This is a genomic window from Streptomyces sp. NPDC038707 (assembly GCF_040636485.1).
Classification (GTDB): Bacteria; Actinomycetota; Actinomycetes; order Streptomycetales; family Streptomycetaceae; genus Streptomyces.
Genome location: NZ_JBEZUP010000016.1, coordinates 1 through 57,671, shown reverse-complemented (window position 1 = coordinate 57,671; position 57,671 = coordinate 1). Strand labels below are relative to the sequence as shown.

Here is a 57,671-nt window from a genome sequence, read left to right as displayed (position 1 = left end):
GTCAGCCACACCGACGAGCAGGCCGCCGACACCACGTCCCCGACGCCGTACGCCACCACCTCCACCGAGTCCGTAAAGCTCGACCGGATCTCGTCCGTCGTGGTCAGCCGGGTGGTCGCCAACCCCGAGCAGTACACGCCGGGCACGCTGCCCCGCGAGGTCGTGCTGACCATCGGCTGGGGCGCGGTCAACCGCATCGACCTGGAGCCCGCCGCCTGCGGCGACCCCAACTGCGACGCCGACCACGGCTACACGGGCAGCTCCACGGCGGACGACCTCAGCCTGCGCGTCAGCGAGGCCGGGGACGGCCCGGAGACGGTGCGCCAGGCGCTCGCCTTCGCGCAGGCCATCTCGGAGGCGACCGCGGACCTCACCCGCTGATGTCCCAGCTCTCCGCCTGGGACCACCCGGAACCCCTCGCCCTGGACACCGCGCCGCTGCCCGAGTACGGCAGCGGCTCCCTGGCCGACCTGCTGCCCACCCTGGCCGCCGGCCTCGGCGTCCCCGGTCTGACCCCCACCATCGGCGAGCTGACCCCCGCCGACCGGGTCTGTGTCTTCCTGGTCGACGGCCTCGGCTGGGAACAGCTGCGGGCCCACCCGGACGAGGCTCCCTTCCTGACCTCCCTGCTCGGCAGCTCGCGCGGCGGCACCGGCCGTCCGCTCACCGCCGGCTACCCGGCGACCACCGCGACCTCCCTCGCCTCCGTCGGCACCGGCCTGCCGCCCGGCGCCCACGGCCTGCCCGGGTACGCCGTGCGCAATCCGGCCACCGGCGAGCTGATGAACCAGCTCCGCTGGCAGCCGTACACCGACCCGGGCGCCTGGCAGCCGTACCCCACCGTCTTCCAGCTGGCCCACCGGGCCGGGGTGCACACCGCCCAGGTGACCTCCCCCGCCTTCGAGCACACCCCGCTCACCAAGGTCGCGCTCAGCGGCGGCACCTTCCACGGACGGCTCACCGGCGAGGAGCGCATGGACCTCGCGGCCGAGCAGCTGGCCGCCGGCGACCGCTCGCTGGTGTACACGTACTACTCCGAACTGGACGGCTCCGGGCACCGCTACGGCATCGCCTCCGACACCTGGCGCGGCCAGCTGATGTACGTCGACCGGCTCGTCCAGCGGCTGGCCGAGCAGCTGCCCCCGCGCAGCGCCCTGTACGTCACCGCCGACCACGGCATGGTCGACGTGCCGTTCGACGAGCGGCACCGCATCGACTTCGACGAGGACTGGGAGCTGCGGGCCGGCGTCGCGCTGCTGGGCGGCGAGGGCCGGGCCCGGCACGTGTACGCGGTGCCGGGCGCCCAGAACGACGTGCTGGCCGTGTGGCGCGAGGTGCTCGGGGAGCAGTTCTGGGTGGCCTCGCGGGACGAGGCGATCGCGGCCGGCTGGTTCGGGCGGCCCGGCGACTGTGACGAGCGCGTGTACCCCCGGATCGGGGACGTGATCGCCGCCGCGCACGACGACGTGCTGATCACCGCCTCCGAGCGGGAGCCCAAGGAGTCCGCGCTGGTCGGCAACCACGGCTCGATGACCCCGGCGGAGCAGCTGGTCCCGCTGCTCGAAGTACGTTCCTGATCCTCCCCTGCTCCCCTTCCCGCCCTCCCTTTGCCGAAAGGTGCTCAACTCCTCATGCCCGAGCTGGTGTTCTTCTCCGGAACGATGGACTGCGGGAAGTCGACGCTGGCTCTGCAGATCGAGCACAACCGTTCCGCGCGCGGCCTGGCGGGCATGATCTTCACCCGGAACGACCGCGCGGGCGAGGGCAAGCTGTCCTCCCGGCTGGGCCTGGTCACCGACGCGGTGGAGGTCGAGGACGGCCAGGACCTGTACGCCTACCTCGTGGACCACCTCTCCCAGGGCGGCCGGGCCGACTATGTGATCGCGGACGAGGCGCAGTTCCTCGCGCCCGAGCAGATCGACCAGCTCGCGCGCGTGGTGGACGATCTCGGCCTGGACGTCTTCGCCTTCGGCATCACCACGGACTTCCGCTCCAAGCTGTTCCCCGGCTCGCAGCGGCTGGTGGAGCTGGCCGACCGGATCGAGGTGCTCCAGGTGGAGGCGCTGTGCTGGTGCGGCGCCCGGGCCACCCACAACGCCCGCACGATCGACGGCGAGATGGTGGTCGAGGGGGCCCAGGTGGTCGTCGGCGACGTCAACCAGTCCGCGGGCGAGGTCGGCTACGAGGTGCTGTGCCGCCGTCACCACCAGCGCCGGATGACCGCGGCGACGGCCCGCGCGGCGGCCCTGTCCCCGGACGTGCTGCCCGTCTCGCCCTCCTGAGCGCTCAGCGCGGCTCCCGGACCACCGGCAGCCGCGGATCCTGGACCACCGAGAACTCGGCGCCCTCCGGGTCCGCCACCGTAGCCACCCGCCCCTGCGGGCCGTCGTGGGCCGGTCGCAGGATCCGGCCGCCCAGGCCGGTGACCCGCCGCAGCGTCGCCTCGAGGTCGGCGACCTCGAAGTACGTCCGCCAGTGCGGTCCCCGGTCCGGGGGCAGGTCCTGGCCCACACCGTGCAGTCCGGCCACCGGACGGCCCTCCAGGAGCAGGGCGATGCGGTCGGCACCGGCGGAGACCACCGGCTCCTCCTCGTAGGGGAAGACGCTCCGGTAGAACTTCGCGACGCCTTCCGTCCCGAAGGTGAGCAGTTCGTTCCACACGGGGGTGCCGGGCACACCGGTGAGTGCCGTGCCGGTGTGCCCGGCACCCTGCCAGATCCCGAACACCGCCCCGGAGGGATCGGCGGCGATCGCCATCCGCCCGGCCTCGGCGGCGTCCAGCGGGCCGACGGCCACCGTGCCGCCGCACAGCCGCACCATGTCGGCGGTCCGGTCCACGTCGTCGGAGGCGAGGTACGGCGTCCAGGCGACCGGCAGCCGGCGGTCCGTCGGCAGCCGGCCCACGCCCGCCACCTCCCGCCCGTCCAGCAGCGCCCGCACATACGGCCCGAGCTGCTGCGGACCGGGCCGGAACTCCCAGCCGAACAGCCCGCCGTAGAACTCCTCGGTGGCATCCAGCCCGTGCACCATCAGGCTCACCCAGCAGGGTGTGCCGGGCACCCGCCGCGCGTGCGGACCGGCCGGTTCCCGTGCCTCGGTCATCGATCACTCTCTCCCCGGCCCCTCGCGGTGGCCGTGTCGCTTCCGCTCCCCGGAAGGGGTGTCCACGCCGCCGGCGCGTACGCCCCGTGCCGGTCCCCGCATCCTCCGGGTGCCGCGGGGCCGTACCGCGCCGCTCGCCGCCCCTACGAGAGGATGCCCGATCCGCCGCCTTTCGCCGCTTCTTGACGATGGCCGACGGGTGTCCGTCAGTGGTACACCATGTGCCCGATCCCGTACGCACCGTGATCGGGGCTGTCCGGCCGAGCAGAGTAGCCGGACCTGGACGCCGCGGCCACCCCTGGCGTAAGGATGGACCCCATGACAGCCATCATCACCGCATCCGAACTCGCGTCCGCGCTGACCGGCGACCACCCGCCCGTCCTGCTGGACGTGCGCTGGCAGCTGAGCCTGGCCAGGGCGGCCGGCGCGCCGGCCTTCGACGGCCGGGCCGAGTACGCCGCCGGGCACCTGCCCGGCGCGGTCTTCGTCGACCTGGACCGGGAGCTGGCCGGCGCGCCGGGTCCGGGGGGCCGGCATCCGCTGCCCGACCTCGGCGAGTTCGGTGCCGCGATGCGCCGCGCGGGCGTGTCGGCCGGCCGGCCGGTCGTCGTCTACGACGGCGGGCAGGGCTGGGCGGCGGCCCGCGCGTGGTGGCTGCTGCGCTGGACGGGTCACCCGGACGTGCGGGTCCTCGACGGCGGGTTGCCGTCCTGGCGGGGCGAGCTGTCCACCGAGGTGCCGCCCCCGGCCGAGGGCGACTTCACGCCGGCGCCGGCGGCCGGCGGGCTGCTGGACGCGGACGGGGCCGCCGCGCTGGCCGGCACGGGGGTGCTGCTGGACGCCCGCGCAGGGGAGCGGTACCGCGGCGAGGTGGAGCCGGTCGACCGGGTCGGCGGGCACATCCCGGGCGCGGTGTCGGCACCGACGACGGAGAACGTGGGCCCCGACGGCCGCTTCCTGCCCGCCGCGGAGCTGAAGGACCGCTTCAAGGCCCTCGGGGTGTCCGAGGACACCGAGGTGGGCGTGTACTGCGGCTCGGGCGTCTCCGGCGCCCACGAGGTGCTCGCCCTGGCGGTGGCGGGCATCCCGGCGGCCCTGTACGTCGGCTCCTGGTCGGAGTGGTCCTCGGATCCGTCGCGTCCGGTGGCGGTCGGCGCGGACCCGCGGTAGCGCCACGGAAGGCCGGGAAGAACACGGCAGGCCGAGAAAAAGCCGAGAAAAAGAGGGGGCACGCGCGCGTGCCCCCTTCTGACCGCTCCGCCCCGCCTACTCCTGCTTCTTGCGGCGGGTGCCGAACACGATCTCGTCCCAGCTGGGGACGGCGGCGCGGCGGCCGGGCCGGACGCCGTCGGCCTCGGCCTGGCGGTCGGTCGCGCCGATGAGCCGGTCACGGTGGCTGCCGACGGAACGCGGCATGAGGACGTCCGCGTAGGCGGAGCCGGCCGAGGCGGCGGGCGCCGGCGGCTCCTCGGCGGCGGGCTCGTCGCCGGGCTCCTCCTCGGACTCCGACGAGCGCTCCGGGACGACGAGGTCGCCCCGGAAGCTCGGCACGGCCTCCAGGAGGCTGGTCAGCGAGTCGCGCTCACCCGCTTCCTCCTCGGCCGGCTCCGACGGCTGCGCGGACAGCCCGGGCCGGTCCCGGTCCAGCCGTTCGAGCGCGCGGTCCATCGAACGCTCACGGGGCAGCCGGGCGATCCGCGGGACGAACGGGAAGCTGGGCTCGGGCGCGGCGAGGTCGTCGGACTCGCCGATCAGCGACCGCGCCTCGTCGTCGACGGCCTGGACGAGCCGCCGGGGCGGGTCGTACGTCCAGCTCGCCGAGTGCGGTTCGCCCGCCACCCGGTAGACGAGGAGCACCTCCCAGGTGCCGTCGTCGCGGCGCCAGGAGTCCCACTGCACGGTGTCCTTCTCGGCGCCGCGCAGCAGCAGCCGTTCCTGCACGGCCTCGCCGAGCAGCGGGCCGGAGTTCTCGCCGGGGCGGCGGACCGGGGTCTTGCGGGCGCGTTCGGCCATGAAGGCGCGCTCGGCGAGCACGGGCCCCTCGAAGCGCCGCACCCGGTCGACGGGGATGCCGGCGAGCTGGGCGACCTCTTCCGCGGTGGCACCGGCTCGTATCCGGGCCTGGATGTCCCGCGGGCGCAGATGGCTCTCGACCTCGATCTCGATCTGGCCGAGGCGTGGCCGGTCGCCGCGCACGGCGGCGCGCAGCCGTTCGTCGATCGGAAGTGTGTACTCCGTGGAGTCGGCAGCCTTCAGCACCAGCCGTGTGCCGTCATTCGAGACGGCCACGACACGCAGTTCGGGCATGGGGACCTCCCGGGTGGTGCCTGCCGACGTCACGTGCGTCGCTGCTTCCGCTAGTCGAGTGTGGCCTGCCCGGGTGCAGCCTGCCACAACCTTGCCGAGTTGCCCGGCGTGTCGGGCGCGGGCCCGGGACCGCCGTTATGGCACGGTTACCTGTTCGCCACGCTAAGTGACCAACTCCGTCACCCTGTGCAACTAATCCCCTCCCGGTGATCCTGCGAGGTCGCGGACGCCCTGGTGGGGGACCGGACCCAGGGTTCGCAACAGTACTCCATTCGGGCCACGTGCGTGGATTGGCGCGCTGGCCAACTTCTGGCAAGGGGCGCGACTTGGCCGTTCGCAACCGGTTTTGTCGATCATGACGTGGTGAAGTTCACGGAATCGCCAGAAACGGAACTAATGGTTTCGTCCGTACGTCCCCTTCTCGTGCAGTCGGTCGGTCAATGTCGATCAAGTACGGGAAAGGCAGGCAAGGTCCGGGTATGCGTGAGACACCCGATACGGGGCGGAAGCGGATCGATCTGAACGTCGCCCAGGTCGCGGGCAGCGCCCTGGCGGCGGTGGTGGCGGCCAAACTGGCTTCGTACTTCGGGGTGTACGGCACGATCCTCGGCGCCGGCGTGGTCAGCGTCCTCGCCACCTGCGGCGGTTCGGTCTTCCAGCACTTCTTCAAGCGGACCGGGGAGCAGCTGAGGGAGAAGACGGTGGTGGCCGCCCGGCCGCGGGAGCGAGCGGTGCCGGCACCGGGCGAGTTCACCGAGGGCACCGTCTACCGCGCACGGGTGAAGAGCTGGCGCCGCCCGCTGGTCGCCGCCGCCCTGGTCTTCGGAGTGACGATGGCCGGTATCACCGCGTACGAGCTGGTCTCCGGCAACAGCTTCAGCGGCGGCCGGGGCACGACCGTGAGCGACGCCGTCACCGGCCGGCACACGTCCGGCACCCGGTCCGACGACACCCCGGCCCCGTCGGACACCCCGTCCCCTTCCCGCTCACCGGCCGGCGGCGACACGACCCCCAGCACCTCCCCGGCGCCCGGCGGCTCCGCGAGCGGCACGCCGGACACCGGCCCGGGCGGGACCCCGAGCGGCACCCCGGCCACCCCGTCCGCCCCCGCCACCCCGAGCCCCACGCCCAGCGCGCCCGGCGCGTCCACCACTCCTACGCCCCCAGGACCCTCCGCAGATAGTCGTTCCGGAACAGCCGGTCCGGGTCCAGACGGTCCCGCAACGCCGTGAACTCGCCGAAGCGCGGATACACCCGCGAGAAGTACTCGGCGTCCCGCGTGTGCACCTTGCCCCAGTGCGGGCGCCCCTCGTGCGCGGTGAAGATGCGCTCGGCGGCGGTGAAGTACGCCTGGTACGGCGTGCCCCGGAACATGTGCACGGCGATGTAGGCGCTGTCCCGGCCGGAGGCGGTGGACAGGGTGATGTCGTCGGCCGGGGCGGTGCGCACCTCGACCGGGAAGCTGATCCGCAGCCCCGAGCGGTCGACCATGCCGCGCAGCTCGCGCAGGGTCTCCACCAGGGCCGCGCGCGGCACGGCGTACTCCATCTCCACGAACCGCACCCGGCGCGGCGAGGTGAACACCTTGTACGGGATGTCGGTGTACGTCCGCGCGGACAGCGCCCTGCTGGAGATCCGGGCGATGGCCGGGACGGTGGCCGGCGCGGCCCGGCCGGCCCACTGGGCCACCTGGAACACGCCGTTGGACAGGAACTCGTCCTCGAACCAGGCGGCCGCCCGCCCCACCGGCCGCTCGGGACCGGCGCTGCGGTTGTTGCGCTTGGTGGTGGTGTTCCCGGTGTGCGGGAACCAGTAGAACTCGAAGTGCTCGTTCTCCGCCCACAGCTGGTCGAACTCCGCCAGGACCCGTTCCAGGGGCATCGGCTCCTCGCGCGCGGTGAGCAGGAAGAGCGGCTCCACGGCGAAGGTGATCGCGGTGACGACGCCCAGGGCACCGAGACCGATGCGGGCGGCGGCGAAGACCTCCGGGTTCTCCCGCTCGGAGCAGGTGAGCACCGTGCCGTCGGCCGTGACGAGCTCCAGCCCCTTGATCTGGGCGGCGATGGAGCCGGACGCGCGGCCCGTGCCGTGGGTGCCGGTGCTGGTGGCCCCGGAGACGGTCTGCTCCATGATGTCGCCCATGTTGGTGAGCGACAGACCCTCGCGCGCGAGGGCGGCGTTGAGCCTCTTGAGCGGGGTGCCCGCCTCCACCGTGACCGTCATGGACCGCCGGTCGACGGCGCGGATGCCCGTCAGCAGATGAGGGCGTATCAGGACACCGTCGGTGGCGGCGATCGAGGTGAAGGAGTGGCCGGTGCCGACCGCCTTCACCGTCAGCCCGTCCTCCCGGGCCCGGCGCACCGCCGCCGCCAGCTCCTCCACCGAGGCCGGCGCGACCTGCCGGGCGGGCCGCGCGGAGACGTTCCCGCCCCAGTTACGCCAGGTTCCGTACGTCCCGCTCGCTGTGCTGCTCAACGGTGCCTCCCCGCCCCGAGGCCGGCCTGCGCAGCCGGCGGTACCCGAGGAAACCGACCACGACCGCGACGGCCCCGGACACCGCCGGGACCCCGTACCCGGCCCGCGCCCCGGCCGCGTCGATCACCCAGCCGGCCGCGGAGGAGCCGAGCGCGACACCGACCGCCAGGCCGGTGCTCACCCAGGTCATGCCCTCAGTGAGCCGCGCACGAGGTACGTGCTCTTCTATGAGGGACATCGTCGTGATCATCGTCGGCGCGATGGACAGCCCCGCAACGAACAGCGCCACGGCCAGAAGCGGCAGGTTTCCGACCAGTAGGAGGGGGATCATACTCACGGCCATCGCCGCCACGCCCAGCAGCCAGCGGCGTTCCGGTGCCCCGCCGAAGCGCATCAGCCCGAAGACCGCGGCGGCCACACAGGAGCCGGCCGCGTACAGGGCGAGGACCACGCTCGCGGCGCCCTTGTGGCCGCGTTCGTCGGCGAAGGCGACGGTGACCACGTCCACGGCTCCGAAGATCGACCCGGTCGCCACGAAGGTGGCCACCAGCACCCGCAGCCCCGCCGAGCGCAGGGCGCTGCCGCCGTCGTGCCGCTCGCGCGGGTGCGGCGCCGGTTCGGTGGCCTGCTGGGCGGTCAGCCAGAAGACGCCGGCCGCGAGGAAACAGGCCGCCAGCAGCGGCCCCGCCTCCGGGAACCAGGCCGTGGACAGGCCGATGGACAGGATCGGCCCGAAGATGAAGCAGACCTCGTCGACCACCGACTCGAACGAGTAGGCGGTGTGCAGCTGGGGCGTGCCCCGGTACAGCGCCGCCCAGCGGGCCCGGATCATGGCGCCCAGGCTCGGCACCGAGCCGGTTCCGGCGGCGCAGACGAAGAGCACCCAGTCCGGCCACCGGAAGCGGACCGCGCACAGCAGCACGGCCGCCGCCGTCAGGGCCACCAGGGTCGCCGGGCGCAGCACCCGGCGCTGTCCGTGCCGGTCCACCAGGCGGGAGACGCGCGGCCCGATGGCGGCGGCGGACAGCGCGAGGGTGGCCGACAGGGCGCCCGCGAGGCCGTACCGCCCGGTGACCTGGGAGACCATCGTGACCACGCCGATGCCCATCATCGACAGCGGCATCCGGCCGAGGAATCCGGCGGCGGAGAAGGCCTTGGTGCCGGGCGCGGCGAACAAGGCTCTGTAGGGGCTGGGCACGGGGTCTCCGAAGCGGTTCCGTAAGGCGCGAATGGGGTCGATACAGCTTACAAATAAGGCGACCCTGACTGAACCCGTGGCGACCGCCCGGAAAGCGCCAATATGAGCTGTAGGGACAAGGCACACGAAACCGTCCGAACTCGACTCGGCGCCCCGCTGTTTCCCCGCTGTCGGTGCCGGGTGGCAGGATCGACCCCATGCCAGACGCGCTCGATGCCACCCCGTACGACGCCCTGCTCCTGCTCTCCTTCGGCGGCCCCGAAGGCCCGGACGACGTGGTCCCGTTCCTGGAGAACGTCACGCGCGGGCGCGGCATCCCCAGGGAACGCCTCAAGGAAGTGGGGCAGCACTACTTCCTCTTCGGCGGGGTCAGCCCCATCAACGACCAGAACCGCGCCCTGCTCGAGGCCCTGCGCGAGGACTTCGCCGGCCACGGCCTGGACCTGCCCGTCTACTGGGGCAACCGCAACTGGGCGCCGTATCTGACCGACACCCTGCGGGAGATGGTCGCCGACGGCCACCGCCGCATCCTGGTCCTGGCCACCAGCGCCTACGCCTCCTACTCGGGCTGCCGCCAGTACCGGGAGAACCTCGCCGACGCGCTGGCCGCCCTCCGGGCCGAGGGCCTCGAACTGCCCGTGATCGACAAGCTGCGGCACTACTTCAACCACCCGGGCTTCGTCGAGCCCATGACCGACGGCGTGCTGCGCGCCCTGGCCGACCTGCCCGAGGACGTCCGCGCGGGGGCCCACATCGCCTTCACCACCCACTCCATCCCGACCTCCGCCGCCGACACCTCCGGCCCCGTCGAGTCCCACGGCGACGGCGGCGCCTACGTGGCCCAGCACCTGGACGTGGCCCGGCTGATCGCCGACGCCGTCCGCGAGCGCACCGGTGTCGACCACCCCTGGCAGCTCGTCTACCAGTCCCGCTCCGGCGCCCCGCACATCCCGTGGCTGGAGCCCGACATCTGCGACCACCTCGAGGAGCGGCACGCGGCCGGCGTCCCCGCCGTGGTCATGGCCCCCATCGGCTTCGTCTCCGACCACATGGAGGTCCTGTACGACCTCGACACCGAGGCCAAGGCCAAGGCCGAGGAGCTGGGCCTGCCGGTACGCCGCTCGGCGACCGTCGGCGCCGACCCGCGGTTCGCCGCCGCCGTCCGGGAGCTGGTCCTGGAGCGGGCCGCCGTGGAACGCGGCCGGGAGGTCGCCCCCTGCGCCCTCGGCGCCCTCGGCCCGAGCCACGACGTCTGCCCGGTCGGCTGCTGCCCGGCCCGGACCCCGCACCCCGCCGCCGCGGGCGCCGACAGCCCCTACGCGTGAGGAGAGCCGTGACCGACCCCCTGCACCGGGACCTGCTCGCCCTCGCCCGCGAGGCCGCCCACCGGGCCGGCGAATTGCTGCGCGACGGCCGCCCCAGCGACCTGGCGGTGGCCAGGACGAAGTCCAGCCCCGTCGACGTCGTCACCGAGATGGACATCGCGGCCGAGAAGGTGATCACCGACCTGATCTCCGGCCGCCGCCCCGACGACGGCTTCCTCGGCGAGGAGGGTGCCTCGGCCGAGGGCACGAGCGGCGTCCGCTGGGTCATCGACCCGCTGGACGGCACCGTCAACTACCTGTACGGGCTGCCGACCTGGGCGGTCTCCATCGCCGCCGAGCACAACGGCGAGACCGTCGTCGGGGTCGTCGCGGCGCCGATGCGCGGCGAGACGTACCACGCGGTCCGGGGCGGCGGCGCGTGGGCCACCGGCGCGTGGGAGGGCGAGCGGGCGCTCGCCTGCCGGCCCGCGCCCCCGCTGGACCAGGCGCTGGTCTCCACCGGCTTCAACTACGTCGCCGAGGTGCGCGCCCACCAGGCGGAGCTGGCCGCCCGGCTGATCCCGCTGGTGCGGGACATCCGGCGCGGCGGCTCGGCGGCGATCGACCTGTGCGACGTGGCCTGCGGCCGGCTCGACGGGTACTACGAACGGGGTCTGCACCCGTGGGACTTCGCGGCCGGGGACCTCATCGCCCGTGAGGCCGGCGCGCTGACCGGCGGACGGCCGGGAGAGCGGCCCTCGCGGGAGCTGACGGTCGCGGGCACACCGGGGGTCTTCGAGCCCCTCCAGCGGCTGCTGGAGGACTTCGGGGCGTGGCACGACTGACCGGACCGGGTCCGGGGCCGGCCCGTCCGGCGCCCGCACGCGAAGGGACCCCGGCGCTGGATTCGCCGGGGTCCCTTCGCGTGCTCTCGGGGCGGTCAGACGTGTGACGCGCCGACCTCCACACCGTGTTCGGCGGCGAGGCGTCGCAGGTCGTCGAGTTCGGCCTGCTCCACTTCGGCAAGGAAGTCGTCGCCCTCGTCACGGGCCCGCGAAAGGTCGGACTCGGTCGCCCTTATGCGCTGCAGAAGTCCTGAGGTGAAAGCGTCCATGCTGCGCCCCCTCGTCCTGGGTCGTGGGTCGGTGGCACGGGGGTGTGCCGTATGGAAGGGGCGATCACGTCTCTCGCGGGTGCCCAGCGCTGCCCGGCCGGGCGGCGACGGTGCCGGACACCCACGCCCGCTCTGCGAAGCGGAAGGCGGAGTGCCGCATGGTGCTGCGGCACATGCAGAGCGTGATCGCGGGGTGTAAACCCGTCCTCCCCCCGCTCCCCTCCGGGGAAACCTAACCGGCGGAGAAATTCTTGTATTCCCGCCCCGCATCCCCTGTCCCTGCGGTCCCGGAGGCCGCCTTACAGCCGACTTATGGCCGAAAAGGGCAGGATGGGGGCCACACCCCAACGCAGGCCCCTGCCCGCACGCGCCCGCGGCGCGCTACGCGGGTGGACACAGGAAGGACAAGCGACGTGCGCGTACTCGTCGTCGAGGACGAGCAACTGCTCGCCGATGCGGTGGCCACCGGACTGCGCCGGGAGGCCATGGCCGTCGACGTCGTGTACGACGGTGCGGCCGCCCTGGAGCGCATCGGCGTCAACGACTACGACGTGGTCGTCCTCGACCGCGACCTCCCGCTCGTGCACGGCGACGACGTCTGCCGCAGGATCGTGGAGCTGGGCATGCCCACGCGGGTGCTGATGCTCACCGCCTCCGGCGACGTCAGCGACCGGGTCGAGGGGCTGGAGATCGGCGCCGACGACTATCTGCCCAAGCCGTTCGCGTTCAGTGAGCTGATCGCGCGCGTGCGGGCCCTCGGCCGCCGCACCAGCGTGCCCCTGCCGCCGGTCCTGGAGCGCGCCGGCATCAAGCTCGACCCGAACCGCCGCGAGGTCTTCCGCGACGGCAAGGAGGTCCAGCTCGCGCCCAAGGAGTTCGCGGTGCTGGAGGTGCTGATGCGCAGCGAGGGCGCCGTCGTCTCGGCGGAGCAGCTGCTGGAGAAGGCCTGGGACGAGAACACCGACCCGTTCACCAACGTGGTGCGGGTGACGGTGATGACCCTGCGCCGCAAGCTGGGCGAGCCGCCGGTCATCGTCACCGTGCCCGGCTCCGGCTACCGGATCTGATCGCCCGTGGCCGCGACACCCGCGCCGCCCCAGGCGCCGCCGAAGCCCACCTGGGACCCCAGGAGGCCGCAGCCCCCCTTCCCGTGGCTGCGTCCGACCATCCGCATACGGCTGACGCTGCTGTACGGCGGCATGTTCCTGATCGCCGGCATCCTGCTGCTGTCGATCATCTACCTGCTGGCCGCGCAGGCGATCAGCACCGGCAACCAGCCGCTGTTCAAGATCGTCAGCGGTTCGGCGATCAAGGTGACCAGCGACAACTGCCCCGCGGTCACCGCGATCAACTCCGGCCCGGTGCCGCTGTCGGACTTCAACGAGGCCATCGCCCACTGCGTGGACCAGCAGCGCCAGGCGGCCCTGGACAACCTGCTCAGCCGCTCCCTGCTGGCGCTGCTGGGCCTGGCCGTGATCGCCTTCGCATTCGGGTACGCGATGGCCGGCCGGGTGCTGTCCCCGCTCGGCCGGATCACCCGCACCGCCCGCCAGGTGGCCGGCTCGGACCTGTCCCGCCGGATCGAGCTGGACGGGCCGGACGACGAGCTGAAGGAGCTGGCGGACACCTTCGACGACATGCTGGAGCGGCTCCAGCGGGCCTTCACCGCCCAGCAGCGCTTCGTCGGCAACGCCTCGCACGAACTGCGCACCCCGCTCGCGATCAACCGCACGCTCCTCGAGGTGCACCTGTCGGACCCGAACGCGCCGGTGGAGCTCCAGCAGCTCGGCAAGACGCTGCTGGCCACCAACGAGCGCAGCGAACAGCTGGTCGAGGGCCTGCTGCTGCTGGCCCGCAGCGACAACCAGATCGTCGAGCGCAAACCGGTCGACCTGGCCGAGGTCGCCACGCAGGCCATCGACCAGGTGCACGCGGAGGCGGAGGGCAAGGGCGTGACCGTCCGGGGCGAGCGCAAACCGGCCGTGGTCCAGGGCAACGGCGTACTGCTGGAGCGGATCGCGCTGAACCTGGTGCAGAACGCGGTGCGCTACAACGTGGCCGAGCAGGGCTGGGTCGAGGTGAGGACCGAGGCCGAGCACGGGCAGGCGGTGCTGACGGTCACCAACACCGGGCCGGTGGTGCCGGCGTACGAGATCGACAACCTCTTCGAGCCCTTCCGACGGCTGCGCACCGAGCGCACGGGCAGCGACAAGGGCGTGGGCCTCGGCCTGTCCATCGTCCGGTCCGTGGCCCGGGCCCACGGCGGCCACATCCACGCCCGTCCCCGGGAGGGCGGTGGCCTGGAGATGCGTGTCACTCTGCCCATGTGAGAAGGGCGGACACACGCGGGCCGTGTTCGCTCTACGCGGAATTTTCCGGCCGCCGAACAGACGTCTTTTTGTGTGATCAGTCACATGGACGGATTTCCGGCCATGTACCCAGAGTGATCATGAGGATGAGGGGAAAGCCGGGAATGTCCTGGTTTTCAAGGGCTTTGATCACGGGAAGTACACGGAGGGGCGCCTTTGAGGTGCGACATCTGGACCGTGTACGGTCCTCACCGCCATCCAAGCCGATCACTCCTGAGGGGTCGGATTGGGTGTCGATTGAGTAACAGACCTTGATGTGAGGCAAAATCTCCGCTTCAGGTCGGGCACAAGTCCGGCCTCTCACGCGTTACGTGCGCTGGAGACACCGCAGACACCCAGAGGGGGAGAGCGACTATGGCAACCGATTACGACACTCCACGCAAGACCGACGACGACGTCGACTCGGACAGCCTTGAAGAGCTGAAGGCCCGGAGGAACGACAAGTCCACCTCCGCGGTGGACGTCGACGAGTTCGAGGCCGCAGAGGGCCTGGAACTGCCCGGTGCGGACCTCTCGAACGAGGAACTGGCCGTCCGGGTCCTGCCCAAGCAGCAGGACGAGTTCACCTGCATGAGCTGCTTCCTGGTGCACCACCGCAGCCAGCTGGCCCGGGAGAAGAACGGTCAGCCGATCTGCCGCGACTGCGACTGAGGACGGGTCGGCCATGTCTGGCTCGACCCCTCCCCGGAAGCGCCGCTTCCCCCTGGGGAAAGCGGACCAAGGGCCGCTCGGCGGCCCGCACGGCGCGCGTGACGACGAGCGGGGCTCGCCCGGAACGGGAGCCTCGCTCGGACCGGCGGCGGACCGGGACGGCCTCCCGTCGCCCCAGCACCCCGCACCCCTCGCCCGGCGCCGGGCGATGGTGATCCGCGAGAAGGCCCGGGACCTGGCCCGGGAAGGCGTCCACAAGGGCGGCAGCCGGGCCCGGGCGGGCCTCGCGTACCTCGCGGACCGCATCATCGACATCGCCCCGCGTATCCCCGTACGCGACCTCGAGACCCTGCGCCGCCAGTTCCCCGGCCTGGGACCCGAGGAACTGGCCGACAAGCTGGTGGCGGGCGCGGCGGCCGGCACCTCGACGGTCGGCGCCGGAGTCGGGGCGGCGGCGATGCTGCCGGTACCCCCGGCCATGCCGACCGAACTGGCCGCGGAGGTCACCGGGGTCGCCGCCATCGAACTGAAACTGATCGCCGAACTGCACGAGGTCTACGGCACCCGCCCGCCCGGCGGCCTCAAGGCCCGTACCGCCGCGTATCTGTCCTCCTGGTCGGGGGAGCGCGGGATCGACGTGACGCAGCCGTCGTCGTACGACACGGCCCTCGGCGGCCGGATGAAGCGCCAACTGCGCCAGCGGATCATGAAACGGATGGTCCGTAACCTGCCCAACCTGATGCCGTTCCTGGTCGGGGCCGCGGTCGGGGCGGTCGTGAACCGCAGGGAGACCAGAAAGCTCGCCGCCCGCATCCGGGCCGACCTGCGCAAGACCCAGGTGCCCTGGGACGAACTGCCGGAGCTGCCCCCGCTGGAGAAGCCGGCCGAGCCGCTGGAGTTGCCCGAGGCGCCCGACGAGCCCTGACCCGGGCATCGGGCGTGAACCCCCGGCCCGGGGGCCAGGCTGGGCCTTGCGGATCTAGGCGTGGGCCTTGCGCGCCGCGTCGATCGCCGCGGCCAGCTTCTCCGGCTCACGCGTCGACAGGTACAGGTACGGCGTCGGGTCCTCGGGGTCCGTGACCTCCACGCGCAGCGCCGTCGGGATGTAGGCGCGCAGCAGCAGGAAGGCGCGGGTGTCCGCCTTGTACGTCCGCCAGGCACGGGCCTCCTCGGCGTCCAGGATCTCCGCCGCGCCCAGCGCCGACACCGGGAGCTTCGCCTCGCCCGCGATCAGCGAGTCCCCCACGACCCGGATGCGCGGGGAGCCGTAGGCGCTCGCCACCACGGCCGCCGCGGCCGTGCCGCCGACCAGGCCGCCGAGCAGCGGCAGGGTGCCGAACGGCAGCAGGATCAGGGCGAACGAGACGCCCACCAGGAGGCTGATCACCCACCACGAGCGGGGAGCCGTGAGACGTTCTTCGTAGGGGGTGGCGGAGAGCTGCATGAAACCAAGCTTGGCATGGGATCCGCAGCCGGCCGGTGTCGGGGGAGCCGGCGCGAGGCGCCGTCGATCAGGGCGGTGGCGGGTGACGGGAGGGCGGGTAAGGTCTGCGGCTGTGAGTGGTAGTTCCGCAGCCCTTCAGCCCCCCGCCGACGCGGGCAAGCCCCTACGTCACCCCGACGCGCCCGCGCCCGGGGAACTCCTCGGCGCGCACTACGAACACTGTTTCGGCTGCGGCCCCGGCCAGCCGCACGGGCTGCACCTGGAGGCGCGGGCCGGCGAGGGCGTCTCGCTGACCGCCGAGTTCACCGTGCGGCCCGCCCACCAGGGCGCCCCGGGACTCGCGCACGGCGGAGTGCTCGCCACCGCCCTGGACGAGACCCTCGGCTCGCTGAACTGGCTGCTGCGCACCATCGCCGTGACCGGACGGCTGGAGACGGACTTCCTGCGGCCCGTGCCGGTGGGCGCCACACTGTTCCTGGAGGCCGAGGTCACCGCCGTCGCCGGACGCAAGATCTACTCCACCGCCACCGGACGCATCGGCGGCCCGGACGGACCGGTCGCCGTCCGCGCCGACGCCCTCTTCATCGAGGTCAAGGTGGACCACTTCATCGACCACGGCCGCCGGGAGGAGATCCAGGCCGCCATGAACGACCCGGACCAGATCCGGCGCACCCGCGCCTTCGAGGTGAACCCGTGAGCCGCAGCCCCCTCGACGTGCTGATCCGCCGCGTGGACCCCGACGTCCCGCTCCCGGCGTACGAACACCCGGGTGACGCCGGAGCCGATCTGCGCACCACCGAACCCCGCGAGCTGGCGCCCGGGGAGCGTGCCGTCCTGCCCACCGGAGTGTCGATCGCGCTCCCGGAGGGGTACGCGGCCTTCGTGCACCCGCGGTCCGGCCTCGCCGCCCGCTGCGGTGTCGCCCTCGTGAATGCCCCGGGGACGGTTGATGCCGGGTACCGTGGGGAGATCAAGGTGATCGTGGTGAATCTCGACCCGCGCGAGAGCGTGCGGTTCGAGCGCTTCGACCGGATTGCCCAACTGGTCGTCCAGCAGGTCGAGAGGGTCCGCTTCCAGGAGGTCGCGGAACTTCCCGGCTCGGCGCGGGCCGAGGGGGGCTTCGGGTCCACCGGCGGCCATGCCGCGGTGGGCGGCGACAGCGGCACAAGCGGTCAGGCCGCCGTAGGCGGTCCGACGGGTGGGAATCGATACGCTTCGGTCGTATCCGACCGGGAAGGACAGTGACGTGTTCGGACGTCGCAAGAAGAAGGGTGCCGCCGAGGACGCGGCCGGCGAGGCCGAGCAGGTCGTCGACAGCGTCGACACCGAGGCGGACGAGGAGGAGGCCGGAAGCGAGCGCCTCCGGCTGGAGCCCGGGCCCCGGCCCGACGGGCCGTGGGACAGCACCGAGGTGCGCGACCCGGCGGAGGGCCGCGTCGACCTCGGCGGGCTGTTCGTGCCGGGCGTCGACGGCATGGAGCTGCGGGTCGAGGTCGCCGGGGACGCCATCGTCGCCGCGACCGTCGTGCTGCGCGACAGCGCCATCCAGCTCCAGGCCTTCGCCGCGCCGAAGCGCGAGGGCATCTGGGGCGAGGTACGCGAGGAGATCGCGTCCGGCATCACCCAGCAGGGTGGCATCGTCGACGAGGTCGAGGGCCCGCTCGGCTGGGAGCTGCGCGCCCGGGTGCCGGTGCAGCTGCCCGACGGCACCGGCGGTTTCCAGGTCGTCCGGTTCGTCGGCGTGGACGGCCCGCGCTGGTTCCTGCGCGGTGTGATCTCCGGGCAGGGCGCGGTCCAGCCCGAGGCCGCCGGGCTGCTGGAGCAGATCTTCCGCGACACGGTCGTGGTCCGCGGCGAGGGCCCGATGGCCCCGCGCGACCCGATCGTCCTCAAGCTGCCGAACGACGCGCAGATGGTGCCCGAGGGCGTCCAGCAGGAGGAGGGCTCGCGCTTCTCCGGCGGGATGGGGCAGCTGCAGCGGGGCCCGGAGATCACGGAAGTCCGCTAGACGCTCCGCTGGGTTCAGCAGGTTTGTACGGGCCGTGCCTTCGAAGGGCGCGGCCCGTTTTTTGCGGGGGCGCGCCGTCCGGGATGCCTGTCCGTTGCCGGGTGCGGCGCCGTTGTGGTCGCTCGCGCAGTTCCCCGCGCCCCTTCGGGTGCGCTGTCGTCAGGGTTGCGTCAAAGTTGCCCCCCGCTCGTCCCTCCGGGCCTGATCGGCCCGCCGGGCGGCCGTAAGGTCGACGCTGCGCAGGTTTCGGGCACGGAAAGACAATGTGGGCATGGGACGCGGCACGCTTCGGATCTACCTCGGTGCGGCACCGGGCGTGGGCAAGACCTACGCCATGCTCGCCGAGGCGCACCGCCGTACCGAGCGGGGAACGGACTGCGTGGTCGCGTTCGTCGAGCACCACGGCCGGCCGCGCACCGAGGTGCTGCTGCACGGGCTGGAGCAGGTGGCGCGCGGCCGGCTGGAGTACCGGGGTGCCGTCTTCGAGGAGATGGACGTGGACGCCGTGCTGCGGCGGGCCCCCGCCGTCGCCCTCGTGGACGAGCTGGCCCACACCAACGTCCCCGGCTCCCGCAACGCCAAGCGCTGGCAGGACGTGGAAGAGTTGCTGGCCGCCGGCATCGACGTCGTCTCCACCGTCAACATCCAGCACCTGGAATCACTCGGCGACGTCGTGGAGTCGATCACCGGGGTGCGCCAGCGCGAGACCGTCCCCGACGAGGTCGTGCGCCGGGCCGGCCAGATCGAGCTGGTCGACATGTCCCCGCAGGCGCTGCGCCGCCGCATGGCGCACGGCAACATCTACGCGCCGGACAAGGTCGACGCCGCCCTGTCCAACTACTTCCGGCCCGGCAACCTGACCGCCCTGCGCGAGCTGGCGCTGCTGTGGGTGGCCGACCGGGCCGACGAGTACCTGACCCAGTACCGCAGCGCCCACCGGGTCTCGGCGATATGGGGCTCCCGGGAGCGGATCGTGGTGGGCCTGACCGGCGGCCCCGAGGGACGTACGCTCATCCGCCGGGCCGCCCGGCTCGCCGAGAAGGGCGCCGGCGGGGAGGTCATGGCCGTCTACATCGCCCGCAGCGACGGGCTGACCTCGGCCTCCCCGAAGGAGCTGGCCGTCCAGCGCACCCTGGTGGAGGACCTTGGCGGAACGTTCCACCATGTGGTCGGCGACGACATACCGGCCGCCCTTCTCGACTTCGCGCGCGGGGTGAACGCCACCCAGATCGTGCTGGGCTCCTCCCGCCGCAAGACCTGGCAGTACGTCTTCGGGCCCGGCGTCGGCGCCACGGTCGCCCGGGACTCCGGGCCCGACCTGGACGTGCACATCGTGACCCACGAGGAGGCCGCCAAGGGCCGGGGACTGCCCGTGGCCCGCGGCGGCCGGCTCGGGCGGGCCCGGATCCTGTGGGGCTGGGCGGTCGGGCTGGCCGGCCCGGTCGTGCTCGCGCTCGGCCTGAACACCGCCGGCCTCGGCCTCGCCAACGACATGCTGCTGTTCCTGGCCGTCACCGTCGCCGCGGCCCTGCTCGGCGGCCTGCTGCCCGCGCTGGCCTCGGCGGCCTTCGGCTCGCTGCTGCTGAACTACTTCTACACCCCGCCGCTGCACCGGCTGACCGTCGCCGACCCCAAGAACATCGTCGCCATCGCGATCTTCTTCGGGGTCGGCATGGCGGTCTCCTCGGTGGTCGACCTCGCCGCCCGGCGCACCGACCAGGCGGCCCGGCTGCGCGCCGAGTCGGAGATCCTCTCCTTCCTCGCCGGCAGCGTGCTGCGCGGCGAGACCAGCCTGGAGGAGCTGCTGGAGCGGGTCCGCGAGACCTTCGCCATGGAGTCGGCCGCCCTGCTGGAGCGGGAGAGCGACGTGGCACCCTGGACCTGCGCCGGCCGGGCCGGCTTCGGACCGCCGCTGGAGCGCCCCGAGGACGCCGACGTGGACATGCCCGTGGGCGACCACATGGCGCTCGCGCTCACCGGCCGGGTGCTGCCCGCCGCGGACCGCCGGGTGCTGGCCGCCTTCGCCGCCCAGGCGGCCGTGGTCCTCGAGCGCCGGCGCCTCCAGGAGGAGGCCGACCGGGCCCGCGCGCTCGCCGAGGGGAACCGCATCCGCACCGCCCTGCTGGCCGCCGTCAGCCACGATCTGCGCACCCCGCTGGCCGGCATCAAGGCCGCCGTGTCCTCCCTGCGCTCCGACGACGTGGCCTGGTCCGAGGAGGACCGGGCGGAGCTGCTGGAGGGCATCGAGGAGGGCGCCGACCGGCTCGACCACCTCGTGGGCAACCTCCTCGACATGTCCCGCCTCCAGACCGGCACGGTGACGCCGCTGATCCGCGAGATCGACGTCGACGAGGTCGTGCCGATGGCCCTGGGCGGCGTGCCCGAGGACAGCGTCGGCCTCGACGTGCCCGAGACGCTGCCGATGGTCGCGGTGGACCCCGGGCTGCTGGAGCGGTCGGTGGCCAACCTGGTCGAGAACGCCGTCAAGTACAGTCCCCCCGGGCGGCGCGTCCTGGTGACCGCCAGCGCCATCGCCGACCGGGTCGAGGTGCGCGTGGTGGACCGCGGGCCCGGCGTGCCGGACGACGCCAAGGAGCGCATCTTCGAGCCCTTCCAGCGCTACGGCGACGCTCCGCGCGGGGTCGGCGTCGGGCTCGGCCTCGCGGTCGCCCGGGGCTTCGCCGAGGCCATGGGCGGCACCCTCACCGCGGAGGACACGCCGGGCGGCGGGCTCACCATGGTGCTGAGCCTGCGCGCGGCCGGACCGCGCCCCGAGCCGCTCCCCGCCGGGGAGTCCCGTACCGAACCGGAAAGGCACACCATATGACCCGGGTGCTCGTGGTCGACGACGAGCCGCAGATCGTGCGCGCCCTCGTGATCAACCTCAAGGCACGCGCGTACGAGGTGGACGCGGCCCCCGACGGCAGGACCGCGCTCGACCTCGCCGCCTCCCGCCGCCCCGACGTGGTCGTCCTCGACCTGGGCCTGCCCGACATGGACGGCGTGGAGGTCATCAGGGGCCTGCGCGGCTGGACCCGGGTGCCGATCCTGGTGCTGTCCGCCCGGCACTCCTCCGACGAGAAGGTGGAGGCCCTGGACGCGGGCGCCGACGACTACGTGACCAAGCCGTTCGGCATGGACGAACTGCTGGCCCGGCTGCGGGCCGCGGTGCGCCGGGCCGAGCCGGCCGGGCCCGGCGACGACGACCTGACGACCGTGGAGACCGAGGGCTTCACCGTCGACCTCGCCGCGAAGAAGGTCCACCGCGACGGCAAGGACGTCCGGCTCACCCCGACCGAGTGGCACCTGCTGGAGGTGCTGGTGCGCAACACCGGGCGCCTCGTCGGCCAGAAGCAGCTGCTCCAGGAGGTGTGGGGGCCGTCGTACGGCACCGAGACCAACTACCTGCGGGTGTACATGGCCCAGCTGCGGCGCAAGCTGGAGGCCGATCCCTCGCACCCGAGGCACTTCATCACCGAGCCGGGCATGGGGTACCGGTTCGAGAAGTGAGCCGGCGGGCGCTCCCAGCGCCCTGTCAGCCCTGCCGGCCACCCCGGTACGCTTCACATATGACTGCTGTTCCTCGTTCCGAAAAGCCGGCCGGCCGGTTCCGGCGCATGCTCGACCGGCTCTCCTCGTCGCAGGAGGACCTGGAGTCCGAGGAACTGCGCGAGGACGCCGAGACGGCGGGCTGCATCAAGATAGGCGACTGCCACGACCGGCAGATCGTCACCGTAACTGGTACCTTGCGCACGGTCACCCTGCGCCCGCGTGCCGGAGTGCCGGCCCTGGAGGCCGAACTCTTCGACGGCTCCGCCGCGCTGGACGTCGTGTGGCTCGGCAGGCGCTCCATCGTCGGGATCGAACCGGGGCGCAAGCTGATCGCATCGGGCCGGATCTCGATGAGCCGGGGCCGCCGCGTGCTGTTCAACCCGAAATACGAACTGCGACCCCTCGGACGGGAGTAGCCGGTGACGTCCCTCGACAAGCCGACCGAAGACACCGACCAGACTCAGCCCCAAGACGCCCGCGCGGTGACCGAGGCGGCGCTCTTCGAGGCCTTCGGCGGGGTCCGCGGCATGGTCGAGACGGTCGTGCCGGGCCTGCTCTTCGTCACGGTCTTCACGATCAACAAGAACCTGAACCTGTCCGCGATCGCCGCCCTGGCGGTGTCCGTGGTGCTGGTCGTGGTCCGGCTGGTCATGCGGGACACCGTCAAGCACGCCTTCAGCGGGGTCTTCGGCGTGGCCTTCGGCGTCGCCTTCGCGAAATTCACCGGCGACGCCAAGGACTTCTACCTTCCCGGCATGCTGTACACGCTGGGCCTGGCGGTGGCGTACATCGTCACCACCCTCGCCGGAGTGCCCCTGATCGGCCTCATCCTGGGTCCGGTCTTCAAGGAGAACCTCTCCTGGCGCACCCGCAACCCGGGCCGCAAGAAGGCGTACACCAAGGCCAGCTGGGCCTGGGGCCTGATCCTGCTCGCCAAGTGCGCGATCCTCTTCCCGCTGTACTGGTGGGCCGACACCACCCAGCTCGGCTGGGTCCTGGTCGCCCTGAAGATCCCGCCGTTCCTGCTCGCGGTCTGGCTGACCTGGGTCTTCCTGGCGAAGGCCCCCGCACCCATCGACGTCTTCGCGGAGATGGAGGCGCAAGAGAAGGCAGAGAAGGCCGAGAAGGAGCGCAAGGCCGCCCTGGTCGCCGAGACCGGTGAGCCCGACGGGGGGCGGCACCGCCGGGGGGCGTGAGCGGCCGTCGTACGACGGGAAAGGGCGCCCTTGTCACCAAGGGCGCCCTTCCGCGTGTCCGGGCTCAGTCCTCGCGCCGCACCGAGAGCAGCTCCTCCAGCTGCTCCTCCCGGGCCTGGGCGGCCACGAACAGCAGCTCGTCGCCCGGCTCCAGGGAGTCCTCCTTGGAGGGGGTCAGCACCCGGGTACCGCGGATGATCGTGACCAGGGAGGTGTCCTGCGGCCACTCCACGTCCCCCACCTGGGTGCCGGCCAGGGCCGACTCCTCGGGCAGGGTCAGCTCCACCAGGTTGGCGTCGCCGTGGCTGAAGCGCAGCAGCCGGACCAGGTCACCGACGCTCACCGCCTCCTCGACCAGCGCGGACATCAGCCGCGGGGTGGAGACGGCCACGTCCACGCCCCAGGCCTCGTTGAACAGCCACTCGTTCTTGGGGTTGTTCACCCGGGCGACGACGCGCGGGACGCCGTACTCCGTCTTCGCGAGCAGCGAGACGACCAGGTTCACCTTGTCGTCGCCGGTCGCGGCGATCACGACGTTGCAGCGCTGGAGCGCCGCCTCGTCCAGGGAGGTGATCTCGCAGGCGTCGGCGAGCAGCCACTCCGCCTGCGGGACGCGCTCGACCGAGATGGCGGTCGGCGCCTTGTCGATCAGCAGGACCTCGTGGCCGTTCTCCAGCAACTCGCCCGCGATCGAGCGGCCGACCGCGCCGGCCCCGGCAATGGCGACCCTCATCAGTGACCGCCCTCCTCTTCCGGGCCACCGGCGAACGCCGCCTCGACCTCGTCCACGTCGTCCGTCCGCATCATCACGTGCACGAGGTCGCCCTCCTGCAGCACCGTCTGGGAGGTGGGCAGGATCGCCTCGCCCAGCCGGGTCAGGAACGCCACCCGGACGCCCGTCTCCTCCTGCAACTTGCTGATCTTGTGGCCGACCCACTTCGGGGAGGCGTGCACCTCGGCGAGCTGCACCCCGCCGGTGGGGTCGCGCCACAGCGGCTCGGCGCCCGAGGGCAGCAGCCGGCGCAGCATCTGGTCGGCGGTCCAGCGGACCGTGGCCACGGTGGGGATGCCCAGGCGCTGGTAGACCTCGGCGCGCCGGGGGTCGTAGATGCGGGCCGCCACGTTCTCCACGCCGAACATCTCGCGGGCCACCCGGGCGGAGATGATGTTGGAGTTGTCACCGCTGGAGACCGCGGCGAAGGCGCCGGCCTCCTCGATGCCCGCCTCGCGCAGGGTGTCCTGGTCGAAGCCGACGCCGGTGACCCGGCGGCCCCCGAAGCCCGGGCCCAGCCGGCGGAAGGCGGTGGGGTCCTGGTCGATCACGGCGACCGTGTGGCCCTGTTGCTCCAGGGTCTGGGCAAGCGCGGAACCCACTCGTCCGCAGCCCATGATGACGATGTGCACGACCGTCCTTCCGGTGTCCAAAAGTTACTGCTCAAGGATCAGGGTCTCAGACCCGGCCCCGAAGCCGCACACGGGCGCCACACGCTCCCGTACGCCCCGCCCGGAGCGGCGCGAGCCGCCGGGTGGCGATCCGGCGAGTGATCCTGCGCACGCCGCACCGGGTCAGGATTCCGAGGCCGGACGGCACGGGCCGCGCCCCGCGCGGCACCGCGGGCGCGGGTGGCCGGCCCCCCGGGCACGACGGCAGACGGCGTTTGCCTCCCCGGCACAGCGGGCACCCACCACCACGGATTCCGAAGTTCCGTGTGCCGCCGCATTCCCTCGTGAGGCAGATGCAGCACGCCGGGTGGGCGGGTGCCAGTGGGAAGGCTTACGATCCTCTCTCGTGTCCAAACTGACCGACGTGCCCAAACGGATTCTGATCGGGCGCGCACTGCGCAGTGACCGGCTGGGTGAGACCCTCCTGCCGAAGCGCATCGCACTCCCCGTCTTCGCCTCCGACCCGCTGTCCTCCGTCGCCTACGCGCCGGGGGAGGTCCTGCTGGTCCTGTCCATCGCGGGCGTGTCGGCGTACCACTTCAGCCCCTGGATCGCCGTCGCGGTCGTCGTGCTGATGTTCACCGTGGTCGCCTCCTACCGGCAGAACGTGCACGCCTACCCGAGCGGCGGCGGCGACTACGAGGTCGCCACCACCAACCTCGGCCCCCAGGCCGGCCTCACCGTGGCCAGCGCCCTGCTGGTGGACTACGTCCTGACCGTCGCCGTCTCCATCTCCTCCGGCATCGAGAACCTCGGCTCCGCGGTCCCCTTCGTGGTCGAGCACAAGGTGCTCTGCGCCGCCGCCGTCATCGTGCTGCTGACGCTGATGAACCTGCGCGGCGTGAAGGAGTCCGGCAAACTCTTCGCGATCCCGACGTACGTGTTCGTCGGCGGCGTCTTCATCATGATCCTCTGGGGCGCCTTCCGGGGCCTGGTCCTCGGCGACACCATGCGCGCCCCCACGGCCGACTACCACATCAAGGCCGAGCACCAGGGCCTCGCCGGCTTCGCGCTGGTCTTCCTGCTGCTGCGCGCCTTCTCCTCCGGCTGCGCGGCCCTCACCGGCGTCGAGGCGATCTCCAACGGCGTCCCGGCCTTCCGCAAGCCCAAGTCGAAGAACGCGGCCACCACGCTCGCGATGATGGGCCTGCTCGCCGTCACCATGTTCTGCGGCATCATCGCCCTCGCGATGACGACCAAGGTCCGCATGGCCGAGACCCCGGCCACCGACCTGCTGCACCACGGAGTCCCGGTCGGCTCCGACTACGTCCAGAACCCGGTCATCTCGCAGGTCGCCGAGGCGGTCTTCGGCAAGGGCAGCTTCCTGTTCGTCCTGCTCGCCGCCGCCACCGCGCTGGTGCTGTTCCTGGCCGCCAACACGGCCTACAACGGCTTCCCGCTGCTCGGCTCGATCCTCGCCCAGGACCGCTACCTGCCGCGCCAGCTGCACACCCGCGGCGACCGGCTCGCCTTCTCCAACGGCATCGTCCTGCTCGCCGGCGCGGCCATGCTGCTGGTGTTCATCTACGGCGCCGACTCCACCCGGCTGATCCAGCTGTACATCGTCGGCGTGTTCGTGTCCTTCACGCTCAGCCAGACCGGCATGGTCCGGCACTGGAACCGGCACCTCGCCGCCGAGAAGGACCCCGCCAAGCGCAGCCACATGGTCCGCTCCCGCGCGATCAACGCGTTCGGCGCCTTCTTCACCGGCCTGGTGCTGGTCGTCGTGCTGGTCACCAAGTTCACCCACGGCGCCTGGGTGGCCCTGCTCGGCATGTGCATCTTCTACGCGACGATGACCGCGATCCGGAAGCACTACGACCGGGTGGCCGAGGAGATCGCCGCGCCCGAGGGCCCGAGCGACGACCTGGTCCGCCCCTCCCGCGTCCACTCCGTCGTCCTCATCTCCAAGATCCACCGGCCCACGCTGCGCGCCCTCGCCTACGCCAAGCTGATGCGCTCGGACACCCTGGAGGCGCTGACCGTCAACGTCGACCCGGCCGAGACCAAGGCGCTGCGCGAGGAGTGGGAACGGCGCGGGATCGACGTCCCGCTGAAGGTGCTGGACTCGCCGTACCGGGAGATCACCCGCCCGGTGATCGAGTACGTCAAGAGCCTGCGCAAGGAGTCGCCGCGCGACGCGATCTCCGTGATCATCCCCGAGTACGTGGTCGGCCACTGGTACGAGCACCTGCTGCACAACCAGAGCGCCCTGCGCCTGAAGGGCCGCCTGCTCTTCACGCCCGGCGTGATGGTCACCTCCGTCCCCTATCAGCTCGCCTCCTCCGAGGTCGCCCGGGCCCGCGCCCGCAAGCGGCAGGAGTGGAACGCCCCGGGCGCCGTCCGCCGCGGCCCGGCCGTGGAACGGACCAAGGAGCCGTCGGGGCCGTCGGGGCTGTCGGGGGCGTCGGGGTCTTCGGGGTCTTCGGGGTCTTCGGGCAAGGGCTGAGGCGGGATCGGGGCGGGCGGGGAAGGCCGTAGACTGGTGGGCTGAGCGCCCGCCGGCCCCGTCCCTCTGTCCCTCCCCTCTCTCTCTTCGTCTTCTCTCTTCGATCTGGAGTCGTCCCACCATGCAGGCAGAACCGACCAAGTCTCCGGTGTCTCTGGTGGGTGAGGAGTACGAGGTCGAGATCGGCCCCGTCGCCCACGGCGGCCACTGCATCGCCCGTACCGCCGAGGGGCAGGTGCTGTTCGTCCGGCACGCGCTGCCCGGCGAGCGGGTGGTGGCCCGGGTCACCGAGGGCGAGGAAGGCGCGCGTTTCCTGCGCGCGGACGCCGTACGGATCCTGGAGCCGTCCAAGGACCGCATCGAGGCGCCCTGCCCCTTCGCCGGCCCCGGCCGCTGCGGCGGCTGCGACTGGCAGCACGCCAAGCCGGGCGCCCAGCGCCGCCTCAAGGCCGACGTGATCGCCGAACAGCTCCAGCGGCTGGCCGGCCTCACCCCCGAGGAGGCCGGCTGGGACGGCACGGTGGTCCCGGCCGAGGGCGACAAGCTGCCCGCCGGCCAGGTCCCGCAGTGGCGCACCCGGGTGCAGTACGCCGTCGACGCCGAGGGCCACGCCGGACTGCGCCGGCACCGCTCGCACGAGGTCGAGCGCATCGACCACTGCATGATCGCCGCGGCGGGCGTGAGCGAGCTGGGCATCGAGAAGCGGGACTGGACCGGCATGGAGTCGGTCGAGGCGATCGCGGCGACCGGCTCGCAGGACCGCCAGGTGGTCCTCACCCCGCGCCCCGGTGCCCGGCTGCCGCTGGTGGAACTGGACCGGCCGGTGTCGGTCCTGCGGGTGGACGAGAAGTCCGGCGGTGTGCACCGCGTCCACGGCCGCCCCTTCGTCCGCGAACGCGCGGACGGCCGCACGCACCGGGTCGGTGGCGGCGGCTTCTGGCAGGTCCACCCGAAGGCGGCGGACACGCTGGTCACGGCGGTGATGCAGGGCCTGCTGCCGCGCAAGGGCGACATGGCCCTGGACCTCTACTGCGGCGTCGGCCTGTTCGCCGGCGCCCTCGCCGACCGCCTCGGCGAGCAGGGCGCCGTCCTCGGCATCGAGTCCGGCAGGCGGGCGGTGGAGGACGCGCGGCACAACCTGGCCGACTTCCCGCGGGTCCGCGTCGAGCAGGGCAAGGTCGAGTCGGTCCTGCCGCGCACCGGCATCACGGAGGTCGACCTCATCGTCCTCGACCCCCCGAGGGCGGGCGCGGGCCGCCAGACGGTGGCCCACCTCTCCACCCTCGGCGCCCGCCGCATCGCCTACGTCGCCTGCGACCCCGCCGCCCTGGCCCGCGACCTGGCCTACTTCCGGGAGGGCGGATACCGGGTGCGGACGCTGCGGGCGTTCGATCTGTTTCCGATGACGCATCATGTCGAGTGTGTCGCGATCCTTGAGCCTGCCGAGAAGGGCCGCTGACCTGCCGTTTCGCATTTCAGGGGGTCAGCTCGGTCCTTTTCGCTCGCGGAATGCGCCGACTGAGGGTCGCTTGTGCAGAACGCTCTGAGCTGTAGGTTCAGGGGTCGGCGTGGGTCTCGCGGCGACGTGGCGATGCGCGATGCAGAATTTCTGACGCTCGGATGACGCTCGAATATCGGAAGCCTCAACCTCGGACCTCTCCGGCCCTGGGCCGCAGACCGGGGCCGTCGGCGCGGGGCAAGGCGGCTGGTATCACCTCGCCGCTCAGATACCAGTCCGGTATCATTCCTGTATGGCGATGACACTCCGACTCCCCGAAGACCTTGACGCGAAGCTCACCGAGCGGGCTCGTCGGGAGGGTCGCAGCAAGCAGGAACTTGCCATCGAGGCCATCCGTGACGCCCAGCACCGGGCCGAGCTGAAGGTCGATGACGTCCTGGCCGAGCTGATGGACAGCGATGCGGAGATCCTGGACTACCTGAAGTGATCCAAGTGCGCTACATCCATATCGACGAGGTCCTGGCCATCGCTCGCACGGTCAACGATACCGAGCACACCGTGCGTGACATGGGACTTTTGGTGTCAGCGATCGAACGGCCCCGAACGAACGTGTTCGGGGCCGAGCTGTATCCCACGCTGCACGAGAAGGCGGCGGCACTGCTGCACTCCGTCGCTCGCAATCACGCGCTGATCGACGGCAACAAGCGCACCGCCTGGCTTGCCATGCGTGTCTTCCTGCGGTTCAACGGCGTCAGCGCCAGTACCGCCCCGCCACCCGTTTCCGTGGCTGGCCCGTTCGTCGAGGAAGTCGCGCAGGACAACATCGATGTACCGGCTATTGCCAAGCGCCTGTCGGCCTGGTTCGCCGTTTCCTGACATTCGACGTCGTGGGTACGGACGGAATGCGGTTCTGGGAGCGGTGCTGGCTCCTGGCAGTCCGCCGGGGGACTGGCCCGTTCGTTCAGCGGGTGGATTCGTGAATTTTCGCGAGACGGGGCAGCGGGTCCGCTCGGCGCGAGAATGGCGTCCCACGCGCCTTCCCCTTTGGGCGGCAGGCAAGGTTCACATTGAGCCTTTTCCAACCTCATGCCGAGGCGTGATGAAGGGCGAGGACGGCCTGGACGATCGCGGTGATGCGGTTGGTGCTGCAGCGGAGCTTTCGTAGGAGGCGCCAGCCTTTCAGCGTGGCCATGGTCTGCTCGCCGAGGCACCGGATCTTGGCGTGTGTGCTGTTGCGCCGGCGCGGCCACCGCTCGATGCGGCGACCGCGGAAGGGTACTCGGACGGAACCACCGGCACCTTGACACGCCTTGTCGGCCCAGCACTTGAGGCCGGCGTCGGTGAGCGCGTCGACGATGCCGTGGGTGCGGGCGGCGGTCAGGTCGTGGGTCGGTCCGGGCAGGGCCGGTGAGGCCCACAGCAACCGCCCGAAGGGATCGGTGAGGGCCTGGACGTTCATGCCGTGACGTTTGTGTCTGCCCGAGTGGTACGGGGTGTCGGCGGCGATCCGGTCGATTGGTGGCAGGGTGCCGTCCAGGATCACGAACGCCTTGGTCCGGGCGGTGTCCATCGCCTCGGCCGGGGTGGGTGCGAGGGCGGCCGGCACATCGACGGCCTCGCGTATGCAGCGGATGTAGCGGTACACGGTCGCGACGCCGATTCCGAACCCGGCGGCGGGCTGGGCGTAGGTGTCACCGCATCGCGGACGGGCCAGGGCGAGGAGATCCTCACGGTTGGCGGTCAGCCGACGCCATCGGGTGCCGATCTCCCCTCGCCGGGCAGCGAGTCGTCCCGTCAGGCACCGCAGGGTGCGACTGGACAGGTCGATCGGCGACGGGTGGACAAGCACGCGAAGCTCCTGGTGGCTGCGGGCGATCTTGGTCGAGAACCCGTCCACCAGGAGCTTCGTCGTTCCACCGATCTGTCCGACACGCGGCCAGCACCGTCAGGCTGGAAAAGGCTCAGCGCTGGCCTGGCCTGCGCAACGGTGCACTGGACCGCGACATGCTCGGCTTCGGGGCCGAACCCGCCCAGCGGCACACGCTCTACGGCCACGACCTGCGGGTGCTGCTCGTACGGGACGCCAACGCCCGGGGTGAAGTGGCGGAGTGGTACGCCCACGACACCGAGGACGGGGTCGGCTTCGCCGAGGGTGTGTGGGGGACGGCGGATTCGGAGGGCCGTGTCTTCGCGAGTACGGCCTCGAAGCCGCACACGGTGGCGAAACTGCCGAAGGGGCTCATGAAACTGGTGCCCACGGCACAGGGCCGGACAGTGCCCGGGAAGACCGCGTGGAACCCCGGGCAACTGGAGATCACCGTGCTCGGCTGTCTGTCGGAGAAGGCGCTGACGGACTCGGGGCGTGCGGGTGACCCGCCCGACCGGCCGGCGGAGTGGGCGACGCTCGCGCACCAACTGCGTTACCACGACGACTACCCGCCGCTCGCCCGGCCTCTCCCGCTGCACTTGGCGCGTCTCGCCGGTGAGTACGTGCTTCCGGTGGCCGGAACGAAGCAAGCGGGGAGTACGTCATCCGCTTCCTGAGCGAGGTGCCGCCTGAATGGGGCGTCCAGACGATCGACGCTGATATGGATCAATGCTTCCCTCGTGTGAGCGCCGAAGCCTGGACCTGACCATGGGGACGGTGTCTGGTGCCCCCGGGGAAGGCGGGCTGCTTCCTCCATGTCCCGCGGCAGGAGTGGCGCAGCCTGGCGCACTCGTTCCAGGCTGCATGGCAGCGCGCCGTGGTCCACCACGATTCGGCAATGACCGGTTCTCTTGCTGAATCTCCCGCGTGGCCGGAAAGGCTCGTTCAGGTGTTCCGCACGCTTAAAGTCACTCTTCCTGACGCAGGCATGATGAAAGTCTTCTCGTAGCCGACGGGGGCGGGGTTGAGCGAGGGAACGGCGCTGCCGTATCCAGTGAAGGATCTGGTGACCGCGGCGCGCCTGGAGGTCGCCGCGGAGCTGCGCGGCGACGGGAAGGACGGCACCAAGGTCTCCCTTTCGGCGGGGCGTAGAACAGCTCGGGCCGACGGTAGGCACGAGTACGTGTTCGACTGCAGGAAATGGTCGGACGCGCTCGACGGCAAGCCGGCGCTCGTGCGCCCCTCCCGTTCCACCGGCCCTTGGTCGCCGGCCGAGGTCTCCCGCATGCCCGAGGGCAAAGTGCGCGTCGTCACCGAGGCGGACCTCGGGGCGGCACCGGCCCACGTGCAGATACGGGAGGACGACGCGGCCGCCTGGCGGGTGCTCGCGGAGCGCCTCGAATCCGTGGGGCAGCCGAACCACCCCGTCCGCCCGGCCAGCGCGGGGTGGGCCCTGGGGCAGGGCGCCCCCCGCCTGGGCAGGAGCGGCGCCGCCACCGCCCAGTGGGTCGCGGGCTGGAACTCGCTCAAGCTCAACCCACGGCAGCGCCAGGCCGTCGAGCAGGCCCTCGCCAGCGACGTACTGTTCCTCTGGGGACCGCCCGGCACGGGCAAGACCGACGTGGTCGGACACATCGTCGAGGGGTGCTACCGCCAGGGCCACTCGGTCCTCTTCCTCGCCCCGACCAAGGTTGCCGTGGATCAGGCCTTGGAGCGTATCTGCGAACTGCTGTCGGCCGAGCAGGGGTTCGACGAAGGCCTTGTGCAACGCGCCGGTGAGATCACGGTGGCCTCGCTGCGCGACAAGTACGGCGACAAGGTGGATCCGGAACGCATCGCCACGGCCCTGGGCGCCCGCATCGAGCGATCCCTCACCCAGCTCGCCACGGCTCTGCGGGAAACCCATGCGGGCATCGCCCTCCACGACAAGGTGGACGGTCTCCGTGCGGATCTCGCCAAGGCCCGGCAGAGCCGCAGCAGCGCGAGCCAGGAGCTGGCAGCACAGGTCGACGCGCGGAACGCCGCTCTCGGCGTGGTCCGAGCGGAAGAAGATCTCATCAGGAAGATCGGGACGCCGGGCGGCATGTTCGCGGGCCGCAAGCAGGCGAAGCTCGACGAGGCGCAGGGTCGCCTGCGCCAGGCCCGCGCCGCCGCCGAACGCGCGGTCGGGGCACAGGCCGCCGCGGAACAGCAGGCGCGCCTGGCCGGCAAGGAGGTCGAGGCCATCGAGCAGGAACTGGCGGCGCAGCGGCCGAGGCTCACCACTCTGCCGGCCCGCCCGGCCCTGGTCTCGCAGGCCGAGCACCTCCGTCAGCAGATCGGTGAGCTGGAGGAGCAGCGCCGGAAGATCGCCGACACCGTGCGTGCGAAGTGCCGCGTGCTCGGGGCCACGGTCACCAAGGCGGTGCAAACCCGCAAACTCCTCGACCGGATCGACGTCGTGGTCGTCGACGAGGCCGGGATGGTCGATCTGCCGTCCGCCTGGTACGTGGCCGGTCTGGCGGGCAAGCGGCTCGTGGTCGCCGGCGACTTCCGCCAGCTGCCCGCGGTGACGAAGGGCGACGGCGACCGCAAGGCCACACCGGAAGACCGCGAGCACGCGCGGCAGTGGACGGCCCGGGACGTCTTCCACGCCGCCGGACTCGTCAGCCAGGGTGGTTCCGTGGTGCCGGACGCCCGCCTCGTCGCACTCGACACCCAGTACCGCATGCGCGGTGCCATCTGCGACCTCGTGAACACGGTGGCGTACCCGGACGCGCCCCTCAGGACCGGCCGCGGCGACGACTCCCGCATCCCGTTCAACGGGCTCGTCGACGCGCCGCTCATCCTCATCGACACCTCCGCCCAGCGCATACCGGGCCGCGATCACCAGACCAACACCGTCCACGAGGCCGCCGTGCACGAACTCGTCCGGGGGCTCCAGTACGAGGGTGTGCTGCCCGGACGCAAGTGGCAGGACGTGCCTGCCGGGGAACGAGCCACCGACCGGCTCGCCGTGATCGCCCCCTACCGCAAACAGGTGCAGGCACTCGACAGCAGCCTCCGCTACCGATTCGGCCAGGAGTACGAGGGCCTGGTCGATACGGTGCACCGCTTCCAGGGCAGCCAGCGGCCCATCGTCATCGTCGACACCACGGCGGGAGCCGGCAGGCAACCCGGCTACTTCTACCAAGGGACCGGGCTGTCCTCCCACACCTGCCGCCTGCTCAACGTCGCCCTCAGCCGGGCCCAGGACCACCTCGTCGTCATCGCGGACGTCGAGCACCTGCGGGAGCACCTGCCCGTGACGAGCGAGGCCCGCCGGATGCTCGACCACCTGCAGGCGCACGCCCAGTGCGTCTCCGTCGACCAGCTCATCCCCGTGCGCGACGCCGCTCAACTCGCCGCACTGACCGAGGAGGAACTCGCCCGACCGGCCTTCTTCCCCGCGGATGAGGTGCCCAGGGCCGTGAGCTGGGACATCGACCGGGCCACACGCAGCATCGAGGTCTACTGCCCCTTCCTCGACCCCCGCCCGGTCCGCACCTGGTCGACCCAGTTGGCACAGCGCGTGGCCGAGGGCGTCGAGGTGACCGTCCGCACCCGCCCGCCGGAGGAGCAGACCACGGACGCGGCGGTGGAACGCGTCCGTGGCCTGGTCGAGCAACTGCGAGGTGCCGGCTGCCGTGTGGAGTTCCGCGAGCGCATGCACGAGAAGGTGCTGATCCTGGACGCCACCGTGCTCTGGCACGGATCACTCAATCTGCTGGCCAACTCGGGTCCGACGGATCTCATGATGCGCCTCACCGACCCCTCCGCGTGTGAGCGCGTGGGCCGCGTGATCGAACGGGCCCGCAAGGAACGGCCCGCCTGGAATCCGCGGTCGTCCCGTCAGCCGGACGCTTCCGCCGCGGCCTCCGGCGGGAGACGGTTGTACTTGAACGTCCCGTACGCGGAGAAGGACGAGGCCAAACGGCTGCTCGGTGCGCGCTGGGACGCTCAGCGACGGCAGTGGTACGTCGACGCCGACCGAGTCGGCCGAGAACAGGCAGCACGATGGCTGCCGCCTCAGTCCTGACCGGCCGCCAGTACGACGGCCGCGCCGAGGGGCGGCTGAAAGCGGTGGACGACGCCTCGTTCACCCTCGTCCCGTTCTCCGTGGCGCCGGAGGCGCGCGACGGGAGCGGGGTGACACTCGTGGGGTCGCCGCCGCCTTCGTCCTCGTGGGCGTGGCCCTCCTCCGCTGAACCTCCGGCAGGGCGCTTCGCGGCGGCCCCTTCCGGTGCTCGAGCGCCCCGGGCCGGGATCGTGCGGACCTACGTCGTCCTGCGCTCGCGAATCGAGACGCTCACGTATGCATGCGAGCCGGTCGGCCATGTACCGCCCCGCGCGCGGAGATTTCACCGAACTCGTCGGCGAGCCGCCGATGTCCTACCTGACCGGATGGCGGCTGACGCTCGCCTCCGAACTGCTGCGGGACCCGGACCTGTCCGTCGCCAACATCGCCCGGCGGGTGGGCTATTCGGGGCCGTTCGCGCTGAGCGCCGCGTTCAAGCGGGAACGGGGTGTCAGCCCGCAGGAGTTCCGCCGGGGCAAGCGGTCCGAGGAGACCCTGACCACCGGCTCGGACGGGCGGACGGTGATCCTCGGAACCTGAGGCGTGTCCGGCCGTCGGACTCCGGTCCGGTGAGCTGAGGGGAGGCGGGGTACGGAACGGGGCGCGGCCCGGTGGCGGATCTTCGGGGTGGCCACCGGAGCCCGCCCGGTGACGACCGCGTATGCGTCCGAGCGTGTGAAGCATGGACCGCATGCCCCTCCGCCTGCTGGGATGTTGCTCGAGCAGTACGGATGCTGCGCTTTCGCCCGCGTACCGTCCGTCAGCCGGGACAGCCCACCCGATCGACAGGACGGCAACGTGAGCCACTACCCTCCTCCCGGCCCGGCACCGGAGGCGCCGCCCGCCCGCCCGTCGGCGTTGCCGCCGTCAGGTCGTGACCGGGCCGCCGGGCCGCTCCTGGTGGCCTGTGTCCTGTGCACGGGTCTGATGGCCGGGCTGTTCTTCGCCTACGACGTCTCGGTCATGCCGGGCCTCGCGGAGCTGGACGACCGCACGTACGCGGCCGCCATGCAGCGCTTCAACGCGGTGATCGACGGCAGCCCGCTGTTCGGGCTGGTCTTCCTCGCCACGCTGGGCCTCACGGTCGCCTCCGCGGTCATGGCCTTCGGAGGAGACGGCTCGCGGTCGCCATGCCGCTGGTCGTCGCGGCCGTCTGCCACCTGGTGGTGCTCGTGATCACCGTCGCGGTGAACCTCCCGCTCAACGCGGAGCTGGCGGCGCTCGGAAACCCGGCCACCGGCGAGGATCTCCCGGGGGTGATCGAGGACTTCAAGTCGGTGTGGGTGCCGGTGAACGCCGTCCGGACCGTGCTGTGCCTGCTGAGCCTCGGGGCGCTGTGTTCCGCCCTGCTCCGCCACGGCCGCGCGACCGCGCCCTTCCGGCCGGTTTGACTTCCCGGCGGAAATCCGCGCGCCGGACAATGCGGCGACCAGGACCGGATTGCACTGCGTGCGGTCGCCGGCACGTCCCCCTTCGGGGCGGGAGTCGGCCGTGGTTCGGCGGGGGCGCCGGTGGCGGGCTGATGCGCCCGCACGACGGTGCGCGGCGCTGCAACGCGGAGGAGCGCACACAAGAAGGGCTGCCCCGGGGAGATCCCGCGGGGCGGCCCTTCTCAGGTGCGCGTCAGACGGCGGGCACCAGGTGGAACATCACGCTCTCCGCCGGTACGGAGATGGGGTGCTGCCCCGCCAGGCGCCAGCCCGCCTCCTCGAAGACGGGTCCCCACTCCTCCAGCGTCGGCAGGTAGTCGCCCATCACGGCGTGGGCGAACTCGAACGCCATGCTGAAGACGGGCATATCGGTGTCCGCGTACGTCGTCGTCCGCGTCGCGTCCGCGAGCAGGAAGTGCTTCAGGTCGGGGAACACCTCCCGGATGCGCCGCAACGACGCGACCGCCTCGGCGCGGGGCCAGAAGTCGTGGCCCATCATGAACGAGGTCAGCAGGTCGACTCCGGCGTACTCGGCGCGCGGTTCGAGCGCGGTGGCATCACCCCGCGTGATGCTGATGCGGTCCGCGAGGCCGGCCTCCGCCACCGCCTTGGTGGCGACCTCTATGGCCCCCTCGGCGGCGTCGATGCCGAGGCCGCGCACGCCCGGCCGGGCCTGGGCCAGCTTGATCAGCCTCTCACCGCTGCCACAGCCGAGGTCGGCCACGCAGGTGAAGTCGAGTTCGCTCACCACCGGCCAGAACACCGGGTCCCACCACTCGGCGTTGATCTCGCGGCAGGCGACGCTGATCGCCGCGGCGTCCCGCCGGTAGAAGGCGCCGGCCCTGTTCTCGTTGCGCATCAGGTCCGGGAGCGTGCTGAACAACTCGCCGCAGCCCCGGGTCATCCAGTGGAACAGGGACTTGGAGTGGTCCGCCTCCTCGAAGTTCGGGCCCGGCAGCACGGTGCCGCCCTCCCGGCGGACCACTTCGGCGGCGGCCAGCGCCCGGAACAGCTCACGCACCGAGCCCGCGTCCAGCTCGCGCTGCGCGGCGAAGGCGTCGGCGTCCAAGGAGCCCGCCTCCCGCAGCGCGTCGAAGATCCCGGCCTCCCATGCCGCGCTGACCGCCGAAGCCGCCAAGGCGTGGTTGTAGACCTCGGTCATCGTCACAGTCGCCCTGCTCATGCCACATCCCTCTTCATCGTGTTCGCCAAGCTCGTCGGACGCATGTCGGTCCATTGCTGTTCGATGTGTTCCAGGCAGGTCCGCCGGTCGCCTTCCGCGTGTGCGACCGTCCATCCGCCGGGGATCTCCGCGAAAGCCGGCCACAGCGCGTACTGGTCCTCGCCGTTCCTCAGAACGACGAAGGAGGAACTCGGCTCCGGCTCTTCCAGGGGTCTGCTCATATCCGTTTTCCGTCGTCGGTACGGGGGTGTCGTCAGACGCGCACGTTGCGCAGCCCGTCGGTGATGTGCTCCAGGACGACCCGCTCGTGCCGGTGCACGAAGAAGTGGTCGTCGTCCACGAGGTGCAGGGTGAAGTCGCGCGCCGTGTGGTCGCGCCACTTGTCCGCCGCCCACACGGGAACCTGGGGATCGCGCGTACCGCACAGGGCGGTGACCGGCACGGGCAACGGCGCCCGGGGGCGGTGGCGGTAGCTCGCCAGCACCGAGAAGTCGGCGCGGATGCGGGGGAGGCAGAGGTCGAGGAGGTCCTCGTCCTCGAACACCTCCTGCGGGGTGCCGCCGAGCCGTCGTATCTCCCTGACGAACTCGTCCCTCGGCAGATCGTGGATGCGCCAGGCGGGACGTTCCAGGTCGGGCGCCGCGCAGGCCGACACGGCGAGCAGTTCGGCGTGGTGCCCGGTCAACTCGTACAGGCGGTGCGCGAGTTCGTGGGCGAGCAGACCGCCCATGCTGTGCCCGAAGAGGGCGTAGCGCTCACCCGTCCACGGAGCGACGGCCCGGGCGAGGCGCTCGGCGAGCGCGTCGAAATCCTGCTCCGGCGGCTCGTGGAACCTGTTCTCGCGTCCCGGGAGCTGTACGGGTACGAACACCGCCTCCGGGACGTTCCGGCCGCTCCACGCGCGGTAGAGACCGGCGCCACCGCCCGCGTACGGGAGGCAGAAGACCCGGACCGGGGCCTCGGGGTCGGGGGCGCCGAAGGGGAACAGCACACCTGGGTCGTCAGCCTTGGTGCTCATACGGTCCTTTCGGGAAGTGCGGAAGCAGGGGAGTGCGGGCGCGCGGGTGCGCTTCGGTGAGGCGTGGGGGAATGGGGGAGTGGGGTGACGGCCGGCCGGAGGTCAGGGCCGTGCCAGTTCCCGCGCCTGCTCGATCGCGGCCGCGCAGGCAGCGACGGTCGCGCCCTCCAGCACCGCGCGCACGGAGAAGTCGACCTGCCATTCCTGGCGTACGCGGGAGGCGATACGGGTGGCCTTGATGGAGTTGCCGCCCAGGGCGAAGAAGTCCTCGTGCGCGCCGACGCCGTCCAGGCCGAGTATCTGCGCCCAGAGCTCGGCCACCCGCCGCTCCAGCGGGGTGAGGGACTCCGCCCGCCGGCTGTCCGGCACCCGGCGCTCGGGCGCCGGCAGGGCCGCGTGGTCCAGCTTGCCGTTGGCCGTCAGGGGCAGGGAGTCCAGGACGACGAAGGAGTTGGGCACCATGTAGTCCGGCAGGGTCCGGCGCAGGAAGAGGCGCCACTCGTCCTCCACCGGTGCCTCTCCCGGCCGCAGGACGAGGTACGCGATGAGCCGCTGGTCCGCTCCCGTCCCCCCGTCCCCGCCGGTGGCGCTGTCGCGCACCAGGACGGCGGCGTCCTTCACGGCCGCGTGCTCCAGCAGGGCGCTCTCCACCTCACCCGTCTCGATGCGCAGGCCCCGGATCTTGGCCTGCCCGTCGGCCCTGCCGACGAAGACGAGACGCCCGTCGGGACGCCGGCACAGCAGGTCCCCGCTCCGGTAGAGGCGGGCCCCGGGGACACCGGAGAAGGGATCCGGCTGGAAGCGTTCGGCGGTGAGAGCGGGGCGGTTCAGGAAACCGCGGCCGACACCGACGCCACCCAGGCACAGCTCACCGGGGACTCCGACGGGAACGGGCCGGCCGGCACTGTCGAGCAGGTGGAGCCGGATCCCGGGGATCGGCCGGCCGACCGACGGCGGGCGCCCGTCGGCCGAGCACTCCTCCACCGTGGCCCAGATGCTCGTCTCCGTGTGTCCGTACACGTTGAAGACCCGTCGCCCCGGACACCACCGGCTCAGCAGGGCCGGGGAGATCGATTCGCCGCCGAGCACGATGGTGCGCAGCAGGGGCAGCCGCTCGGGTGCCTCCAGCGGGAGGGCGGCGAGCGCGGAAGGGGGCATGACGAGGCAGGTGACCCGCTCACGCGCCAGCAGGTCGACGAGGCCCGGGCCCGGCATGACGTCCTCCCGCGAGGCGAGCAGGAGGACCGCGCCCGTCCCCAGGGCGAGGAAGACCTCGAACACCGACGCGTCGAAACTCGGGGACGCCCACTGCAGTACCCGGTCCGCGGGAGTGATGCCGAACGCGTCGTGCTGGGCGAGGCAGCTGTTCACCAGCCCCTCGTGAGGGATGAGGGCACCCTTGGGCCGCCCGGTCGATCCCGAGGTGTAGAGGACGTACGCGAGGTTGCCGGGCCGGACGCCGTCGGAGAGCGGTTCCGTGCCGAACCGCTCGATCTCCTCGGCCCGCTCGTCCAGCAGGATGGCGGGGACACCGAGCGTCGTGGGCAGGTGCCCGCGCGCCGTACCGCTGGTCAGCAGGAGGGAGAGCCCCGCGTCCCGGCTCATGAAGTCGAGGCGTTCCGCCGGGTAGGCGGGGTCGAGCGGCACGAACGCGCCGCCCGCCTTCAGGACGGCGAGCAACGCCACCACGAGGTCGGCCGAGCGGTCCAGGCAGAGCCCGACCCGGGCCTCCGGACCGATGCCGTGTGCGCGCAGCAGACGCGCCAGCCGGTTGGCCCGCTCGTCGAGCTGACGGTAGGTCAGGACCTCTTCCCCGAAGGCGACCGCCGGCGCGTCCGGTGACCGCCGCGCCTGCCGCTCGAACAGGTGGTGGGCACACAGGCCGGGCCGCGGCTCCACAGGCCCGCCGTCGCCCCACTCCTCGATGAGCCGCCGCTCCCCGGCGGTCAGGAGGGGGATCCGGCCGGCCGGGATGGTGAGATCGGCGGCGACCGTCTCCAGGACGGTGGCGAAGTGTCCCAGCATGCGCTCGACGACGGCAGCCTCGAAGCGGGCCGGGTCGTACCCGATGCGCAGGGTGATCTCCTCGTCGGGGATGACGAGGACGGCCAACGGGTAGTTGGTGTGGTACCGGTACTCGCCGCGCCGCACCTCCAGTTCGCCGGTGCGGCTGCCCAGGCTGGTGATCCGGGGCACGTTCAGGATCGTCATGATGCTCTCGAACAGCGGCTCGCCCGGTGCGGCGTCGCTCCACTGCTGGACGTCCGCCAGCGGGCTGGCCAGGAAGCCCCGCACCCTCGCCTGCGTCCCCTGGACCCGCGCGCACGACTCGGCGAACGGGCGGTGCGCATCGACCCGTGTCCGCAACGGCAGCGTGTTGATGAACAGGCCGAGGGTGTCCTCGATTCCGTCCAGTTCGGCCGGCCGGTGCGTCATGGTCATCCCGAACACCGCGTCCTGCTGGGCGGTGTACCGGCTCAGCAGCAGGCCCCAGGCCGTCTGGAGCACGGTGCTGAGAGTCAGCCCGTGCTCGCGGGCGAGCCGTCGCAGGGCGTCACCCGTCTCCCGCGCGAGCACCAGCGACACCTCGGGATTCTCCCGGCCGGTGTCCTCCCGGCCGGTGTCCTTGCCGGCGGGCCCGGCCACGGGCTCGGCCACCGGGAGCGGGGCGGGCCGGAACCCGGCCAGCTCCCCGCGCCAGAACTCCTCCGCCCGGCTCATGTCCTGACCGCGTACCCAGGCGACGTAGTCGTGGTACGGCCGTACGGCCGGGGAGGCCAGGGGCAGGTCCCGCACCAAGTGGTCGTACGCGGAGAGCACTTCCTCCAGCAGCATCAGAGCCGACCAGGCGTCCAGCAGGATGTGGTGGTAGCGGAAGACGAACACGTGCCGCCGGTCGGCGACTCGGATCAGGTGCAGCCGGAAGAGGGGTGCCCGGTCCAGGCCGAACCCCCGGCGCCGGTCACGGCGCAGGAACTCCTCCAGGCGCTCCTCGACGCCATGGGCCTCTTCTGTGTCCCGCCAGTCGTGCCGCTCGACACGCGCCGTGCCACGGGCGTGGACGACTTGGGCGGGCTCGTCGATCTCCTCCCAGTGGTAGGAGGACCGCAGGATGGTGTGCCGGTCGACCGCCCGCTGCCACGCCCGTTCCAGGGCGTCGGTGTCCAGGTCGCCGTCGAGTGTCTGGATGATCTGGTCGACGTAGAAGGACGTCCCCGGGTCGCGGACGGTGTGGTAGAGGAGGCCCTGCTGCAAGGGGGAGAGGGGGTGTACGCCCTCGATGCTCGCCGTCACCGGCTCCGCCTTTCTGTGTCGCTGTGGTCTCTGCGGCTGTCGTCGCCGGTGCTGTCGTCACCGCGGACGTCGTCCCCGCCGCCGTCGCCGGCCCCGGTGGCACCGATGCGGGACAGCAGCCGCCGCAGGTCGTCCTCGGCCAGATGGCTCTGCGGGACGCCGGTGCCCTCAGGTGCCTCGGCCGGTGCCGGAGTGGTGCTCGCCGGAGCGGTGTCCGCCGAAGTGGTACTCGCCGGAGCGGCCGCGAGCCTCGCCAGCTCGGCCACCGTCGGATGGGCGAAGAAGTCGGCCTCGCTGAGGCGGATCCCGGCCTGCTTGGCCTTGCTGATGATCCGCAGACTGGTGATGGAGTCGCCGCCGAGCCGGAAATAGTCGTCCTCGACGCCGATGGGATGGATACCGAGCAGCGATTCCCAGATCGCCACCAGCTCCGCCTCGGTCGCGTTCCGCGGCGGGAGCGCGGGCCCGAGCGTGACGGGACGGTCGTAGACGGTCTGCCCGGCCGCGTCACCCGCCCCGGCCGGCCGCGCGGCCGCGGGCCGCTCCTCACGGCGCTCACCGGCCGCGTCGCCGGCATGGACGTACGCGTGCGGGATCCCCGACCGCAGCAGGTCCTCCAGGGCCCGCATCGCGGGTCCCGGCCGGAGCATGCCGAAGCCGCTCTCCCGCACCCGCCGGCCGGCGGGCTCGTCGAGGGTCGCCACCATGCCGGCGCCGCTCCACGGTCCCCACGCCACGCTCGTGCCGGGCAGGCCGAGGAATTGCCGGTGGTGGGCGAGGGCGTCGAGGAAGGCGTTGGCGGCGGCGTACCCGCTCTGGCCGCGTGAGCCCATGAGCGCGGCCACGGAGGAGTAGAGGACGAAGAAGTCCAGCTTGGTGTCGCGGGTCAGCAGGTGCAGGTTCCACGCGCCGCGCGCCTTCGGAGCCATCACGGCGCGCAGGCGGTCGGCGGTCTGCCGCTGGAGGCTCCCGTCGTCCAGCACCCCGGCCGCGTGCACCACCCCGCGCAGCGGCGGCATGGTGCCCTCCAGTTCGGCGAGGATCCTCTGCATCGCGTCGAAATCGGCGACGTCGGCCTGGCGGACCAGCACCTGGACTCCCGCCCGCCGCCACCGGTCGACGGCGGACCGCGCGCCCTCGGAGGGTGCCCGGCGCCCGACCAGGACGAGGTGCCGGGCCCCGCGCCGGACGAGCCAGTCCGCCGTGTGCAGGCCCAGCGCCCCGAGCCCGCCGGTCACCAGGTACGTCCCGTCCGCACGGGCCGGCTCCGGCACGCCGGTGCCGTCGTACGACGCGGGCGGCACGTCCGTCGTCACGGCGATGTGGCGTCGACCGTCCCGCCAGGCGACACGGTCGTCGGGGACAGGCCGCAGCGCCTCCGCGAGGAGCGTTCCGGCCTCGCGCCCGGCCGTCGCCTCCCCGTGCGGGTCCAGGTCGACGAGGACGCAGCGTACGTCGGGGTTCTCGGCGTTCGCGATGGCCGCCAGGCCCCACAGCGGAGCGTGGACGACGCCGGCCGGGTGCACGGACGGGGACTGCGCGCCGCGGGTCGCCACGAGGACCCGCGCCTCGCGCCCGGTGCCGCCCAGCTCCCGCAGGACGGACAGCAGCGCGGCGGATCCCCGCGCCTGGGCGGCGTCGACCTGGTCGGCCGTGAGCTCGTGGCCCACTTCCCCCGGCTGGTCCAGTCCCCACAGGAAGGCGACGTTCAACGGCCCCTTGCCGGCCTCCTGTTCCCACTCGCGTACGAGCGCGGCGAGGTCCGCTTCCTCGCGGGCGCCGGCCTCGACGAGGGTGACCCGCCGGGCGAGGGGGCGCAGTTGTGCGGCCAGCTCGGCTCCGACGCCCCGGCGTTCGGCCAGCACCAGCCAGTCCGCGGGGAGCGGCGTACCGGCCGGGGAGACGTCGGGGGCCTCCGCGGCCTCCCACGCGGGCTGCCGGACGACGGCGGCGTCCCGGCGCAGCAGTGTCTCCGCCGACACCCGGCGCAGCCACACACCCTCCATCTCCAGAAGGGCGTTGCCGTCCTCGTCGGCCAGCAGCAGGTCCGCCACCACGGTGTCACCGCCGGGGCTCTGGTCCGCCCGCTCCCGCACGTGGCACCACAGGGGCGCGTGCGGAGGTGCCTGACGATATGTCAGGCCGTCCAGGCGGACGGGCACCCGCACGCCCAGTTCCTCGTCCGGCCGGGCGGCCCACACCAGAGCCACCACGGCCTGGACGCAGGAGTCGACCAGCCCCGGAGGCAGGAGGAAATCACCGTCCGGGCCGGGCCGCTCGGGCGGGAGCATCCGGATCAGGACCTCTCCGGGACGGCACCTCACCTCGTCGATGTACCGGAAGCCGGGCCCCAGTTCGGCCCCGCTCTCGCGCATCGCGGCGTAGAAGCCGGTGCCGTCGAGTCGCCGGCCCCGCTCGCCGAGCACTTCACCGAGTGCCCGCGCACGATCCGCCGTACCGGATGCCGGGGCCACGCGCGCCGTGCCGCGGGCGTGCGTGATCCAGCCCTGCCCGCCCGTTTCCCCGGCGGGGGCGCTGACCACGCTGAAGGCCCGGGCGTCCGGCCCGTCGTCGCCCTCGATGATCAGCTGTACGTCCCGGCCGGCGTCATCGGCGGTCATGGCGTGCGGGAAGGAGACCCCTTCCAGCAGGACGCCCCTGCCCTCGGGGCCGCCCCGTGCGACGGCGGCGACGGTCATGGCCAGGTGGGACGCCGCCGGGACGACCACCTCGCCGAACAGCACGTGGTCGGCGAGGAAGGCCGGGGAGTGGGCGGTGAACCGGTGGTGGAACACCGTGTCGCGCAGTGCGGGCGAGTTCAGCCGCGTACCCGGGAAGACGGGCGTACCGGCCGAAGAGTCCGAGGAGTCCGGTGAGATCGAGGCGTCCGGACGGCCCGCGGCAGCGGCCCCTGCGGCTCCCCTGCTCCCCGTGCCGCGCGTGTCCCTCCAGTAGCGCGTCCGGGCGAACGGATAGGTCGGCAGCGGCACCCTGTTCCGGTGGAATCCGGCGTCGACGGCATGCCAGTCGACGTCGGCGCCGGCCTCGTACAGGCTCCCGAGGGTCTGGAGGATCCGCTGCCAGTCGTCGGTGTGGCGGGACAGGGACGGCAGCCAGAGCCGGTCCTCCCGGGGGTCCAGGCCCTGCCGGGTGACCAGACGGGTCAGGACGGGCTCGGGGCCGATCTCCAGGGCCGCGTCGAACCGCCGCTCCAGCAGCGCCCGGACGGCGGGAAGGAACCGGACCGTGTCGCGGGCATTGCGCCGCCAGTAGTCGCTCCCGGCCAGGCCGTCGCCGTCGATCCGCCCGCCCGTGACGGTGGAGATGAGCGGGATCCCGCCCTGCCGGTGGGGCACGCCCGCGGCCAAGGCGCCGAACGGCTCCAGCATGGGCTCCATGAGCGCGGAGTGGAAGGCGTGCGAAGCGGTGAGCCGACGAGCGGTGACGTCCCGGGCGCGCAGCGTCCCGAGGAGGTCCTCCAGGTCGTCGGCGGGGCCCGAGACCACCGTCTGGAGCGGACCGTTGACGGCCGCGACACCCAGCCGTCCCGCGTAGGGCGCGAGCATCCCGGCCACCGTCGGCTCGTCCGCCATGACGACGGCCATCCCCCCGCGCCCCGGCAGTCCGTCCATGAGCCGGCCGCGTTCGGCGACCAGCGTCAGCGCGTCCTCGACCCGCAGGACTCCGGCGGCGCAGGCGGCCGCGAGCTCGCCGACGCTGTGCCCGAGAACGACGGACGGGGTGATGCCCCACGCCTTCCACAGGGACACCAGGGCGTAGGCGACGGAGAAGAGAGCGGGTTGCGCGTACCGCGTGCGGTCGATCAGCGTCCGGTCACCGTCCGGCGCGTACAGCACGTCGGTCAGGGACCACCCGAAGCGGTCGCGCAGCAGCTCGGCGCAGGTGTCGAGGGCTGCGCGGAAGACCGGCTGGCTGTCGTACAGCCCCGCGCCCATGCCGAAGTACTGCGACGCCTGGCCGGTGAAGAGGAACGCGGTACGGAAGCCGCGGCCTGCGGCGCCCACGTGGCCAGGGCTCGCGCCCGGCGTGCCCGGCGCCTGTGCCTGCCACGACGACAGCCGGTCCCTGAGGTCCTCGGTGCCCGACGCGACGAAGAGGGCGCGGTGCGGCGGCGCGAAATGAGCGCGCCCGGTGTTGGCCGAATACGCCACGTCCGCGCACGGCAGGTCCGGGTGCCGCTCCAGGTGGTCGCGGTAACGCTCGACCAGGCGCCGCAGAGCGGCCCCGTCGTGGGCGGACAGTGCCACGGGGTGGTGCGACCGTTCCCGGACGCCTGCCGCCGGAGGCGGCGCCGGGGCGGGCGGAGCCTCTTCCACGATCACATGCGCGTTGGTGCCGCCGATCCCGAAGGAACTCACCCCCGCCCTGCGGGGGCGGCCGGTACGAGGCCACGGCCGTGCTTCGGTGACCACGTCCAGCAGCAGGTCGTCCCAGGCGATGCGGTCGTTGCGGTCCCGCAGGTGGAGGTGGGCCGGTATCTCCTCGTGACGCAGCGAGAGGACGACCTTCATGAGGCCCGCTATGCCCGCCGCCGCCTCCAGGTGGCCGATGTTCGTCTTGACCGTGCCCATGAGGAGAGGGCGGTCGGGGGTCCGGCCACGCCTGAGGACGGCACCGAGGGCGTTGGCTTCGATGGGATCACCGATCGGGGTGCCGGTGCCGTGGGTCTCGACGTAGTCGACCTCCGCGGGCTCCACGGCCGCCGCCTTCAGGGCGGTGCCGATCAGCTCCTGCTGGGCGCTGCCGTTGGGGACCGTGAGACCGCTGCCGCGGCCCCCGTGGTTGACGGCGGAGCCACGGAGCACGGCCAGCACCGTGTCCCCCGCGGCCCGGGCGTCCGACAGCCGCTTGAGGACGACCATCCCGGCGCCCTCGCCCCGGGAGTATCCGTCGGCCGACGCGTCGAACGCACGGCTGCGCCCCTGCGGCGACAGGACGCCGGCCTGGGAGAGATAGACGTTCATCTCCGGCGCGATCATGAGGTGGACGCCACCGGCGAGGGCGAGGTCGCACTCGCCCGACCGCAGGCTCTGCATCGCCAGATGGACCGTCACCAGCGAGGACGAGCAGCCGGTGTCGACGGCGAGGGACGGGCCGCGGACACCGAGCAGGTACGAGAGGCGTCCGGCGGCCGCGCAGAAGAGGTTGCCCGTGCCCATGTGCCCGTCGATGCGTGACAGGTCGGCGGTCTGCAGGAGCTTGTAGTCGTCGATGCCGATGCCGACGAAGACCCCTGTCGCGGTGTCCCGGAGCGCCGTGGGCGGCTGCCCCATGTCTTCCAGGGCCTCCCAGGTGACCTCCAGCAGCAGCCGGTGCTGGGGATCGAGGGTTTCCGCCTCGCGCGGCGGAATGCCGAAGAACTCGGCGTCGAAGGTGTCGATCGCGTCGAGGAAGCCGCCGCGCTTCGACCGTACGGTGCCGGGCCGGCCTCCGTCCGGGTCGTGCAGGGCGTCTGCGTCCCACCGCCCGGCGGGCACGGTCGACGTGGCGTCCGTCCCGGACTTCAGCAGCTCCCAGAAGGACTCCGGGTCGCGCGCCCCGCCGGGGAAGCGGCACCCCATGCCCACGACGGCGATCGGTTCGGGAACGAGGGGCGTGCGGTCGGCGGGCTCGGGGGCGGCGGCGGGTTCCGCGGCCTGCCGCTGCCGCCGGAGGCGTTCCTCCAGCAGGGCCCGCTGGGACGCCGGGAGCGCCGCGATGCGCTCGGTGATGCTACTCATGCGTCTGGTCCCTTCCGGGCTCGTTTGCCGAGGTGAGTTCGTCCAGGTAGCGGGCCGCCTCGTCGGCGGACAGGCGCTCCACTTCGGCCAGCAGTTCCTCGACGCCGGCGCCGTCCGGGTCCGGCTCCGCCTTGTCTTCGGGGGCGAGTCCCAGCTCGTCGAGGAGGTGGGCGGCGAGGGAGGCGCAGGTCGGGTGGTCGAAGGGCAGCGTTCCGGTCACGGTGATCCGGTCGCCCAGGTCCTCGCGCAGGCGGCTCACCAGCTTCAGGTTCATGAGGGAGTCCATGCCGAGCTGGAAGAAGCCCGTGTCGGGGTCCACGGCGTGGTGCGCGGGGAAGCCCGCGATGCCGGCCACGTGGGCGGCCAGGTGCGCGACCAGGTGCTCCTGCCGGTCCGCGGGTTCGAGCGCGGCCAGCCGGTCCGGCAGCGGGTGTCCGGCGCCGGCGGGCTCGTCCTCCGCGGCGGCGCTCCCGGCGGTTCCTGCGCTTCCTGCGCTGCCCGCGCTCCCGGCGGCCGCCGCGGCCGAGGGCGCGTGGACGAGAGCGAGCAGGCCGCGGTTGGCCGTGGCGGGCAGCCAGTCGGCGTACGTCGCCCAGTCGACCGCGTACACACCCGGCCTGGGTGCGGGGTGCTCCAGGATCCGGTCCAGCAGGCGGGCACCCTCGGCGCGGGTGATCGTGCGGGCTCCGCGTTCGCTCCAGCGGTACCGGGCCGCGGCGGCCGAGTCCGTCATGCCGACGCCTTCCCACGGCCCCCAGTTGACGCTCGTGGCGGGGAGGCCCAGCGCGACGCGGCGGTCGGCCAGACTGTCCAGTGCGGCGTTCGCCGCCGCGTAGCCGCCCTGCCCGGGGGAACCGAGGACGGCGACGAACGACGAGAAGAGCACGAAGAAGTCGAGCGGCAGGTCGCGCGTGCACAGGTCCAGGTGGTGCGCGCCGATCACCTTGGGGGCCAGCACCGCCCGGTACCGGTTCCAGTCCTGCTGGAGGAGCGTCCCGTCGTCGAGGACACCGGCCGCGTGGAAGACGCCGCGCAGTACCGGACGGTGCCGCCCGAAGGCGTCCATGACGCTGCGCACGTCCTCGGCGCGGGTGACGTCGGCCTGCACGACGTCCACGGTCGCGCCGGACGCGGTCAGTTCGGCGAGCGCGGCGCGGGCGTCCGCGTCCGGTGCCCGACGGCCCAGCAGCACCAGGTGGCGGGCTCCGGCGGCGACCAGCCGGCGGGCGACCACGAGACCGATGCCGCCGAGACCCCCGGTGATCAGGTAGGAGCCGTCCGGGCGGATCCGGGGCCGCGGCGCGCGGCCGCCGGACCCGTCCTGTGCCGCGCTCGCCGAACGGGCCACCCTCGCCACGCGGCGCGCGCCGTCACGGAAGGCGATCTGGTCCTCGCCGTCTCCCGCGAGGAGTTCCCGCACCAGCGCGTCCGCCGCCCGTGCGGGGTCGGCCTGCGCCGGGTCGAGGTCCAGGAGTCCGCCCCACACCTCGGGGTGCTCCAGTGCGACCACTCGGCCGAAGCCCCACAGTGCACCATGAGAAACGTTTCTGCTGTCGGCCGCCCGGCCCTCGCCAGGCCGCTCGCCCGCGGGCTGGGCGCCCGACGTGACGAGCCACAGGAGCGGCGCCGGGCGTCCCTCCCAGGAAGCGAGCGCCCGCACGGTGGCCAGAGCCGGACGCAGCGAGCGTTCCAGCGCCTGCTCGAGCGCGGACGCGTCCTCGGTCGCGGACGCCTCCTCGGGACCGACGAGGTGGACCACGCCGCGGCAGGGGGCGGTCGCCTTCCCCAGCGCCTGCGGCAGTTCCGCCGGGGTCCGTGCCAGGGCGCATTCCTGCCCGGCCGAGCGGAGCGCGTGCGCCACCGAGCCGGCGAACACACCCCCGGGGTCGTCGGTGAGGACGATCCAGCTGCCCGGCTCGGCGGCCTTCGCCGGGGCCGGCAACGGCTTGTCGTGCCAGACGACTTCGTGCAGCCAGTCGCCGGTGCCGTCCTCCGCCGGCGACGACGCCAGGCGCTCCAGGATCCTGGGCAGGAGCCGCGTCTCGTCCGGCGACAGCCCGCCCCGGCGGACGAGTTCGCCGGTGACGCGCTCCACGTCGCCACGGGCCAGTCGCTCCAGGAGCTCCGGCAGCTCCCGTGCGGCTCCGGGCGGTGCCGCCGCCGTACCGATCGGCGCGGGGTCGATCCAGTACCTGTCCCGTTGCCAGGGGTGCTCCGGTGTGGTGACCAGGCGGCCGGGCCGGGACCGCAGGGCCCTGCGGTCCACGTCCTGCCCATGGGCCCAGAGGGTGGCGGTCGTTTCCCGGAGCGCCCGGCACTCCCCGCTTCCCCGGCGCATGGTGGGGACGACGAGGGGGTCGTGGCCCGCCTCCTCCAGGCACTGGGTCGCCGGGGCGACCAGGACCGGATGGGGTCCGAGCTCCACGAAGGCGCGGTGTCCTTCGGCGGCGAGCGCGTCGACGGCCTCCGAGAACCGTACGGGCTCGCTGATCGTCCGGACCCAGTACGCGGCGTCGAAGTGCTCGCCGGGGAAGAAGCCGGCGTCGATGGTCGAGAACACCGGGACATCGCCCGTCCGGGGCCGGATGTCCGCCAGCAGACGGCCCAGTTCCTCCTGGTACGCGCGCATCCGGGGGCTGTGCGACGGGTAGCCGACGCGGAGCATCCGCCGGAAGACGGCGGGCGGGAGGTCGTCGAGCAGGGCCCGCAGGGCCTCGGTGTCGCCGCTCACCAGCGTCGTACGGGGGCCGTTGACGGCTGCGACGGACACCTCGCCCGGCCGGCCGGCCAGGAGTTCCGCCACCTCGCGCGCTCCGAGGCCCACCGCCGCCATGCGGCCGGTTCCGGTGGCCCGCTGCAGGATGCGGCCCCGGTGGAGCGCGACGCTGAGCGCGTCCTCCAGAGTGAGGGCTCCGGCGCAGTGGGCGGCCGCGATCTCGCCGGCGCTGTGTCCGACGACGGCGGCCGGGTGGACGCCCCAGGAGCGCAGGAGTGCGGCGAGGCCCGCCTGGAGGGCGAACAGCGCGGGCTGGGTGATCTCGGTCTCGTCGATCCTGGAGGAGCCCTCGGGTTTGCGGAGTTCGTCGATGAGCGACCAGCCCGCCGTCTCCGCCAGCCACCGGTCGCACCGCTCGACGACGTCCCGGAAGACCGCCTCGTGGGCCAACAGCTCACAGCCCATACGGGCGGCCTGGGCCCCCTGGCCCGAGAAGAGGAACACGGGTCCGGCGGTGGCGCGCCGGGCCCTGCCCGTGACCAGGCCATCGGTCGCGTGCCCCGCGGCGAGTTCCCGGAGCCGGTCACGGAGTTCACCGGAGGAGGCGAACACCACCGCCGCACGGTGCGCGTGGTGGTCGCGGCCGAGCGCCGCGGTGTGGCACAGGTCGTCGACGTCGACGCGCGCCGCCGGTCCGGTCAGCAGCTCCTCGGTCTCACGTGCCAGTTGCCGCAGGGCAGGCAGCGAGTGGGCGCTCAGCGCGAGGGTGCGGACGCGTGGCTCCTCCGCCACCGGCGCGGCGAGCCGCTCCGCCGCCGGCGGAAGTCCGGCGAGCGTCAGGTCCGCCGGGTAGACGGGGCGCCAGGCGACGGCGCGGCCCGCGCGGTACAGCGCGCCGAGGGTGCTCAGCATGACGTCACGCGCGTCCTGTCCCCGGCGCTGGGACGCCAGGGTACGGGCCGGCCTGCCGAGGTCCTCGGCGATGACGTCCACCGGGCCGGTGAGCACGGCGTGCGGGCTGACCTCCAGGAAGTGCTCGTACCCCGCGTCGATGAGCCGCTCGACCGCCGGTGCGAAGAGCACGGGTTCGCGCAGGTTGCGCACCCAGTAGGCGGCGTCGAGCTGCTCTCCCGCGACGAAATCGGCGGTGACCGACGACATGACCGGGACGCCGGCCTGCGACGGCCGTACGCCGGACAGAGCCTCGCGCAGTTCCGGCAGGAGGGGGTCGCACTGACCGCTGTGGGAGGCGACGCCCATGTTCACCCGGCGGCAGCGGACACCGCGCCGGTGCAGCTCCGCCAGGCACGCGTCGAGCGCCATGGCGTCTCCCGAGATCACGGAGCTCCTGGTGCTGTTCGCCCCGGCGGGGTAGAGGCCGGGGCGGTCGGCGAGGAGGTCGCACACCTCGGCGAAAGGCAGGTCCACGACGGCCACGGCGCCCTGGCCCTCGATGCGCTCCATGAGGCGGCTGCGCTCGCACACCACGCGCACCGCGTCCGCCAGGCGCAGCGCGCCCGCCACGTGCGCGGCCGCCACTTCGCCGAGGCTGTGGCCCACGACGGCGTCCGGCTCGATGCCCCAGGAGCGCCACAGCGCCGCGAGGGCGACCTGGACGGCGAAGACGGCCGGCTGCATCACGGTGGTGGCGTCCAGGCGGGACGTGTCGGCGTCACGCCTCAGCTCCTCGACGACCGAGATGCCGGCGTGGGCGCGGACGAGGCGGTCGCACTCCAGCAGCGTCTCGCGGAAGACGGGTTCGGTGTGCAGCAGTTCGAGGCCCATGCCGCACCACTGCGAGCCCTGCCCGGAGAACACGAAGGCGAGACGGGGGCCCACGTCCGCGGCACCGGCACCGGCGCCGGACGCGATGTCCTTCAGCGCTCTGCGCAGGCCGGCCCGGTCGCGTACGGTCACCGCGGCCCGGTACGGGTGTGCGGTCAGCCGCAGGGCGGCGGTGGCGCACCAGGCCGGGACGGATTCCGACGGATCCTCGGTGACGTCGCCGAGCAGCGCGTCCGCGGCCTCCCGCAGTTCCTCCTCGCTGGGCGCGGAGAGCGGCAGCAGCTGTACGGGGCTGACGGGCGGCCCCTCCACGACCACGTGCGCGTTGGTGCCGCCGAAGCCGAAGGAGCTGACGCCCGCCAGCATCCTGTCGCCGTCGGCCGGCCAGGCGGTGAGGGCGGTCGGCACGGCCAGACGCAGCGCGTCGAAGGCGATGTCGGGGTTGGGCCGGGTGTGGTGGAGGGTGGCGGGGACGGACCGGTGGCGCATCGACAGGGCCACCTTGATGAGTCCCGCGATGCCCGCCGCGGCCTCCAGATGACCGATGTTGGTCTTCACGGAACCGATGAGCAGGGGCGATTCGGCGGGCCGGCCGTCGCCCAGCACCGTGCCGAGTGCGTGTGCCTCGATGGGGTCGCCGAGCGGCGTTCCGGTGCCGTGTGTCTCGATGTACTGGACGTCGTGGACGTCGACACCGGCGCGCTGGTAGGCGGTGCGGAGCATGGCTTGCTGCGCGGAGGGGTTCGGGGCGGTGAGGCCGTTGCTGGGGCCGTCGTTGTTGACCGCGCTGCCCCGGATCACGCAGTGGATCCGGTCCCCGTCGGCCAGGGCCGCCGAGAGCCGCTTCAGCACCACGATCCCGCCGCCCTCGCCGCGGACGTATCCGTCGGCGGACGCGTCGAACGCGGCCGAACGGCCGCGCGGGCTCATCGCCCCGAGCTTCGACATCGCGGCGCTGCTCTCCGGCGCGAGCACCAGGTTCACGCCGCCGGCGAGGGCCAGCGCGCTCTCTCCGGAGCGCAGGCTCTGACACGCCAGGTGGACGGCGACGAGGGACGACGAGCAGGCGGTGTTGACGCCGATGCTGGGTCCCTGGAGGCCCAGGGTGTAGGACACACGGGCCGGCACGATGCTCGGTTCCTGGCCCGTGGCGGTGTGCTGCTCGATCGATTCCAGATTACGCCCGGAAAGCCGCGCGTAATCACTCCACAAAGTCCCCAGGAATACGCCCGTGCTACCCGCCCGCAAGGACGAGGGCGGTATACCGGCGTCCTGGAGGGAACTCCATGCCAGTTCCAGGGCGATTCGCTGCTGCGGATCCATCTGAATGGCTTCGCGCGGGGATATTCCGAAGAACTGCGGATCGAATGCGTCCACGTCGGCCAGAAAACCGCCGCGCCGTGTGCTCATTTTTCCGGCGGTGGCGGGGTCGGCGTCGTACAGCGCTTCGGCGTTCCAGCGCTCCGGGGGTATGCCGGTGACGGCGTCACCACCGGAACGCAGCAGGTTCCAGTACGCCTCGGCATTCGGCGCCCCCGGAAAGCGGCAGGCCAGTCCCACGACGGCGATGGGCTCGTCAGAGGGCGCGGCGTCGGCCCGGTCCGCCGGCGCTGCCGCGGGGGCGGGGCCGTCCAGGCCGCCGGCGAGGGCCTCGGCGAGGCGGGCGATGGTGGGGAAGTGCCAGGCGAGCGTGGGAGGAAGGGACCTCCCGAGCTCCGTCGCCAGCTCTGCGGTGAGGGCGGTCATCGCGGCGGAGTCGATGCCCAGGTCCCGGTACTGGGTCTCCATGTCAGTGTCATGGATTGTCACCCCGAGCTGTTCACCGATTTTTCGCCTCAGCCAGTGCGCAATGTCGCTGGCGGTGTTCATGTCCGCATCCCCGTTTCGTGAATCGGGCAGAAAATGCCCATGAGAGCGACTCGGTCGTGAATTAGCCTGCCGCAGTCGGGTACGAGCTTGTCGCAACCACCGACGAAGATCAACCCATTTCTAGCCCGGCGGGGGTGAGGAGTCAACCCGGCCAGGGGAATCTTCTTTCAAAGCCACCTGGAGGCACGGCGAATGGACCTCGGCCGGTTAACCGGCGGGGCGCGAGATTTGCAAAACATTCCCACAATCCAAACATTCACCATGCACACACGGACAGGGTGCGGGGGCACGGCTTCGTGGAATGGGGTGGAAGCAGGCAGGCATGCCACTCCCGGTGGCCCGACGTGGGAGCCACCGGGAGTGGAGGCGCGCGAGGCTTACAAGGAGTCGGGACCGCCGGGAGGCGTCCCCTCGCCGGCGGGTCCCAGGCGGGGGAGGAAGCGGTCACCGTCGAGGGAGCGCAGGGCTTTCGCCATGGTGCGCACGTGGATCTCGCTCTCCCGCCGCTCGAACATCGTGGCCAGCGCGTCCCGCAGCGCCCGCGCCTCGCCCACGAGCGCCTGCGCGGCCCGGAGTGCCGTGTACGTCCCCGTCGTCTGCGTCGGGTTGACGCTGTGCAGGCGTTTCAGGACAGCGAGATAGGCGTCGATGACCTGGCTCTCCGCTTCGGTGAGGGCCGGGATCCTCGGCTCCTCCGGGAACATCACGGGGCCAGGTGGCTGTTACGCGGCGTCACGACCTGGTCCACGATGCCGTACTCCAGGGCCTGTTGGGCGGTGAGGATCTTGTCGCGCTCGATGTCCTCGCGGACCTTCTCGAGCGGCTGGTTCGAGTGCTTGGCCAGCATGTTCTCCAGCTGCTCGCGCATCCGGGTGAACTCGTTGGCGATGATCTCCAGGTCGGAGAGCTGGCCGCGGCCGGTGGAGCCGGCCGGCTGGTGGATCAGCACCCGGGAGTTCGGGAGCGCCATGCGCTTGCCGGGGGTGCCGGCGGCGAGCAGGATGGCCGCGGCGGAGGCCGCCTGGCCCATGCAGACCGTCTGGATGTCGGGCTTCACGAACTGCATCGTGTCGTAGATCGCCGTCAGGGCGGTCATGTCGCCGCCGGGGCTGTTGATGTAGATCGAGATGTCCCGGTCCGGGTCCATGCCCTCCAGGCACACCAACTGGGCCATGATGTCGTTGGCGGAGGCGTCGTCGATCTGGACGCCGAGGAAGATGATCCGCTCCTCGAAGAGCTTCGCGTACGGGTCGTACTCGCGGACGCCCTGGGAGGTGCGCTCCACGAAACGCGGAACCACGTAGCGCGCCTGCGCGGACCGGTCCGTGTGCGCGCGGAAGTCGTGGAAGTTGCCGGAATTCACAATATCGTCCTGTCGTTGCGAGGGGTGATGACGGTCGGATCGACGAACCGGTGCGAGTCGGGGAGGGACCCTGTCAGGCCGTCCACTTCTGGACGGTCTCCTCGATGAGGAGGGCGATGTCCCCCAGCCTGCTGTTGTCCATCAGCGTGTAGTGCGTGCCGCCGGCCCAGGCGACGGAGACCGGCCGGCCGGCCACCTCCGACCAGCCGAGGCAGTCCGGTGCCGAGTTCCAGCCCTTCTCGTCACGCGCCCGGATCACCAGGAGCGGCGCCGCGCACGGTTCGGCCCGCCAGCCGTCGTCGAAGATGCCCTGGTACCAGGTGTACGTGTCCCAGAACGGGCGCAGGTCCTGGCCCGTGAGCCCCGGCGTCTCGCTGGAAACGGCGATCAGGGCGGCCGCGTGGTCGAGGAGCGCATCCACGGAGGAGGCGTCGGGAGCTTCGGACAGGTCGATCCCGAAGAGTCCCCCCGCCTCCGACGCGAGATCGACGGTCCGGGCCCCCAGCACCTCGTGCGTCCCGCTGTCCAGCAGGATGACACCGGCCGGGGCGACGCCCCGCTCCTCGGCGAGGCGTGCCATCTCCACAGCCACCGGCCCGCTGAAGGACCAGCCGACGAAGACGGGCACGGAGCGGGAGTCCGCCTCCAGATACTGCGTCAGATAAGCGTCCGCGATGGCCTCGATGGTCCGGGGCCGGCCGGGGTCGATGCCCGGCGAGTGGAAGGCGTAGACGGAGCAGTCCGATCTCAGGTGCGGCTGGAGGGCGCGGTACGAGGCGGCCGAGCCGCTCGCCGGATGGATGAAGACCAGGGCGTGCGGCCCACTGGACACCTTCAAGCGGATCAGGTTGCCGCCCAACGTCACACATCTCCTTGTCGATCGCTCCAGCACTCCACGCGGCCGGACGAGTCCGGGCAGCGGCTCAAGCACGTGATCCAAATGTACAGGACGTACAGACCGTAGAATCAGAGCATGGCTTATGAGATTCCAGTGACGCAAGCCCGGGCGGAGCTCGCGGAGCTGATCAACCGCGTGGTCTACGGCGGCGAGCAGGTGGTCCTGACCCGTCATGGCAAGCCGCTCGTCGCCCTCGTGGCGGCCGCGGACCTGGAACGGCTGGAGACCGCCGCCAAGGAGGCGGAGAACGCGTCGGAACGGGTCATCGGCACGGTGTCGTTCGTCTCGGAGGTCCCGTCCTCCATCAGCGAACCGGGCCAGTTGGGCCTCGTCGCCGAGTACGGCTCACCGCAGGGCCCCTACGGCCGCTGAGACACGGGGGCCGCCAGGACGCCTCGACCCCGGCCCCTCAACGGTCCGTCGTGCGGCACGGCAGCCACGGCGTCGTCAGTCAGCGCCCGCCGGCCGGAGCGGGGCCGGTGGCGGCGATGGGGGCGCTGGGCGTCGCGGGGTTCCAGGACCGTCCAGTGGGGGCCGGGGCGCTCCGACGGCCGGCGTGGCTGCTCGCCCGCCTGGGAAGCGGCCCGTGCCCTGAGGCCTTTGGGCGGACCCTCGTCTTCAGGAACTGGTGCTCACGGGCTCGGCCTGGAACCGGGCCCCGTCCCCATCCCCTGCGCGTACGTCCTCACCCCGGAGACCCGGCTCGACATGCTGGGCCTGGCCACCCCGCCTCCAACGGCGTACCGCTCGACCACCCGACGCCGCGCGACTACACGCACCGGCGCACATACCTGCGACGTCTCGAGGCCCGACCGCGCATTGGACCGCCCATGACCGTCACACCCTCCTTCGGTGACCACTGCAAAGGTCTCCTCGTGGACGCCCTTCCCCTGATGCGCTGGGAGATGGACGACGGCGTCACTTCACTTCCCCACGCGTTGGACGCCGAGTGGCACGGCAACCCGGGGGGAACGGTGTCGGACTACCCCAGCGGGCAGGCCGTTGTCCCGGTGCTCAGCCGGAGGCCGGCCGAGGAGACGGTCCCGCGCTTCCAAGGGTTCGGGTACTGCATTCCTGTTCACGCACCCGATTCCAGGGCGGGTTACCGCGCGTACGTGCCGAGTGCCGTCGCCGACTGTCTCGACAGGAAGGCGTCGTCACCGCCGAGCGCGGTCGGGGAGATCGGACACGCCGAGTTCATTCCGGAGAGGTTGCCTCTCGCCGCCCCGTGCTGTTGGGCTCCTGAGGCGTACCGCGTCGTGCCGGGCCCTGCCACGGATGACCGTACGTACGACGTCTGGCACAACCGGACAGACGGACCGGCCGGCGCCCGTCGGCGCCGGCCGGTCCGTCGTGTGTGTGCTGAGGTACGTCAGCCGGTTCGCAGGGGGAGCCCCGCCACCAGGGGGTGGTCGGGCAGGACCCCTTCGGGCCTGGTCCGGCCGAGCGGTACGAACACCTCACGGTCGGCGTTCCGGTAGGAGGCCCACTCGTCGGGCACGTCGTCCTCGTGGAAGACGGCCTCGACCGGGCAGACCGGCTCGCACGCCCCGCAGTCGACGCATTCGTCAGGGTTGATGTAGAGCTTGCGTTCCCCCTCGTAGATGCAGTCGACGGGGCACTCGTCGAGGCACGCCTTGTCGAGGACGTCGACACAGGGCTCGGCGATCACGTACGTCATCGGGAACTCCTCTCGGGCACGACCGTCCAGGTGTCGCCGCCCGCCAGCAGGGCCGCCAGGTCGCCCTTGCCGTGCTGTTCGACGGCGAGGTCCAGCTGGTCGGTCATCTGGACGTCGTAGACGGGCCGTTCGACGGAGCGGAAGACTCCGATGGGGGTGGGGTGGTTCATGCGGGAGAGGGCGAAGGCCCGGGTGGGGTCGGGGTCGTGCGGGTCGTGGACGGTCTCCTCGCCGTCCGGGGTGAGCCGGTAGGGCGCCCCCTGCTCCAGGCGGAGGAGGGAGGTGTCGCGGGTGTCCGGGTCCTTGAGGGCGTCGAAGGCGCCGTCGTTGAAGATGTTGCAGTTCTGGTAGATCTCGACGAGGGCCGTGCCGGGGTGGGCCGCGGCCTGGCGCAGGACCTCGGTGAGGTGCTTGCGGTCGGAGTCGATGGTGCGGGCGACGAAGGAGGCCTCCGCGCCGATCGCCAGGGACACCGGGTTGAAGGGGGCGTCGAGGGAGCCCATCGGTGTCGACTTGGTGATCTTGCCGACCTCGGAGGTGGGGGAGTACTGGCCCTTGGTCAGGCCGTAGATCCGGTTGTTGAACAGCAGGATCTTCAGGTTGACGTTGCGGCGCAGGGCGTGGATGAGGTGGTTGCCGCCGATGGACAGGGCGTCGCC

46 protein-coding genes and 2 pseudogenes (1 of these 48 running past the window's edge) are annotated in these 57,671 nt (G+C 72.3%); 28 read left to right on the top strand and 20 right to left on the bottom strand.

The annotated features are described in order from the left end of the window. The 3 genes in view from AB0E62_RS22450 to AB0E62_RS22440 are tightly spaced (at most 54 nt apart) and all read left to right on the top strand, a layout consistent with a single transcriptional unit that may run on beyond the window. Window positions 1-381 carry the 3' portion of a DUF5998 family protein gene (locus tag AB0E62_RS22450; RefSeq protein ID WP_362196427.1) on the top strand. The gene continues 216 nt to the left of window position 1, outside the view, so only the last 381 of its 597 coding nucleotides appear in the window; its start codon lies off the left edge, out of view; its stop codon occupies window positions 379-381. Then, window positions 381-1,577, top strand: coding sequence for a nucleotide pyrophosphatase/phosphodiesterase family protein (locus AB0E62_RS22445; protein ID WP_362196424.1), 1,197 nt, complete (start codon window positions 381-383; stop codon window positions 1,575-1,577). Before AB0E62_RS22450 ends, AB0E62_RS22445 begins: the two co-directional genes overlap by 1 nt. A 54-nt stretch (window positions 1,578-1,631) precedes the next feature. After that, complete coding sequence (locus AB0E62_RS22440) at window positions 1,632-2,282, top strand: thymidine kinase (RefSeq protein WP_362196421.1); 651 nt, start codon at window positions 1,632-1,634, stop codon at window positions 2,280-2,282. 4 nt (window positions 2,283-2,286) lie between these two features. On the opposite strand, the gene AB0E62_RS22435 is transcribed toward AB0E62_RS22440, so the two are convergent. Further along, window positions 2,287-3,102: a VOC family protein gene (locus tag AB0E62_RS22435; protein ID WP_362196418.1), complete on the bottom strand. Its 816-nt coding sequence runs from the start codon at window positions 3,100-3,102 to the stop codon at window positions 2,287-2,289. 318 nt (window positions 3,103-3,420) lie between these two features. Between AB0E62_RS22435 and AB0E62_RS22430 the strand changes: the two genes are divergently transcribed. Next, a complete protein-coding gene (locus AB0E62_RS22430; RefSeq protein WP_362196415.1) occupies window positions 3,421-4,272 on the top strand; it encodes a sulfurtransferase in 852 nt (283 codons plus the stop codon). A 96-nt stretch (window positions 4,273-4,368) separates the two neighbouring features. On the opposite strand, the gene sepH is transcribed toward AB0E62_RS22430, so the two are convergent. Continuing rightward, window positions 4,369-5,409 carry a septation protein SepH gene (sepH, locus tag AB0E62_RS22425; protein ID WP_362196412.1) on the bottom strand — a complete coding sequence of 347 codons (1,041 nt, stop codon included), beginning with the start codon at window positions 5,407-5,409 and terminating at the stop codon, window positions 4,369-4,371. A gap of 479 nt (window positions 5,410-5,888) precedes the next feature. On the opposite strand from sepH, the gene AB0E62_RS22420 reads away from it, so the two are divergent. Beyond that, complete coding sequence (locus tag AB0E62_RS22420; RefSeq protein ID WP_362196409.1) at window positions 5,889-6,641, top strand: hypothetical protein; 753 nt, start codon at window positions 5,889-5,891, stop codon at window positions 6,639-6,641. Here AB0E62_RS22420 and AB0E62_RS22415 read toward each other — a convergent pair. Continuing rightward, on the bottom strand, window positions 6,565-7,884 hold the full coding sequence (locus AB0E62_RS22415) for a D-arabinono-1,4-lactone oxidase (protein WP_362196406.1): 1,320 nt from the start codon (window positions 7,882-7,884) through the stop codon (window positions 6,565-6,567). The genes AB0E62_RS22420 and AB0E62_RS22415 overlap by 77 nt on opposite strands. After that, the gene (locus AB0E62_RS22410; protein ID WP_362196403.1) at window positions 7,844-9,082 is read right to left on the bottom strand and encodes an MFS transporter; all 1,239 of its coding nucleotides are present in this window, start codon (window positions 9,080-9,082) and stop codon (window positions 7,844-7,846) included. Before AB0E62_RS22410 ends, AB0E62_RS22415 begins: the two co-directional genes overlap by 41 nt. A 197-nt stretch (window positions 9,083-9,279) precedes the next feature. On the opposite strand from AB0E62_RS22410, the gene AB0E62_RS22405 reads away from it, so the two are divergent. Further along, window positions 9,280-10,407, top strand: coding sequence for a ferrochelatase (locus tag AB0E62_RS22405; protein WP_362196400.1), 1,128 nt, complete (start codon window positions 9,280-9,282; stop codon window positions 10,405-10,407). 8 nt (window positions 10,408-10,415) lie between these two features. Beyond that, window positions 10,416-11,231 (top strand): inositol monophosphatase family protein, encoded by an 816-nt coding sequence (locus tag AB0E62_RS22400; protein ID WP_362196397.1) that lies wholly within the window; start codon window positions 10,416-10,418, stop codon window positions 11,229-11,231. A gap of 95 nt (window positions 11,232-11,326) precedes the next feature. Here AB0E62_RS22400 and AB0E62_RS22395 read toward each other — a convergent pair whose 3' ends face one another. Continuing rightward, window positions 11,327-11,500 (bottom strand): hypothetical protein, encoded by a 174-nt coding sequence (locus AB0E62_RS22395; protein ID WP_362196394.1) that lies wholly within the window; start codon window positions 11,498-11,500, stop codon window positions 11,327-11,329. Between the two features lie 413 nt (window positions 11,501-11,913). On the opposite strand from AB0E62_RS22395, the gene AB0E62_RS22390 reads away from it, so the two are divergent. The 4 genes from AB0E62_RS22390 to AB0E62_RS22375 all read left to right on the top strand — a co-directional run bounded on the left by AB0E62_RS22390 (window position 11,914) and on the right by AB0E62_RS22375 (window position 15,445). Beyond that, on the top strand, window positions 11,914-12,567 hold the full coding sequence (locus tag AB0E62_RS22390; RefSeq protein WP_007387794.1) for a response regulator transcription factor: 654 nt from the start codon (window positions 11,914-11,916) through the stop codon (window positions 12,565-12,567). Window positions 12,568-12,573: 6 nt separating this feature from the next. Further along, window positions 12,574-13,830 carry a HAMP domain-containing sensor histidine kinase gene (locus AB0E62_RS22385; RefSeq protein ID WP_362196391.1) on the top strand — a complete coding sequence of 419 codons (1,257 nt, stop codon included), beginning with the start codon at window positions 12,574-12,576 and terminating at the stop codon, window positions 13,828-13,830. Window positions 13,831-14,223: 393 nt separating this feature from the next. Continuing rightward, window positions 14,224-14,520 carry a DUF4193 domain-containing protein gene (locus tag AB0E62_RS22380; RefSeq protein ID WP_005481602.1) on the top strand — a complete coding sequence of 99 codons (297 nt, stop codon included), beginning with the start codon at window positions 14,224-14,226 and terminating at the stop codon, window positions 14,518-14,520. A gap of 13 nt (window positions 14,521-14,533) precedes the next feature. After that, complete coding sequence (locus AB0E62_RS22375) at window positions 14,534-15,445, top strand: hypothetical protein (RefSeq protein WP_362196388.1); 912 nt, start codon at window positions 14,534-14,536, stop codon at window positions 15,443-15,445. Window positions 15,446-15,499: 54 nt separating this feature from the next. On the opposite strand, the gene AB0E62_RS22370 is transcribed toward AB0E62_RS22375, so the two are convergent. After that, window positions 15,500-15,964, bottom strand: a complete 465-nt coding sequence (locus tag AB0E62_RS22370; RefSeq protein WP_362196385.1) for a DUF3093 domain-containing protein — start codon at window positions 15,962-15,964, stop codon at window positions 15,500-15,502. A 112-nt stretch (window positions 15,965-16,076) separates the two neighbouring features. On the opposite strand from AB0E62_RS22370, the gene AB0E62_RS22365 reads away from it, so the two are divergent. From AB0E62_RS22365 to AB0E62_RS22335, 7 genes are all read left to right on the top strand, one after another. After that, window positions 16,077-16,661, top strand: a complete 585-nt coding sequence (locus tag AB0E62_RS22365) for a PaaI family thioesterase (RefSeq protein ID WP_362196382.1) — start codon at window positions 16,077-16,079, stop codon at window positions 16,659-16,661. Then, a complete protein-coding gene (gene dut, locus AB0E62_RS22360; RefSeq protein ID WP_318200854.1) occupies window positions 16,658-17,209 on the top strand; it encodes a dUTP diphosphatase in 552 nt (183 codons plus the stop codon). Before AB0E62_RS22365 ends, dut begins: the two co-directional genes overlap by 4 nt. 1 nt (window position 17,210) lies before the next feature. Next, window positions 17,211-17,972 (top strand): DUF3710 domain-containing protein, encoded by a 762-nt coding sequence (locus AB0E62_RS22355; protein ID WP_362196379.1) that lies wholly within the window; start codon window positions 17,211-17,213, stop codon window positions 17,970-17,972. 271 nt (window positions 17,973-18,243) lie between these two features. Continuing rightward, window positions 18,244-20,799, top strand: coding sequence for a sensor histidine kinase KdpD (locus AB0E62_RS22350; protein WP_362196376.1), 2,556 nt, complete (start codon window positions 18,244-18,246; stop codon window positions 20,797-20,799). After that, window positions 20,796-21,482, top strand: a complete 687-nt coding sequence (locus AB0E62_RS22345) for a response regulator (protein ID WP_362196373.1) — start codon at window positions 20,796-20,798, stop codon at window positions 21,480-21,482. Before AB0E62_RS22350 ends, AB0E62_RS22345 begins: the two co-directional genes overlap by 4 nt. 59 nt (window positions 21,483-21,541) lie before the next feature. Continuing rightward, window positions 21,542-21,940, top strand: a complete 399-nt coding sequence (locus AB0E62_RS22340) for an OB-fold nucleic acid binding domain-containing protein (protein WP_078844252.1) — start codon at window positions 21,542-21,544, stop codon at window positions 21,938-21,940. A 3-nt stretch (window positions 21,941-21,943) separates the two neighbouring features. Then, window positions 21,944-22,720, top strand: coding sequence for a DUF3159 domain-containing protein (locus tag AB0E62_RS22335; protein ID WP_362196370.1), 777 nt, complete (start codon window positions 21,944-21,946; stop codon window positions 22,718-22,720). 64 nt (window positions 22,721-22,784) lie between these two features. Here the strand turns inward: AB0E62_RS22335 and AB0E62_RS22330 are convergent, their stop codons facing one another. Further along, window positions 22,785-23,453 (bottom strand): TrkA family potassium uptake protein, encoded by a 669-nt coding sequence (locus tag AB0E62_RS22330; RefSeq protein ID WP_362196367.1) that lies wholly within the window; start codon window positions 23,451-23,453, stop codon window positions 22,785-22,787. Beyond that, window positions 23,453-24,124, bottom strand: coding sequence for a TrkA family potassium uptake protein (locus AB0E62_RS22325; protein ID WP_362196364.1), 672 nt, complete (start codon window positions 24,122-24,124; stop codon window positions 23,453-23,455). Before AB0E62_RS22325 ends, AB0E62_RS22330 begins: the two co-directional genes overlap by 1 nt. A gap of 385 nt (window positions 24,125-24,509) precedes the next feature. Between AB0E62_RS22325 and AB0E62_RS22320 the strand changes: the two genes are divergently transcribed. From AB0E62_RS22320 to AB0E62_RS22305, 4 genes are all read left to right on the top strand, one after another. Beyond that, window positions 24,510-26,612: an APC family permease gene (locus tag AB0E62_RS22320; RefSeq protein ID WP_362196361.1), complete on the top strand. Its 2,103-nt coding sequence runs from the start codon at window positions 24,510-24,512 to the stop codon at window positions 26,610-26,612. 121 nt (window positions 26,613-26,733) lie between these two features. Next, window positions 26,734-28,071: a TRAM domain-containing protein gene (locus tag AB0E62_RS22315; protein WP_362196358.1), complete on the top strand. Its 1,338-nt coding sequence runs from the start codon at window positions 26,734-26,736 to the stop codon at window positions 28,069-28,071. Window positions 28,072-28,363: 292 nt separating this feature from the next. Then, window positions 28,364-28,558: a ribbon-helix-helix protein, CopG family gene (locus AB0E62_RS22310; RefSeq protein WP_030566796.1), complete on the top strand. Its 195-nt coding sequence runs from the start codon at window positions 28,364-28,366 to the stop codon at window positions 28,556-28,558. Further along, window positions 28,555-28,947, top strand: coding sequence for a type II toxin-antitoxin system death-on-curing family toxin (locus tag AB0E62_RS22305; protein ID WP_362196355.1), 393 nt, complete (start codon window positions 28,555-28,557; stop codon window positions 28,945-28,947). The genes AB0E62_RS22310 and AB0E62_RS22305 overlap by 4 nt, the downstream gene beginning before the upstream one ends. A 208-nt stretch (window positions 28,948-29,155) precedes the next feature. Here the strand turns inward: AB0E62_RS22305 and AB0E62_RS22300 are convergent, their stop codons facing one another. Further along, entirely contained in the window at window positions 29,156-29,920 is a 765-nt protein-coding gene (locus tag AB0E62_RS22300) for a transposase family protein (protein ID WP_362196352.1), read from the bottom strand. Here AB0E62_RS22300 and AB0E62_RS22295 point away from each other — a divergent pair. The 5 genes and pseudogenes from AB0E62_RS22295 (at window position 29,824) to AB0E62_RS22275 (ending at window position 35,425) form a co-directional block, all read left to right on the top strand. Next, window positions 29,824-30,615, top strand: coding sequence for an RNaseH domain-containing protein (locus AB0E62_RS22295; RefSeq protein ID WP_362196695.1), 792 nt, complete (start codon window positions 29,824-29,826; stop codon window positions 30,613-30,615). The genes AB0E62_RS22300 and AB0E62_RS22295 overlap by 97 nt on opposite strands. Before the next feature lie 347 nt (window positions 30,616-30,962). Then, window positions 30,963-33,995 (top strand): AAA domain-containing protein, encoded by a 3,033-nt coding sequence (locus AB0E62_RS22290; protein WP_362196349.1) that lies wholly within the window; start codon window positions 30,963-30,965, stop codon window positions 33,993-33,995. 321 nt (window positions 33,996-34,316) lie between these two features. Then, window positions 34,317-34,574: pseudogene (locus tag AB0E62_RS22285) on the top strand (helix-turn-helix transcriptional regulator); the annotation flags it as partial. A 258-nt stretch (window positions 34,575-34,832) separates the two neighbouring features. Continuing rightward, window positions 34,833-35,210, top strand: a complete 378-nt coding sequence (locus tag AB0E62_RS22280; protein WP_362196346.1) for a hypothetical protein — start codon at window positions 34,833-34,835, stop codon at window positions 35,208-35,210. Then, on the top strand, window positions 35,165-35,425 hold the full coding sequence (locus AB0E62_RS22275) for a DUF1772 domain-containing protein (protein ID WP_362196343.1): 261 nt from the start codon (window positions 35,165-35,167) through the stop codon (window positions 35,423-35,425). Before AB0E62_RS22280 ends, AB0E62_RS22275 begins: the two co-directional genes overlap by 46 nt. Window positions 35,426-35,657: 232 nt before the next feature. Here the strand turns inward: AB0E62_RS22275 and AB0E62_RS22270 are convergent, their stop codons facing one another. The 9 genes from AB0E62_RS22270 to AB0E62_RS22230 all read right to left on the bottom strand — a co-directional run bounded on the left by AB0E62_RS22270 (window position 35,658) and on the right by AB0E62_RS22230 (window position 55,292). Then, window positions 35,658-36,647, bottom strand: a complete 990-nt coding sequence (locus AB0E62_RS22270; protein ID WP_362196340.1) for a class I SAM-dependent methyltransferase — start codon at window positions 36,645-36,647, stop codon at window positions 35,658-35,660. Then, on the bottom strand, window positions 36,644-36,868 hold the full coding sequence (locus AB0E62_RS22265) for an MbtH family NRPS accessory protein (RefSeq protein WP_362196337.1): 225 nt from the start codon (window positions 36,866-36,868) through the stop codon (window positions 36,644-36,646). Before AB0E62_RS22265 ends, AB0E62_RS22270 begins: the two co-directional genes overlap by 4 nt. Before the next feature lie 32 nt (window positions 36,869-36,900). Next, window positions 36,901-37,665 (bottom strand): alpha/beta fold hydrolase, encoded by a 765-nt coding sequence (locus AB0E62_RS22260; protein ID WP_362196334.1) that lies wholly within the window; start codon window positions 37,663-37,665, stop codon window positions 36,901-36,903. Window positions 37,666-37,767: 102 nt separating this feature from the next. After that, window positions 37,768-40,959: an amino acid adenylation domain-containing protein gene (locus AB0E62_RS22255; protein WP_362196331.1), complete on the bottom strand. Its 3,192-nt coding sequence runs from the start codon at window positions 40,957-40,959 to the stop codon at window positions 37,768-37,770. After that, window positions 40,956-46,700: an SDR family NAD(P)-dependent oxidoreductase gene (locus AB0E62_RS22250; RefSeq protein WP_362196328.1), complete on the bottom strand. Its 5,745-nt coding sequence runs from the start codon at window positions 46,698-46,700 to the stop codon at window positions 40,956-40,958. Before AB0E62_RS22250 ends, AB0E62_RS22255 begins: the two co-directional genes overlap by 4 nt. Beyond that, window positions 46,693-53,070: a type I polyketide synthase gene (locus AB0E62_RS22245; protein WP_362196325.1), complete on the bottom strand. Its 6,378-nt coding sequence runs from the start codon at window positions 53,068-53,070 to the stop codon at window positions 46,693-46,695. The genes AB0E62_RS22250 and AB0E62_RS22245 overlap by 8 nt, the downstream gene beginning before the upstream one ends. A gap of 377 nt (window positions 53,071-53,447) precedes the next feature. Then, window positions 53,448-53,774, bottom strand: coding sequence for a hypothetical protein (locus AB0E62_RS22240; protein ID WP_362196692.1), 327 nt, complete (start codon window positions 53,772-53,774; stop codon window positions 53,448-53,450). Beyond that, a complete protein-coding gene (locus AB0E62_RS22235; RefSeq protein ID WP_362196322.1) occupies window positions 53,774-54,433 on the bottom strand; it encodes an ATP-dependent Clp protease proteolytic subunit in 660 nt (219 codons plus the stop codon). The genes AB0E62_RS22240 and AB0E62_RS22235 overlap by 1 nt, the downstream gene beginning before the upstream one ends. 73 nt (window positions 54,434-54,506) lie before the next feature. Then, a complete protein-coding gene (locus tag AB0E62_RS22230) occupies window positions 54,507-55,292 on the bottom strand; it encodes an alpha/beta fold hydrolase (RefSeq protein ID WP_362196319.1) in 786 nt (261 codons plus the stop codon). 114 nt (window positions 55,293-55,406) lie between these two features. On the opposite strand from AB0E62_RS22230, the gene AB0E62_RS22225 reads away from it, so the two are divergent. Then, the gene (locus AB0E62_RS22225) at window positions 55,407-55,703 is read left to right on the top strand and encodes a type II toxin-antitoxin system Phd/YefM family antitoxin (protein WP_362196316.1); all 297 of its coding nucleotides are present in this window, start codon (window positions 55,407-55,409) and stop codon (window positions 55,701-55,703) included. Window positions 55,704-56,817: 1,114 nt separating this feature from the next. Here AB0E62_RS22225 and fdxA read toward each other — a convergent pair. Next, window positions 56,818-57,012: pseudogene (gene fdxA / locus AB0E62_RS22220) on the bottom strand (ferredoxin); the annotation flags it as partial. After that, on the bottom strand, window positions 57,009-57,671 hold a 663-nt coding region (locus tag AB0E62_RS22215; protein WP_362196313.1), incomplete at its 5' end, for a thiamine pyrophosphate-dependent enzyme. The pseudogene fdxA and the gene AB0E62_RS22215, both read right to left, overlap by 4 nt.

Excerpts from the sequence above, each read along its gene's own strand:
- AB0E62_RS22445 (WP_362196424.1), top strand. The coding sequence starts at position 381 with ATGTCCCAGCTCTCCGCCTGGGACCACCCGGAACCCCTCGCCCTGGAC.
- AB0E62_RS22440 (WP_362196421.1), top strand. The coding sequence starts at position 1,632 with ATGCCCGAGCTGGTGTTCTTCTCCGGAACGATGGACTGCGGGAAGTCG.
- AB0E62_RS22435 (WP_362196418.1), bottom strand. The coding sequence starts at position 3,102 with ATGACCGAGGCACGGGAACCGGCCGGTCCGCACGCGCGGCGGGTGCCC.
- AB0E62_RS22430 (WP_362196415.1), top strand. The coding sequence starts at position 3,421 with ATGACAGCCATCATCACCGCATCCGAACTCGCGTCCGCGCTGACCGGC.
- sepH (WP_362196412.1), bottom strand. The coding sequence starts at position 5,409 with ATGCCCGAACTGCGTGTCGTGGCCGTCTCGAATGACGGCACACGGCTG.
- AB0E62_RS22420 (WP_362196409.1), top strand. The coding sequence starts at position 5,889 with ATGCGTGAGACACCCGATACGGGGCGGAAGCGGATCGATCTGAACGTC.
- AB0E62_RS22405 (WP_362196400.1), top strand. The coding sequence starts at position 9,280 with ATGCCAGACGCGCTCGATGCCACCCCGTACGACGCCCTGCTCCTGCTC.
- AB0E62_RS22395 (WP_362196394.1), bottom strand. The coding sequence starts at position 11,500 with ATGGACGCTTTCACCTCAGGACTTCTGCAGCGCATAAGGGCGACCGAG.
- AB0E62_RS22380 (WP_005481602.1), top strand. The coding sequence starts at position 14,224 with ATGGCAACCGATTACGACACTCCACGCAAGACCGACGACGACGTCGAC.
- AB0E62_RS22375 (WP_362196388.1), top strand. The coding sequence starts at position 14,534 with ATGTCTGGCTCGACCCCTCCCCGGAAGCGCCGCTTCCCCCTGGGGAAA.
- AB0E62_RS22370 (WP_362196385.1), bottom strand. The coding sequence starts at position 15,964 with ATGCAGCTCTCCGCCACCCCCTACGAAGAACGTCTCACGGCTCCCCGC.
- AB0E62_RS22350 (WP_362196376.1), top strand. The coding sequence starts at position 18,244 with ATGGGACGCGGCACGCTTCGGATCTACCTCGGTGCGGCACCGGGCGTG.
- AB0E62_RS22345 (WP_362196373.1), top strand. The coding sequence starts at position 20,796 with ATGACCCGGGTGCTCGTGGTCGACGACGAGCCGCAGATCGTGCGCGCC.
- AB0E62_RS22340 (WP_078844252.1), top strand. The coding sequence starts at position 21,542 with ATGACTGCTGTTCCTCGTTCCGAAAAGCCGGCCGGCCGGTTCCGGCGC.
- AB0E62_RS22330 (WP_362196367.1), bottom strand. The coding sequence starts at position 23,453 with ATGAGGGTCGCCATTGCCGGGGCCGGCGCGGTCGGCCGCTCGATCGCG.
- AB0E62_RS22315 (WP_362196358.1), top strand. The coding sequence starts at position 26,734 with ATGCAGGCAGAACCGACCAAGTCTCCGGTGTCTCTGGTGGGTGAGGAG.
- AB0E62_RS22310 (WP_030566796.1), top strand. The coding sequence starts at position 28,364 with ATGGCGATGACACTCCGACTCCCCGAAGACCTTGACGCGAAGCTCACC.
- AB0E62_RS22275 (WP_362196343.1), top strand. The coding sequence starts at position 35,165 with ATGCCGCTGGTCGTCGCGGCCGTCTGCCACCTGGTGGTGCTCGTGATC.
- AB0E62_RS22270 (WP_362196340.1), bottom strand. The coding sequence starts at position 36,647 with ATGAGCAGGGCGACTGTGACGATGACCGAGGTCTACAACCACGCCTTG.
- AB0E62_RS22265 (WP_362196337.1), bottom strand. The coding sequence starts at position 36,868 with ATGAGCAGACCCCTGGAAGAGCCGGAGCCGAGTTCCTCCTTCGTCGTT.
- AB0E62_RS22260 (WP_362196334.1), bottom strand. The coding sequence starts at position 37,665 with ATGAGCACCAAGGCTGACGACCCAGGTGTGCTGTTCCCCTTCGGCGCC.
- AB0E62_RS22250 (WP_362196328.1), bottom strand. The coding sequence starts at position 46,700 with ATGAGTAGCATCACCGAGCGCATCGCGGCGCTCCCGGCGTCCCAGCGG.
- AB0E62_RS22245 (WP_362196325.1), bottom strand. The coding sequence starts at position 53,070 with ATGAACACCGCCAGCGACATTGCGCACTGGCTGAGGCGAAAAATCGGT.
- AB0E62_RS22240 (WP_362196692.1), bottom strand. The coding sequence starts at position 53,774 with ATGTTCCCGGAGGAGCCGAGGATCCCGGCCCTCACCGAAGCGGAGAGC.
- AB0E62_RS22225 (WP_362196316.1), top strand. The coding sequence starts at position 55,407 with ATGGCTTATGAGATTCCAGTGACGCAAGCCCGGGCGGAGCTCGCGGAG.